This window comes from Nonomuraea sp. NPDC054003 (genome assembly GCF_055585125.1).
Window position 1 is genome coordinate 443,764 of record NZ_JBVJKR010000003.1, and the last position, 56,305, is coordinate 500,068.

At 72.4% G+C, this 56,305-nt stretch carries 47 protein-coding genes and 1 tRNA gene (1 of these 48 cut by a window edge); 25 read left to right on the top strand and 23 right to left on the bottom strand.

All coding sequences use genetic code 11. The features are described 5' to 3' along the window. Positions 1–743: 743 nt before the first annotated feature. Positions 744–2,246 carry a M48 family metallopeptidase gene (locus ACZ6YG_RS09660; protein ID WP_466017681.1) on the bottom strand — a complete coding sequence of 501 codons (1,503 nt, stop codon included), beginning with the start codon at positions 2,244–2,246 and terminating at the stop codon, positions 744–746. An 83-nt stretch (positions 2,247–2,329) separates the two neighbouring features. Here ACZ6YG_RS09660 and ACZ6YG_RS09665 point away from each other — a divergent pair, with 83 nt between their 5' ends. Next, positions 2,330–3,550, top strand: coding sequence for a deoxyguanosinetriphosphate triphosphohydrolase (locus ACZ6YG_RS09665; protein ID WP_364228463.1), 1,221 nt, complete (start codon positions 2,330–2,332; stop codon positions 3,548–3,550). Between the two features lie 5 nt (positions 3,551–3,555). Here ACZ6YG_RS09665 and ACZ6YG_RS09670 read toward each other — a convergent pair whose 3' ends face one another. Beyond that, a complete protein-coding gene (locus tag ACZ6YG_RS09670) occupies positions 3,556–4,440 on the bottom strand; it encodes a M23 family metallopeptidase (RefSeq protein ID WP_219549759.1) in 885 nt (294 codons plus the stop codon). Positions 4,441–4,615: 175 nt separating this feature from the next. Between ACZ6YG_RS09670 and dnaG the strand changes: the two genes are divergently transcribed. The 3 genes from dnaG to rpoD all read left to right on the top strand — a co-directional run bounded on the left by dnaG (position 4,616) and on the right by rpoD (position 8,658). Further along, positions 4,616–6,457, top strand: a complete 1,842-nt coding sequence (gene dnaG / locus ACZ6YG_RS09675; RefSeq protein ID WP_466017682.1) for a DNA primase — start codon at positions 4,616–4,618, stop codon at positions 6,455–6,457. A gap of 62 nt (positions 6,458–6,519) precedes the next feature. Beyond that, positions 6,520–7,263 (top strand): hypothetical protein, encoded by a 744-nt coding sequence (locus tag ACZ6YG_RS09680; protein ID WP_466017683.1) that lies wholly within the window; start codon positions 6,520–6,522, stop codon positions 7,261–7,263. A gap of 291 nt (positions 7,264–7,554) precedes the next feature. Beyond that, positions 7,555–8,658: an RNA polymerase sigma factor RpoD gene (rpoD, locus tag ACZ6YG_RS09685; protein WP_372452512.1), complete on the top strand. Its 1,104-nt coding sequence runs from the start codon at positions 7,555–7,557 to the stop codon at positions 8,656–8,658. Between the two features lie 46 nt (positions 8,659–8,704). Here the strand turns inward: rpoD and ACZ6YG_RS09690 are convergent, their stop codons facing one another. The 7 genes from ACZ6YG_RS09690 to ACZ6YG_RS09720 are packed head-to-tail and all read right to left on the bottom strand — an operon-like array spanning position 8,705 to position 17,337. Then, a complete protein-coding gene (locus ACZ6YG_RS09690; RefSeq protein ID WP_397198064.1) occupies positions 8,705–9,511 on the bottom strand; it encodes a transporter substrate-binding domain-containing protein in 807 nt (268 codons plus the stop codon). Continuing rightward, a complete protein-coding gene (locus ACZ6YG_RS09695; protein ID WP_466017684.1) occupies positions 9,508–10,896 on the bottom strand; it encodes a hypothetical protein in 1,389 nt (462 codons plus the stop codon). Before ACZ6YG_RS09695 ends, ACZ6YG_RS09690 begins: the two co-directional genes overlap by 4 nt. Further along, positions 10,893–11,528 carry an FHA domain-containing protein gene (locus tag ACZ6YG_RS09700; protein WP_466017685.1) on the bottom strand — a complete coding sequence of 212 codons (636 nt, stop codon included), beginning with the start codon at positions 11,526–11,528 and terminating at the stop codon, positions 10,893–10,895. Before ACZ6YG_RS09700 ends, ACZ6YG_RS09695 begins: the two co-directional genes overlap by 4 nt. Then, a complete protein-coding gene (locus ACZ6YG_RS09705) occupies positions 11,528–12,811 on the bottom strand; it encodes a vWA domain-containing protein (protein WP_364228477.1) in 1,284 nt (427 codons plus the stop codon). The genes ACZ6YG_RS09700 and ACZ6YG_RS09705 overlap by 1 nt, the downstream gene beginning before the upstream one ends. Further along, positions 12,804–13,985 carry a PP2C family serine/threonine-protein phosphatase gene (locus ACZ6YG_RS09710; RefSeq protein WP_466017807.1) on the bottom strand — a complete coding sequence of 394 codons (1,182 nt, stop codon included), beginning with the start codon at positions 13,983–13,985 and terminating at the stop codon, positions 12,804–12,806. Before ACZ6YG_RS09710 ends, ACZ6YG_RS09705 begins: the two co-directional genes overlap by 8 nt. Continuing rightward, the gene (locus ACZ6YG_RS09715) at positions 13,985–16,171 is read right to left on the bottom strand and encodes a serine/threonine-protein kinase (protein WP_466017686.1); all 2,187 of its coding nucleotides are present in this window, start codon (positions 16,169–16,171) and stop codon (positions 13,985–13,987) included. The genes ACZ6YG_RS09710 and ACZ6YG_RS09715 overlap by 1 nt, the downstream gene beginning before the upstream one ends. Further along, on the bottom strand, positions 16,168–17,337 hold the full coding sequence (locus tag ACZ6YG_RS09720) for a hypothetical protein (protein WP_271275711.1): 1,170 nt from the start codon (positions 17,335–17,337) through the stop codon (positions 16,168–16,170). The genes ACZ6YG_RS09715 and ACZ6YG_RS09720 overlap by 4 nt, the downstream gene beginning before the upstream one ends. Positions 17,338–17,450: 113 nt before the next feature. Here ACZ6YG_RS09720 and ACZ6YG_RS09725 point away from each other — a divergent pair, with 113 nt between their 5' ends. From ACZ6YG_RS09725 to ACZ6YG_RS09735, 3 genes are read left to right on the top strand one after another with little or no spacing between them, the layout of a single operon-like run. Next, a complete protein-coding gene (locus ACZ6YG_RS09725) occupies positions 17,451–17,609 on the top strand; it encodes a hypothetical protein (RefSeq protein ID WP_187281303.1) in 159 nt (52 codons plus the stop codon). Positions 17,610–17,641: 32 nt separating this feature from the next. Next, positions 17,642–18,937, top strand: a complete 1,296-nt coding sequence (locus tag ACZ6YG_RS09730; RefSeq protein ID WP_148033335.1) for an amylo-alpha-1,6-glucosidase — start codon at positions 17,642–17,644, stop codon at positions 18,935–18,937. After that, positions 18,934–19,407 (top strand): hypothetical protein, encoded by a 474-nt coding sequence (locus ACZ6YG_RS09735; RefSeq protein ID WP_364228483.1) that lies wholly within the window; start codon positions 18,934–18,936, stop codon positions 19,405–19,407. The genes ACZ6YG_RS09730 and ACZ6YG_RS09735 overlap by 4 nt, the downstream gene beginning before the upstream one ends. A gap of 23 nt (positions 19,408–19,430) precedes the next feature. Here ACZ6YG_RS09735 and ACZ6YG_RS09740 read toward each other — a convergent pair whose 3' ends face one another. After that, positions 19,431–19,745, bottom strand: coding sequence for a YtxH domain-containing protein (locus ACZ6YG_RS09740; RefSeq protein WP_148033333.1), 315 nt, complete (start codon positions 19,743–19,745; stop codon positions 19,431–19,433). Positions 19,746–19,871: 126 nt separating this feature from the next. On the opposite strand from ACZ6YG_RS09740, the gene ACZ6YG_RS09745 reads away from it, so the two are divergent. Further along, positions 19,872–19,943 (top strand) — tRNA-Asn (locus tag ACZ6YG_RS09745). A gap of 147 nt (positions 19,944–20,090) precedes the next feature. On the opposite strand, the gene ACZ6YG_RS09750 is transcribed toward ACZ6YG_RS09745, so the two are convergent. Continuing rightward, positions 20,091–20,975, bottom strand: coding sequence for a right-handed parallel beta-helix repeat-containing protein (locus ACZ6YG_RS09750; RefSeq protein WP_466017687.1), 885 nt, complete (start codon positions 20,973–20,975; stop codon positions 20,091–20,093). A gap of 357 nt (positions 20,976–21,332) precedes the next feature. On the opposite strand from ACZ6YG_RS09750, the gene ACZ6YG_RS09755 reads away from it, so the two are divergent. Then, the gene (locus ACZ6YG_RS09755; protein ID WP_364228487.1) at positions 21,333–22,466 is read left to right on the top strand and encodes a nitric oxide synthase oxygenase; all 1,134 of its coding nucleotides are present in this window, start codon (positions 21,333–21,335) and stop codon (positions 22,464–22,466) included. Positions 22,467–22,507: 41 nt separating this feature from the next. Beyond that, complete coding sequence (locus tag ACZ6YG_RS09760) at positions 22,508–23,281, top strand: enoyl-CoA hydratase-related protein (protein WP_148033330.1); 774 nt, start codon at positions 22,508–22,510, stop codon at positions 23,279–23,281. A gap of 27 nt (positions 23,282–23,308) precedes the next feature. Here ACZ6YG_RS09760 and galK read toward each other — a convergent pair whose 3' ends face one another. Further along, positions 23,309–24,424, bottom strand: a complete 1,116-nt coding sequence (gene galK / locus ACZ6YG_RS09765) for a galactokinase (protein ID WP_364228489.1) — start codon at positions 24,422–24,424, stop codon at positions 23,309–23,311. A gap of 73 nt (positions 24,425–24,497) precedes the next feature. On the opposite strand from galK, the gene ACZ6YG_RS09770 reads away from it, so the two are divergent. Next, positions 24,498–25,334 (top strand): 1-aminocyclopropane-1-carboxylate deaminase/D-cysteine desulfhydrase, encoded by an 837-nt coding sequence (locus tag ACZ6YG_RS09770; protein ID WP_222709056.1) that lies wholly within the window; start codon positions 24,498–24,500, stop codon positions 25,332–25,334. Here the strand turns inward: ACZ6YG_RS09770 and ACZ6YG_RS09775 are convergent. From ACZ6YG_RS09775 to ACZ6YG_RS09785, 3 genes are all read right to left on the bottom strand, one after another. After that, positions 25,268–25,939, bottom strand: a complete 672-nt coding sequence (locus tag ACZ6YG_RS09775) for a DUF6766 family protein (RefSeq protein ID WP_466017688.1) — start codon at positions 25,937–25,939, stop codon at positions 25,268–25,270. The two genes, ACZ6YG_RS09770 and ACZ6YG_RS09775, sit on opposite strands and share 67 nt — an antisense overlap. 79 nt (positions 25,940–26,018) lie before the next feature. Next, the gene (locus tag ACZ6YG_RS09780; RefSeq protein WP_466017689.1) at positions 26,019–26,396 is read right to left on the bottom strand and encodes a hypothetical protein; all 378 of its coding nucleotides are present in this window, start codon (positions 26,394–26,396) and stop codon (positions 26,019–26,021) included. A gap of 34 nt (positions 26,397–26,430) precedes the next feature. Next, a complete protein-coding gene (locus ACZ6YG_RS09785; protein WP_466017690.1) occupies positions 26,431–26,979 on the bottom strand; it encodes a hypothetical protein in 549 nt (182 codons plus the stop codon). 108 nt (positions 26,980–27,087) lie between these two features. Here ACZ6YG_RS09785 and ACZ6YG_RS09790 point away from each other — a divergent pair, with 108 nt between their 5' ends. The 3 genes from ACZ6YG_RS09790 (at position 27,088) to ACZ6YG_RS09800 (ending at position 35,889) form a co-directional block, all read left to right on the top strand. Next, positions 27,088–32,490 (top strand): tetratricopeptide repeat protein, encoded by a 5,403-nt coding sequence (locus ACZ6YG_RS09790; RefSeq protein WP_466017691.1) that lies wholly within the window; start codon positions 27,088–27,090, stop codon positions 32,488–32,490. Between the two features lie 86 nt (positions 32,491–32,576). Next, positions 32,577–33,299: a TetR/AcrR family transcriptional regulator gene (locus tag ACZ6YG_RS09795; protein WP_466017692.1), complete on the top strand. Its 723-nt coding sequence runs from the start codon at positions 32,577–32,579 to the stop codon at positions 33,297–33,299. 109 nt (positions 33,300–33,408) lie between these two features. After that, positions 33,409–35,889 carry a PEP/pyruvate-binding domain-containing protein gene (locus ACZ6YG_RS09800; protein WP_466017693.1) on the top strand — a complete coding sequence of 827 codons (2,481 nt, stop codon included), beginning with the start codon at positions 33,409–33,411 and terminating at the stop codon, positions 35,887–35,889. Positions 35,890–35,951: 62 nt separating this feature from the next. Here the strand turns inward: ACZ6YG_RS09800 and ACZ6YG_RS09805 are convergent, their stop codons facing one another. The 6 genes from ACZ6YG_RS09805 to ACZ6YG_RS09830 form a co-directional block, all read right to left on the bottom strand. Further along, positions 35,952–37,364: a GH1 family beta-glucosidase gene (locus ACZ6YG_RS09805; RefSeq protein WP_148033322.1), complete on the bottom strand. Its 1,413-nt coding sequence runs from the start codon at positions 37,362–37,364 to the stop codon at positions 35,952–35,954. Between the two features lie 7 nt (positions 37,365–37,371). After that, positions 37,372–39,444, bottom strand: a complete 2,073-nt coding sequence (locus ACZ6YG_RS09810; protein WP_466017694.1) for a beta-galactosidase — start codon at positions 39,442–39,444, stop codon at positions 37,372–37,374. Then, positions 39,384–40,103 (bottom strand): substrate-binding domain-containing protein, encoded by a 720-nt coding sequence (locus ACZ6YG_RS09815; RefSeq protein WP_466017695.1) that lies wholly within the window; start codon positions 40,101–40,103, stop codon positions 39,384–39,386. Before ACZ6YG_RS09815 ends, ACZ6YG_RS09810 begins: the two co-directional genes overlap by 61 nt. 5 nt (positions 40,104–40,108) lie before the next feature. Continuing rightward, the gene (locus ACZ6YG_RS09820; protein WP_148033320.1) at positions 40,109–40,333 is read right to left on the bottom strand and encodes a LacI family DNA-binding transcriptional regulator; all 225 of its coding nucleotides are present in this window, start codon (positions 40,331–40,333) and stop codon (positions 40,109–40,111) included. 85 nt (positions 40,334–40,418) lie between these two features. Continuing rightward, positions 40,419–41,066, bottom strand: a complete 648-nt coding sequence (locus ACZ6YG_RS09825) for a response regulator (protein WP_397198049.1) — start codon at positions 41,064–41,066, stop codon at positions 40,419–40,421. 5 nt (positions 41,067–41,071) lie between these two features. Further along, positions 41,072–42,061: a HAMP domain-containing sensor histidine kinase gene (locus ACZ6YG_RS09830; protein ID WP_397198048.1), complete on the bottom strand. Its 990-nt coding sequence runs from the start codon at positions 42,059–42,061 to the stop codon at positions 41,072–41,074. Between the two features lie 224 nt (positions 42,062–42,285). Between ACZ6YG_RS09830 and ACZ6YG_RS09835 the strand changes: the two genes are divergently transcribed. From ACZ6YG_RS09835 to ACZ6YG_RS09845, 3 genes are read left to right on the top strand one after another with little or no spacing between them, the layout of a single operon-like run. Beyond that, a complete protein-coding gene (locus ACZ6YG_RS09835) occupies positions 42,286–43,572 on the top strand; it encodes an ArsB/NhaD family transporter (protein WP_466017696.1) in 1,287 nt (428 codons plus the stop codon). A 16-nt stretch (positions 43,573–43,588) separates the two neighbouring features. Beyond that, positions 43,589–45,238, top strand: a complete 1,650-nt coding sequence (locus ACZ6YG_RS09840; protein WP_466017697.1) for a potassium/proton antiporter — start codon at positions 43,589–43,591, stop codon at positions 45,236–45,238. Continuing rightward, entirely contained in the window at positions 45,127–45,396 is a 270-nt protein-coding gene (locus tag ACZ6YG_RS09845) for a cation:proton antiporter regulatory subunit (RefSeq protein ID WP_148033315.1), read from the top strand. The genes ACZ6YG_RS09840 and ACZ6YG_RS09845 overlap by 112 nt, the downstream gene beginning before the upstream one ends. 98 nt (positions 45,397–45,494) lie before the next feature. Here the strand turns inward: ACZ6YG_RS09845 and ACZ6YG_RS09850 are convergent, their stop codons facing one another. Next, entirely contained in the window at positions 45,495–47,759 is a 2,265-nt protein-coding gene (locus tag ACZ6YG_RS09850; RefSeq protein ID WP_466017698.1) for a pectinesterase family protein, read from the bottom strand. 158 nt (positions 47,760–47,917) lie between these two features. After that, entirely contained in the window at positions 47,918–48,703 is a 786-nt protein-coding gene (locus ACZ6YG_RS09855) for an IclR family transcriptional regulator (protein WP_364228516.1), read from the bottom strand. Positions 48,704–48,809: 106 nt separating this feature from the next. Here ACZ6YG_RS09855 and ACZ6YG_RS09860 point away from each other — a divergent pair, with 106 nt between their 5' ends. The 8 genes from ACZ6YG_RS09860 to ACZ6YG_RS09895 form a co-directional block, all read left to right on the top strand. Then, on the top strand, positions 48,810–49,463 hold the full coding sequence (locus ACZ6YG_RS09860) for an ABC transporter permease (RefSeq protein ID WP_271276939.1): 654 nt from the start codon (positions 48,810–48,812) through the stop codon (positions 49,461–49,463). Then, complete coding sequence (locus ACZ6YG_RS09865) at positions 49,450–50,454, top strand: ABC transporter ATP-binding protein (RefSeq protein ID WP_271276940.1); 1,005 nt, start codon at positions 49,450–49,452, stop codon at positions 50,452–50,454. The genes ACZ6YG_RS09860 and ACZ6YG_RS09865 overlap by 14 nt, the downstream gene beginning before the upstream one ends. Beyond that, a complete protein-coding gene (locus ACZ6YG_RS09870) occupies positions 50,444–51,211 on the top strand; it encodes an ABC transporter permease (RefSeq protein WP_466017699.1) in 768 nt (255 codons plus the stop codon). The genes ACZ6YG_RS09865 and ACZ6YG_RS09870 overlap by 11 nt, the downstream gene beginning before the upstream one ends. A 68-nt stretch (positions 51,212–51,279) precedes the next feature. Beyond that, the gene (locus tag ACZ6YG_RS09875; RefSeq protein WP_219548519.1) at positions 51,280–52,254 is read left to right on the top strand and encodes a glycine betaine ABC transporter substrate-binding protein; all 975 of its coding nucleotides are present in this window, start codon (positions 51,280–51,282) and stop codon (positions 52,252–52,254) included. A 234-nt stretch (positions 52,255–52,488) separates the two neighbouring features. Further along, positions 52,489–53,508, top strand: a complete 1,020-nt coding sequence (locus ACZ6YG_RS09880) for a LacI family DNA-binding transcriptional regulator (RefSeq protein WP_466017700.1) — start codon at positions 52,489–52,491, stop codon at positions 53,506–53,508. Positions 53,509–53,748: 240 nt separating this feature from the next. Then, on the top strand, positions 53,749–54,849 hold the full coding sequence (locus ACZ6YG_RS09885) for a Gfo/Idh/MocA family protein (protein ID WP_466017701.1): 1,101 nt from the start codon (positions 53,749–53,751) through the stop codon (positions 54,847–54,849). Beyond that, entirely contained in the window at positions 54,846–55,844 is a 999-nt protein-coding gene (locus ACZ6YG_RS09890) for a DUF6807 domain-containing protein (protein WP_466017702.1), read from the top strand. The genes ACZ6YG_RS09885 and ACZ6YG_RS09890 overlap by 4 nt, the downstream gene beginning before the upstream one ends. After that, positions 55,841–56,305, top strand: the 5' portion of a protein-coding gene (locus tag ACZ6YG_RS09895) for a cupin domain-containing protein (RefSeq protein WP_466017703.1). The gene runs 384 nt beyond the window's last position; only the first 465 of its 849 coding nucleotides appear in the window; it begins with the start codon at positions 55,841–55,843; its stop codon lies off the right edge, out of view. Before ACZ6YG_RS09890 ends, ACZ6YG_RS09895 begins: the two co-directional genes overlap by 4 nt.

Below are 56,305 nucleotides of genomic sequence, written 5' to 3' on the forward strand. Positions count from 1 at the left end.
GTACGGAGAGTTTCGGGGACGCGCCCTATCTGGGGGAGATTCCGTACGAGGAGAGGTCTCGTACGGAGAGTTTCGGGGACGCGCCCTATCTGGGGGGAGATCCCGTACGAGGAGAGGTCTCGTACGGGAAGTTCCGAGACGGGTCCCGTCCGGGGGATAGTCCCGTGCAGGGAGGGTCCTGTACGGGGATGGTCCCGTGCGGAGGTTCGGGGACGCGTCCTACCTCGGGGAATGTCTCGTACGGGGAAGGTTCCGTACGGAGAGTTCCCGGGATGGTCTCGTGCGCGGGGATGGTCCCGCGCGGGGAATTTTCGGGAACGGGTCCTGCCTGGGGAAGGCCTCGTATGGGGGTTCGGGGACGGTCTCGTCCGGGGGACGGTCCCGTACGGAGGGTCTCGGGGACGCGTCCTACCTCAGGGAATGTCTCGTACGGGGAAGGTCCCGTACGGAGACTTCCCGGGATGGTCTCGTGCGGAGATGGTCCCGCGCGGAGAGTTTCGGGAACGGGGCCTGCCTGGGAGGGTCTCGTATGGGGGTTCGGGGACGGTCTCGTCCGGGGGATGGTCCCGTATGGAAGGTTTCGGGGACGCGTCCTGCCCGGGGAGGGTCTCGTACGAGGAGAGGTCTCGTACGGGGAGTTTCGGGGACGCGTCCTGTCGGGGGGAGGTCTCGTACGGGCGAGGGTTCGTACGAGGGAAGACCCCGTACGGAGAGTCTTGAGGATGGGGGTCGTACGGGGGAGGTCAGGGGGACGGGATGGGGGTTGGTTCGGCGTTGGCTGGGATGTAGTCGTGGCGTACGCCGAGGTCGCCGAGCCAGGTCCGGAGGCCGCCGATGGCCGCGGGGTCGGCGGACACCTGGGCCGCGTAGCCGGAGAGGGCCACCTCCTCGCCGTCGTCGTACAGCAGCCGCGCCGGCCCCGACCAGGACAGCGCCCAGCGGGCCTGGCCGTGCTGGATCAGCAGCCCCTCCAGGGCGGCGCCCAGCACGCGCGCGAGCAGTCCCTCCTCGGCGGCCCACCCCAGCTCGCGCAGAGCCGCCTCCAGCTCCGCCTGACGCCCTCTGGCGATGGCCTCGAAGGCCGCGTCCAGGTACGGCCTGGACGCCCCGACCACCCGGGCGCCCGCCACCGCGAGGTCGCGCAGCGCCTCGGCGTTGCGACCCTCGTACATGCCCTGTGAGACCAGCTCGTCCCAGGACACCGGACGCAGGGCGGCCGCCGCCTGCGGCGTCCACAGGGACCCCTCCACGGCGTTGGCGGCCACGTCGGCGTCGTGCAGCAGCATCAGCGCCGAGCGCGGGTCGGGCACGTGCTCGGGCTCCGGCAGCCGCTCCACCGCCGCCAGCCGCTCGGCCAGGCTCGGATGCGAGTCGTACGGGGACGTCTCCTCGGGCCGCGCGGCCAGCTCGGTCAGCTGGGCCCGCCGGGACTCGTCGTTCAGCATGGACTGGAAGCCGCCGAACACGGCCGCGGGCCGGCAGCCGCCCGCCCCCGCCATCGACAGGTACGTGGCCGTGTAGAGCTCCCAGGCCGCCGCCGTGTAGTGGATCTTGCGCAGCGCGTCGGCCATCGCCTGCCGCCCGCCGATCGCCACCGCGAGCTCGTCGGCCTCCAGCTCCTGCCTGCGCGACACGGCCTGCGACACCCGCATGTAGAGCTTGGCGTACCAGGTGAACAGCCGCTGGACGAACGGGTGGCGGTCCAGGCCTCGCACGGTCGCGATGAGCGAGACCCGCCCGCGGTAGACGGGCGCGCCGAGCCGGGTGTGCGCGCCGCTGTAGTGGCCCAGCTCGTGCCCGAGCACCGCCCGCATCTCGTCGACCGTGAGCGTCTGCAGCAGCGGCAGCCCGATGTACATGCGCCGCCTGGTGGCCTTCAGCCCGAGGAACCGGGTGTCTTCCGCGACCGCCGCGTTGACGTCCGGCAGCAGCCGGATCTCGTCAGGCGGCGCGGTGCGGACCCGGCGGGCCAGGTCCTCGACGGTCTGCCACAGCACCGGCTCGTGCTCCCTGGTGACCGCCACGCCCGGCTGCTCGCCGCTTTGCCTGCGGCTCACCATGATCAGCGTACGGACGAGCGCGGCGGCGGCCAGCGTCAGCACCACGGCGAACTTGATCAAGTTGGCGTGGAAGTCGATGATCAGCAGCACGTCGAGCGCGACCGCCGCCAGCACGATCACGCCGACGAGCACGTAGAAGCCGGCGAGCAGGCAGAAGGCGAGGACGGCCCGGAACGCGGTCGTCATGGGTGAGGGCTCCCGGGGACGGGGGGACTCTGGCGTGGCTTCGACCCTAGCGAAAACCGGAAACCGGATAAAATCGCTCCCTTATGGCCGGCTACGACGAACACGACACCGCACGCTGGGTGCCCGAACCACCCGGTAACCCCGAGCGCAGCGCGTTCGAACGAGACCGCGCACGGGTGCTCCACAGCGCCGCGCTGCGCAGGCTCGCCGCCAAGACGCAGGTGGTCGGCCCGGCCGAGGCGCTCGGCGCCGGCCAGCACATCCCGCGCACCCGGCTCACCCACTCGCTGGAGTGCGCCCAGGTCGGCCGCGAGATGGGCGCCACCCTCGGCGTCGACCCCGACCTGGTGGAGACCGCCTGCCTCGCCCACGACCTGGGCCACCCGCCGTTCGGCCACAACGGGGAGACGGCGCTCGCCGAGCTGGCCGAGCCCTGCGGCGGCTTCGAGGGCAACGCGCAGAGCCTGCGGCTGCTCACCCGGCTGGAGGCCAAGGTCATCGCCGACGACGGCACCAGCGCCGGGCTCAACCTCACCAGGGCCGCGCTGGACGCCTCCATCAAGTACCCGTGGACCCGCGGCGAGTCGCCCAAGTTCGGCGTCTACGACGACGACCTGCCGGTGTTCCGGTGGATCAGGGACGGCGCGCCCGACGGCCGGGTCAGCTTCGAGGCGCAGATCATGGACTGGGCCGACGACGTCGCCTACTCGGTGCACGACCTGGAGGACGCGCTCCACTCCGGCCACGTCGTCCCGGAGGCGCTGCGCTCGCCCGCCGAGCGCGCGGCCGTCTGCGTGACGACCCGCACCTGGTACGCGCCCGGCGCCGACCTCGCCGAGCTGGAGGAGCTCTTCGCGGAGCTGGTCGCCGCCCCGCCGTGGCCCCGCCGCTTCACGGCCACCCTCTCCGACCTGGCGGGGCTCAAGGCGCTCACCAGCGGGCTCATCGGCCGCTTCTGCCGCGCCGCCCAGACGGCCACCAGGGAGTCGTACGGCCTGCGCCACCGGACCAGCCTCGTCGTGCCCGAGTCGACCCGCCTGGAGTGCGCGCTGCTCAAGGGCATCACCGCCCACTACGTGATGGCCACCGAGGACCACCACGCCAACCAGGCCAGGCAGCGTGAGCTGATCATGGAGCTGGCCTCGCTCATCACCCTCGGCGCGCCCGGCACGCTGGAGCCCGCCTTCAGGCCCGCCTTCGACGAGGCGGCCGGCGACGCGGACCGCGTGCGGGTGGTCATCGACCAGATCGCCTCGCTGACCGACACCTCCGCCGTCGCCTGGCACCGGCGGCTGTCACGCTGAGCGCGTCACCGCACGGTGCCGACCGACGCCGTCGGCGCGAGCGTGATCGCGAGCTCCGGCGTCGGGGTGGCGCGCTTCTTCTTCCGCGTCGGCGTCGGGGTCGGCTCGGCCGACGCGGGCTCGGCCCGCTTCCCGCCGCACAGCAGCCGGCACGGCGGCGTCTCGCCGAGCTTGCGGCGCAGCGCCAGCGTCTCCTGGCGGGGCGAGAACGTGCGGTTGCCGGACCGCCACGCGTCGAGATAGTCCCACGGCTCGACCATGCCCCTGCGCACCCACCAGAACGCCGGGCCGGTCTTCCAGGAGATCGCGAAGTAGAGGTTGGGGCCGGTGTCGCGGGCGTTGCCCGACGTGCCGACCCGGCCCAGCGTCTGGCCGCCCTTCACCTTCACACCCGGCCGGATGCCCTCGGCCACGCTGTCGAGGTGGGCGCCCAGGTAGCGCACCCCGTCGTCGCCGATGACCGTGACGAACCTGCCCTCGCGGTGGGCGCCCTCGTCGGTGGACGGCAGCCACCGGTTGGCGGTGTTGACCTCGTCGACCACGCCGTCGACCGGCGCCACGAACGCGCATCCCCGCGGCGCCCAGATCGTCGTCTTCGGCAGCACCAGCAGCTTGCTCTGGTAGGTCACCTCGCAGCCCTTGACGGGGAAGGTGTAGGTGTACTTGGAGAGCTTCGGCGGCGGCACCCGCACCGGGTCGTCGCCCGCGGGCGGCTCGACGGGGCCCTGCGGGGCCGGTGTCGGGGCCGGCGAGGTCACCGCCGCGGAGCCCGCGCCGGACGTGGTGGCGGCCGACCGCACGCCCGCGATCCCGGCCGGCTGGCTGCAGCCGCTCACCAGCAGCGCGGCGCCGGCCGACGCCGCCAACAGGCCGATCCGCCCCGCTCGCATGATCTCCACCGTATCCGAGGACAACCTTTACCTTTGTAGCCGACAGGGAGCGGTCCCATAACGTCTTTCGGACCAACGGGTGCGACCTGTTCCATCCCGCTGCTTCCTCTCCGTCCCGCAGGTCACATCGCTCTCAGTGGGAGAAGTGTCGGGCGCTCCGCATAGACTCACCGGCGTGGCTGGCCGGATCCGTGACGTCGACATCGCGCTCGTACGCGAGCGTTCCCCCATCGCCGACGTGATCGGCGAGCACATCCAGTTGCGCAACGCCGGAGGCGGCAACCTCAAGGGGTTGTGCCCGTTCCACGATGAGAAGTCGCCTTCCTTCAACGTCACCCCCGAGCGGGGGATGTACTACTGTTTCGGCTGCTCCGAAGGCGGTGATGTGATCACCTTCGTGGAGAAGGTCGAGCATCTGACCTTCGGCGAGGCGGTCGAGCGGCTGGCGCAGCGGGCCGGCATCCAGTTGCAGTACGAGCAGGGTGGCTACGTGCCGCGGCGCGACCACGGCGAGCGGGCGCGGCTGATCGAGGCGCACCGGCTGGCCGCGGAGTTCTACGCCGCCAAGCTGTTCGCTCCCGACGCCGGCGCGGGGCGGCGGTTCCTGTCGGAGCGGGGGTTCGAGCGGGCCGACGCCGAGCTGTTCCAGGTCGGTTACGCCCCGGCCGAGTGGGAGGCGCTGACCCGCCACCTGCTGGCGCGCGGGTTCAGCGCCGAGGAGCTGGTCAAGGGCGGGCTGGCCAAGCAGGGGCGGCGCGGGCCGATTGACCGGTTCCGCGGGCGGCTGATCTGGCCGATCAAGGACTCGACCGGCGACGTGATCGGGTTCGGCGCCCGCAAACTGCTCGACTCCGACGACGGCCCCAAATACCTCAACACCCCCGACTCCCCGCTCTACAAGAAGAGCCAGGTGCTCTACGGCATCGACCTGGCCAAGCGCGAGATCTCCAAGCGGGCCCAGGCGGTGATCGTCGAGGGCTACACCGACGTGATGGCCTGCCACCTGGCGGGCGTGCCGACGGCGGTGGCGACCTGCGGCACCTCGTTCGGCGAGGAGCACATCAAGATCCTGCGCCGGTTCCTGCTCGACCAGGCCGAGTTCCGGGGTGAGGTGATCTTCACCTTCGACGGCGACGCGGCCGGCCAGAAGGCGGCGCTGCGGGCCTTCGCCGACGAGCAGAAGTTCGTCACGCAGACCTACGTCGCCATCCAGGCCGACGGGCTCGACCCGTGCGACCTGCGGGTCAAGCAGGGCGACGCGGCGGTGCGCGACCTGGTCGCGAGCCGCGAGCCGCTGTTCCAGTTCGCCATCCGCAGCACGATCGACCGCTACGACCTGCGCAGCAACGAAGGCAAGATCGCGGCGCTCGACGCGGCGGCGCCGATCGTGGCCGGCATCAAGGACGCGGGGCTGCGCAAGCGCTACGCCATCGACCTCGACCGGTGGCTCGGGTTCATGGACGAGCGGTTCGTCATGCAGCGCATCGCCGAGGTGGGGCGGGCGCAGACGGGCCGCCCGCAGCAGGCCCCCCGGCCCGCTCCGGTCGATCCGCACGTACGGGTGGAGGCCGAGCTGCTCAAGCTGGCCGTGCAGCGGCCGGCGCTGCTCGGGCCGCGCTTCGACGCGCTCGACCCGCAGGCGTTCACCGCGCCCGACCACGTGACGCTGCAGCGGCTGATAGCGGCGGCGGGCGGGCTGGCGGCGGCGGGCCACGGCGGCCGCCCGTGGGTCGACCGGCTGCTCGAACACGCCCACGAGGAGGGCGCGGCGGCGCTGGTGACCCGGTTCGCGGTGGAGACCATCCAGGCCGACTCCCACGCCGAGGAGCGCTACGCGGGCGCGATGCTCGCGGCCATCGAGGCCATCGCCGTCGACCGGGCCATCGCCCAGGTGAAGTCCCGCATCCAGCGGCTCAACCCGGTCGACGAGCAGCAGGAATACAACAAGCTCTTCGGCGAGCTGGTGGCCCTGGAGCAGCAGCGCCGGGTCCTGCGCGACCGGGCGGCCGGAAGCTAGCCCGCCGGAGGCCGGCGAACTTTCGCCGGGCGGCCTCTGTCCAACACCCCGTGAAGATCCGAATGGTGACCGTTCTGGTGGCGGGATCCGCCGTCCTGGCGGGCGGTGGCGGCGTCGCCGTCGCGGACGTCCCGGTGCGGACGGGATGGCTGCCCAACTGCGGCGGCACGGTCAAGCAGCCCGCGAACGAGGTCGGCGTGGACGAGACCCGCCTGCTGCTGTCGCCGGACGGGTCGCGGCCGGCGTACCTGCCCAACGACGCGGGCAGGCGGATCCGGGTGTACGACGTGCGCTCGGGCCGGGCCGTCGGCACGCTCCCGGCCGAGGACGGCTTCTCCTGCACGGCCGGGTTCAGCGGCGACGGCGGGGAACTGCTGCGGGTGGAGGAGAGCATGCGGGTCACCGATCCGCGCGGGCGCACCCTGCGCAGGGACGTGCCGCCGCAGGTGGTCGCCCACAACCTGCCCCGCCGGCCCTCGTCCGTGGCCGACGGCGGGGGCGACGACCAGCCCAGGGTGGCGGCGGCCGCCGCCGACGGACGGCGGCTGGCCGTGTACGTCCCGGGGGAGCGGCCGTCGGTGATCGTCTACGACCTCGGGTCGCGGAAGGTGACCGCGAGGGTCCCGCTTCCGACTGGGGTCCGCCCGGCCGCGGCGACGTGGACCGGAACGGCGGAGGTGACCGTACGCGGCGACGGCGGGGGAATGGGCCGGTGGGTGCGCGTGGATCTCGATGAGAAGCGGGCGGAGATCGTCGAAACGTACGACAGGCCCGCCGGCGGGACCGTCTACCACGCGGGCGGCTGATCGGCGCATAGCCGAGTGGTAGACCCGGTAATGCCGCACAAAGCGGCATCCGGGCAGCAAGACCCATGTGTCCGGCGCTTCACCGAGCCGGACACACCAATCCAGACCGCGTAATTGACTTTACTTTCCTGATCAAACTCCGGCTAAACCTTAAAGGGATCTCAATTCGGTAAGGGTGAAGGCCTTACCTTCGGTGACAAAAATGGGTCTGCCATTTTATGGAACCAATACTGCAGACTGTCTCCCGTGGGTGCATCGGTGCTGCCAAGTGGACCGCCATCCGTAGATCAGGTGGCGGACCTCGTCGCTAAGGGAAGGGAGCGCGGGAGCGTAACCGTCGATGACGTCGCAGCCGCGCTTGACCGATCCGAGCTTCCCTCCGACGCGCTGGAGCGCGTCGTGCGGATGCTCGCCGAGAACGGTGTGGAGGTCCTCGAGCCCCAGGGCGACGAGGAGACCACCCGCGCCGATGAGGAAGACGTAGGCAAGCGGGCGCCGACCAGTGATCTGGTCCGTATCTACCTGCGGGAGATCGGCCGGGTGCCGCTGCTGACGGCGGAAGAGGAGGTGGAGCTCGCCAAGTCGATCGAAGCCGGCCTGTTCGCGGAGGACAAGCTCGGCAACGGGGTCTCGCGTCTGGCCTTCCCTGAGTTCAGGGAGCTCGTCTGGCAGGGCACCCGGGCCAAGCAGCGCCTCATCGAGGCCAACCTGCGGCTCGTGGTGTCGATCGCGAAGCGGTACGTCGGCCGCGGCATGCTGTTCCTGGACCTGATCCAGGAGGGCAACCTCGGCCTGATCCGGGCCGTGGAGAAGTTCGACTACACCAAGGGCTACAAGTTCTCCACCTACGCCACCTGGTGGATCCGTCAGGCCATCACGCGGGCGATCGCCGACCAGGCGCGGACCATCCGCATCCCCGTGCACATGGTGGAGACGATCAACAAGCTCGTCAGGGTGCAGCGGCAGCTCCACCAGGACCTCGGCCGCGAGCCGATCCCGGAGGAGATCGCCAAGGAGATGGACCTCCCCGTCGACCGGGTCGTGGAGATCCAGCGCATCGCGCAGGAGCCGGTGTCGCTGCAGTCTCCGATCGGCGAGGAGGACTCTGACCTCGGTGACTTCATCGAGGACGCCGACGCGGTCGTGCCCATGGAGGCGGCGGCGTTCATCATGCTGCAGGACCAGCTCGACGACATCCTGGCGACCTTGTCCGACCGCGAGCAGCGCATCATCCAGCTCCGCTTCGGCCTGGCCGACGGCCATCCGCGCACGCTGGAGGAGGTGGGCAGGGAGTTCGGCGTCACCCGGGAGCGCATCCGGCAGATCGAGTCGAAGACCCTGGCCAAGCTCCGCCACCCGACGAGGGCGCAGATGCTGCGCGACTATCTGGACTGAGTGGTCACGACGGCGGGCCGGGGAGCCTCCCCGGCCCGCCGTCGTGTCACGAGCAGCCCTCGAACTGCGGCACCGCGACCGTGCCGAAGTCCAGGCCGGTGCCGCCGAACCACTCGCGCAGCAGCTTGGCGGCGGTCCCGTCCTGGTACATGTCGGTGATCGCCCGGTTGACCTCCTCACACCCGGCCACGTCTCCCCGGCGCATGCCGATGCCGGTCCGCTGCTCGTTGAACTGGGCGTTGGCCAGGCGCAGCCCGCCGCCGTCCTGCTTTGCCAGCCCGGCCAGGATGACGTCGTTGGTGGTGATGGCGTCCACCTGGTTCTGCTTCAGCGCCACCATGCACGCCTGGTAGTCGGGGAACGGCTTGACCTCCGCCGCCACCCCGCGCTCCTCGACCACCCGCTGGGCCGCGTTCGCGCCCTCCACCTCGCAGATGCGCCGGCCCCGCAGGTCGCGCACGTCCTTGATCCGGCTCTCGTCGGGCCGGATCAGGATGTCCTGGTAGGAGATGTGGTACGGGCCCGCGAACAGCACCTTCTGCTTGCGGTCCTCACTGATCGTGTACGTGGCCACGACCAGGTCGGCCTCGCCGGAGAGCACCGCGTCCTCGCGCTCGGCGGCCAGCACCGGGACCAGCCGGTAGTCCTTGCCGAGCCGCTCGGCGACGTAGGCGGCCACGTCGACGTCGAAGCCCTCGAACCCGCTGCCCTTCCTGAACCCCACCGACGGCAGGTCGGGCCGGACGCCGATGACGATCTCGTCCTTGTCGAGCAGGGACCCGGGGGCGCCGGCGCCGCATCCGGCGGCCACCAGCGCGACCGCCGCGAGCATCACGATCATCAGCCGCTTCAACGGTACTCCCTCAGTCGTGGCCATACGCCCAGGGCCAGCAGCACGCCGATGCCGCCCATGGCGAACGGCAGCACGGTCCACAGCTCGTCCAGCGCCCGCTCGCCGCGGTCGACCGCCGAGGCGAAGACGCTCTGCTTGCGGTCGGCCACCTTCACGAGCTCCTCGTCGTACTTCGCGAACGCCTGCCGCACCTCGCCGAGCCTGATCGCGACCGCCTCACCGGTGCGGCCCGTGGCCGCCCGCGCGCGCATCAGGCTGTCGGCCTCCTGGTAGCGGAGGTAGGCGTCGAGCACGGGCTTGGCGGTCACCCCGGCGAGCTCGGGGCCCAGCATGCCCCGGAAGTCCTCGGCCCCCCGCACCGCGGTCTGGTACTTCGCCAGGCTCCCCGCCTCGACGTACATCAGCCGCTGCGACTTGTCCAGGAACCGGTGCTCGTAGGTGTCGGCCCGCTCCTTGTCCAGCAGGAAGCGGCTCTGGTCGCCCTGCATGCTGTTGCCGATGGCGCGGGCCCTGGCCAGCGTCACCACCGAGTCGAAGCCTTCGAACTTGGCCGTCCGCAGGAAGTCGATGTCCCGCTGGATCACGCTCAGCCCGGCCGCCATCGCGCCCGCGGTCGCCAGGGTGGCGCCGACGAGCGCGAGCCCGAGCACCCGGCGGAACCGCCGGGCCAGGTACACCTGCAGGTACAGCAGGCACCCGAGCGCGAGCAGCCCGGCCACGATCACCGCGGCCCGCACCAGCGGCAGCATCCCGGCCGTGTCGTCGTAGGTGCGGCGCACGATGGTGCCGCTCTCCAGCGTCAGGTTGTAGGCCTGCGGCAGCAGCACCTGGCGCATCAGGTCGGTGGCGTCCCGGTAGACCCCGAGGACCGAGGCGGGCGGGTCCCCGGCGGCGTGACTGGACTGGCTGTCGAGCAGCAGCGCCCGCGCGACCAGCTGCTCGTAGCGGCCCAGCCCGTCCAGCACGGACTGGATGGTACGGCGCTCCGCCTGGTCGTCGCCGGCCAGCTGGAACGCCTCCAGCAGCGCCAGGTTGGCGGCCGAGCGCTGCTGCTCGTACCGCGCGAGGGCCTTGGCCCTGAGTCCTCCGTCCTCGGGGCCCATCACCAGCACGTCGGCGATCAGCGCGTCCATGTCGCTCAGCCCGAAGTACAGGCCGGAGGTGGCGACCACCTGGGGGCCGGCGTCGCGGCCGATGACGCGCAGGCCGTCGCCCGCGGTGGTGCCGCCGGCGGCGACGGCGGCGAACAGCAGCGCGAGCGCCGCGGCCGCCACCCCGGTGAGCACCCGGACCCTGCCGGGCACGCTGCGCGCGGCCCGCCGCCTGACCGGAGGCGCGGCCTGGTGCGGTGCGGGCGGCGTGGGTGAGATCGGCGTCACCGTCAAGGCGTGCCCTCCCTGATCGTGATCACGGTCCACGCGCCGAGGTGGATGCGGTCGCCCGGCCCCACCGGGACCGGCACGTTCACCGTGACGGGCTTGCCGTTGACCTGGGTGCCGTTCGCCGAGCCCGGGTCGACCAGCATCCAGGTCCCGCCGGGCGTGGCCAGCAGCACCGCGTGCAGGCCCGACACGCCCGGATCGGTCGGCGGCCCGGCCAGATCGATCTCGGGCGTCAGGTCACGGCCCCTGCGGCTGCGCCCGATGCGCACCTGCTCGCCGATGAGCGGGAACGAGCGTTCCGGGCAGTACGGGGGGAAGGCCATGGCCGCGGCGTCCGGGCCGTTCTGGGCGATGACCTGGTCGTAGTAGGCGCGGTCGGCGGCGGTCACCGCCTCCCAGCGGGCCCCGGCCACCGAGGTCTGCGCGGGCAGCGCGCCGCCGTCGAAGGAGTGGCCGCACACCTCGCAGAACTGGCCGACGCGCGGGGTGGCGCAGATCGGGCAGCTCTCCGCGGGCCGCGACCCCTGTGGCTGGGACGTCGCCGGCTGCCGCGGGGCGGGCGCGGACATCTGCGTCCCGCACACGTCGCAGTAGTCGTCGGTGCTCGACGCGTGCCCCTGCGGGCAGGTCGCCATCAGCCGCCCTCCGTCCTGCGGAGCCTGCTCGTGCGTACGGAGCCGGTGTCCAGCTCCAGTTCGTCGGCCTTGTCGACGTTCCTGACCAGCCGGGCGGTGCCCTGGACGGGATCGACCTCGACCACCTTGTCCAGCAGCCGCGCGGTGTCCTCGCGCCCCGAGTCGGCGGCGATCTTCCTGGCCCTGGCCAGGCGGGCGGTGGCGGCCTCCACGTTGCCGGCCGCGCGGTCGCTGAGCCCGTCCTGGATCAGCTGGTGCAACTCGGCCTGGCCGGTGTAGTGGATGACCTTGGGGTTGATGCGGGTGGACTGGGCCAGGTCGTCGGTCCACTGGGCGAGCACGTTGCCCGAGGCCAGCACCTCGTCCGTGTCAGGCCGCACCAGCTTCACCCACCCGGCCCTGATCTCCTGGCCGATCTGGCCGGGGGCGACCTCCACGCACAGGTGGTACTCGCGCTCCTCCTGACCCCACGAGCCGGTCGGGTAGTCGCCGGTCATCGGGTTGACGTCGGCGCGCTTGCCGGTCAGGTCGAGCAGCGTGGGCGAGACCTGCTTGACGAACTTGAGCGTGGCGGTCTGCGGCACCCACACGCGCAGCGACAGGTCGGGCACGGTCTTGGCCATCGCCGTCTGGGTGATCCGGCGGAAGAACTCGGCCAGCTCGTGCTGGTTCCTGACGAACTCGAAGCTGCCGAGCAGCGCCTCCGACACCATGCGGAGCTGGGCGGGCACCCAGTCCGCGCCGACGCCGAGGCTGTCGCAGACGAACTTGCCGCTCCAGGCGCGCAGCACGTGCTGGAACGTCTCCTCGCGCTCGTTGTTCTGGCCGTCGGTCATGAGGATGGCGTGCCGGACCGCGTTCGGGTGCGCCGACAGCAGGTGGCCGGCCAGGTTGAGCCACTCGCCCATCGCGGTGCCGCCGCGGGCCGTCAGCCTGGAGATGGCCTGCTGCGCCTCGGCCCGGGTCGCCGGGGTGGCCCGGACCAGGCCGTGGCCGTGCGGGTAGATCACCTTGGCCGTCGAGGTGCCGGAGACCACCGCGAAGTACGCGCCGTCGCGCAGTGTTTCCACGGCCGTGGCGGCGGCCGTCCGGGCGTCACGGATCTTGCTGCCGCTCATCGAACCCGACGTGTCCACGATGATCACTTCGGCGGCCTCGGTGGCGGTCTCCGCCACGGCCGCGCCGGTGGAGCCGATCGTGAGGATGGCGTGCACCTCCCGGCCGTCCACCGGGAGGAATTTGTTCTGGTCGATCTGCAAGGTGAAAGAGGGCTGGTCACCCATGCGTGCCTCCTAGAGGGATCAAGGCGATGGTCACGTTGTCGTGGCCGCCGGAGTCGAGCGCGTGGCGCAGCATCTGGCGGGCCTGGTCGAGCGGGGTTCCCTCGGTGGGGAAGCGGTAGCCGGCGAGGTAGCGCCACAGCCCGTCGCTGCACACCAGCAGCAGGCCGGGTCCCGGCGGCGTGAAGACGCGCGTACGGGGGCGCACGTCGGGGTAGTCGGCCCCGAGCCAGGCGGTGATCTCCCCGGTGGGCGCCACGTCGTCCTCGGTGAGCAGCGTCCCCTCCCGCCGCACGCCCCCGGCGGCGGGGACGTCGGCGAGCCAGTACGCGCGGGTGTCGCCCGCCCAGCAGAGCGTGATCTCGCCGGGGCGTGCGACCGCGGCCACGTACGTACAGGCCGGGGCATGGTCGGGGGAGCTGGCGAGCTTGCCCACCGCCAGGCCGGCCAGCGCGAACGCCTCCTCGTGCGGCCGCCCCTCCGCCAGCGCCGCCGCTGCCGCCGCCACAGCCGCGGCCGCCGCCTCATCAGCCCGCGGCGAACTCCCCACCCCATCACAAACCACCGCGATGGTCCCCGAACCGACCGCACCCAACGGGACCGCCCCACCTGCTGGAGTCACGCTGGGAGGAAACGTCCCTGACGGGACTGTCCCCGCCGCGCCGGAAGTGGCCGTGCCCGACGGGACCGGCCTGCCTGCTGAGGTCGCGCCGGGAGGAGGGAAAGTCCCCGCCGGGTCTGCCGGGGTCGCGCCGGGAGGCGTCCCTAGCGGGACAGCCCCCGCCGCGCGGGGCGGGAGCGTCTCTGGCGGGATTGTCCCGCCTGTTCGGGGCGGGCCGGGTGGGGGGGTTCTTGGGGCTGATGTGGTTACAGGGATGGTGGTCGCTTCTGGTGGGATCGGGTTCGGCGGGGGTGGGGTGAGCGTTAGCAGGGTTACCGCGTCCTCGTTGCGGGCGCGGCGCAGGCCGCGGTCCGTGACGGCGGCGGCGCCGTGGGGGAGGACGGACTCGGCATGGTCCCTGGCCGTGGGCTGGCGCACGCCGCAGCGTTCGCAGTAGCCCTCCGCGTCCACGGCGGCGGCGCCGCAGGACACGCAGGAGGGGGAGGCGAGCGGGTGGCCGCAGGCTTCGCAGAAGGAGTCGCCCCGGGCCACGGGCGCCTCGCACAGCGGGCACATCACAGCCACGTCCGGGGCCGGACGGTGTTGGCCAGGTCGACCAGCGCGTACCGTTCCTGCCGCGAGGACGCCGCGCCGGCGAGCTCGCGGTAGATCGACTCCAGCCGCCCGCGCACGCCCCGCTCCGTGAAGGGGGTGTCCGCCACCCGCGCGCCGGGCGCCGGCTGGTTGCCGTCGAGCCAGGTGAGCGCGGCACGCAGGATCTCGGCCGTCAGCCGCTTGCGGCGGCGCGGGTCGAGGTCGGCCAGCTTGCCCAGGCGGTCGGCGGCGGCGGTCAGCTCGCCCGGGTGCAGCGCCCGCGGGTCCCGGCGGGCGGCGGCGGCCACCAGCGCGAGCTGCGCGGCCACCCGGTGACTGGAGGACGCCGGCACCTCGTCGAGCACCGCCGTCCGGCCCGCCCTGGCCAGCCCGAAGGCGGCGCTGACGTAGGCGTGGTCGGTCCGCCACACGCTCTCGTACCAGGGGACCGGATCGCGACCGGCGAGCTCCAGCGCGAAGCCGAGCGCGAGCTTGGGCGCCCGCTCTCCCGGCATCATCGACACGCACCGGTCGAACGACCTCACCGCGAGATCGGGGTCGCGGACGGCGAGCCCGGCCACGCCGCGGTACCAGGTGACGCGCCAGTCGCCGGGCAGTGCCCGGTCCAGGTCGTCCAGCATGTCCCGCACTCCCGCGAAGCCGTCCTCCGCCGCCAGCCTGGCCAGCGTCAGCCGGGTCTCCGGCGTCTCCGGCATGGCCCCCACCTGGGCGGCCAGCTCGTGCGGGTGGCTGCCGGCCAGCCCCGCCAGCGCCCCGGCCGCGGGGTCGGCGGGGTCGGCCAGCGGCACGGGCAGCGACGTCACCGCCGCCATCGGGTCCAGCGCGTCGAACACCCGCTGCGGGTCGTCGGACAGCGCCCTGCCCACCGCGTCCCGCTCGGGCCCGAACAGCGCGGACGGCGCCGGGTACGGCACGCCGTCCTCCAGCGCGGAGATCTCGCGCAGCACGCCGACGAGCTGCTCCTCCATCTCCTGCGCGCTGTGGAACCTGGCGGCCGGGTCCGGGTCGGTGGCGCGGCGCAGCAGCCGGGCGAACGACTCGTGGCCGCAGTCGTCCGGCAGCGGCGCGGCCACCCCGCCCCTGGTGGGGCTGAACCCGGGGACGGCCAGCGCCGCCAGGGTCCTGGCCACCGTGTAGAGGTCGGAGGCGACGGACGACGGCTGGGTGTCCAGCTCGGGCGCGTGGTAGCCGGTCGTCACCCAGGAGGACCCGGGCGGCGAGCCGACGCGCTGCACCGCGCCCAGGTCGATGAGCTTGAGCCGCCTGCCGACCCGGATCACGTTGGCCGGCTTGAGGTCGCAGTAGACCAGGTCGTGCTCGTGCAGGTAGGCGAACGCGCGCAGGATCTCACGCCCGTACATGAGCGTCTCCCGCAGCGGCAGCGGGCCCTGGCCGCGCAGCTCGTGCAGCGACTGGCCGCCGACGTACTCCATGACGATGTAGCCGAGGCCGCCGGAGCGCTGGAAGTTGAAGATCTTGACGATGTTCGGGTGGTCGACCATCGTCAGGAAGCGCCGCTCGGCCTCCGCCGCCGCGAGCGCCTCGGCGTCGGCGGTGTTGAGCAGGCCCTTCAGGACCATCCAGCGGCCGTCCAGGTTCTCGTCGGAGGCCAGGTAGATCCAGCCGAGGCCGCCGTGGGCCAGGCAGCCGAGCACCCGGTACTGGCCGCCCACCAGGTCGCCCTTGGCCAGCTTGGGGGAGAAGGAGTACGGCGTCCGGCAGTGCGGGCAGAACCCGTCGGTGCGGCCTGGCCGCCCGTCCACCGACCGGCCGACCGGCTTGCCGCAGTCGAGCTTGGCGCAGAACCGCTTGTTCTCCGGCACCTGAGGGTCGGACTGCACCGCGGTCGCGGGGTCGCGGTACGGCACGGACGGCAGATCGGCGATCTCCGCGAGCACACCGGCGCGCGACCGGCCGCTGCTCATCGGCCCCGACACGCCCCTGCTGGAGGGCCCCGTCCCGCGTACGGGCCGGGTGACGCCGGCGGGCTGCGACACGGCCGGGTGCCCGGTCCACACCCCGACCGAGCCCTCCGCCGGGCCGCTCGCCTGCGCGGCCACCGGGGGTGAGACGGCGGCGTGACCGCACAGGTCGCAGTAACCCTCGTCGATCGTGCCCGTGCAGCCAGGCTGCGCGCACGACGTCATCGCCCACCTCCGTTGATCGCCCGCTTGTACTCGTCGACGGCCGCGGCCGCCCTCGTCAGGTCGCACGGCGAGCTCCACAGCAGCAGGCGTGCCCGCTCGTAGAGCCGCATCGCGGCCGGATCCTCGACCATGCCGGTGCGCGCGGCCTTGGCCTGGCAGGCGCCGAGCAGGCCGCGCAGCTCGTCGCGCCTGTTCAGCAGCCCGCGCAGCGCCCGCGCCGCCGCCCCCGCCTTCGCCTCGGCCTCCACGGCCTGTCGCTCCAGCACCGTGAGCCGTCTGGCCCGCTCCAGCCACGAGTCGGCCGAGGCGTCCAACGCCGCCAGCGCGGCCTCCAGCTCAGGCACGCCGCTCCTGGGCTGCGCCTGCGGCGGCAGCGCTATCTTGACGACGACGGCGCCGTGCGCCAGTCGCGCCTCGCTCTCGGCCGCCCGTACGAGGTCGAGCGCCGCCTTCAGGTTCTCCCTGCGCGCGCCGTACTCGTCCTTGACCGTCAGCGCCTGCTCCAGGTCGGCGCGGACGTTCTCCAGGTGGCGGACCAGCGTGTCGAGCTCCTGCTTGACGTGTCCCGATCCGAGCGGGTCCGCCAGCACGGCGGCGCGAAGGCGGGTCAGGTCGGCGTCCTGGCGGGTCAGGTCGACCGGCTCGCCCAGCCGGCTGCCCAGCTCGCGCGCCCCGGCGAGCGCGGCGGCGGCCGAGTCCACCCGGGGGAGCAGCGCCGACCAGACGGAGTCGATCTCGGTGAGCGCGTCGGTGGCGAGCTGGAAGGCCGCGTCCATCCGCAGGACGGTCTCGTCCAGGGTCAGCCGCTCCTCCACCGGGGGAAGCAGGGAGCGCTGCTCGACGGGCTTGGCCGGCGCCTTCAGCAGCACCGACCGGCCCGACAGCAACGCGGTCAGCGCCTCCAGTTGCTCGCCGCCGAGCCGGGACCGCTCGGCCCTGACCTGCTCCGCGTCGCGCAGCACCCCCCGGTACGCGTCGTACAGGGACCAGAGCCTGGCCAGCGCGGCCTGCGCCTCCTCCCAGCGGAGCCGGGTCGCGTCGCGTAAGGAGGCGCCCTTGAGTAACTGGTAGGTCGTGTGCGACTCCAGATCGAGCAGGTCGCCCGAGATGCGGTCACGCTCGGCCGCCCTCGCGCGCAGCGCGTGCTCGGCGCCTTCTCTGCTCATGGGTGGGCCCTGGCTCATCACGCTCCCGATGCCATAGGGGGGACCCTGACTTGTCCCTGATTGAACCCTGTCTTACCTGCAATCCGCTTAAAGGATCTCGTACCGTTCAAGTCATGGGACGAATACTTCTGGTCATCGCAGCCATCATCGCGGCATTTATCCTGCTCGGGCCACTTGTCGGATTCATCTTCGACCTGCTCAAGTGGGCGCTCATCATCGGTGCCGTCGCGGCCGGCGTCATGCTGCTGACGAAGCGGAGCAGCGGGACGTAGCGTCCTCGGGCTTACCGGCGCATAGTGGGTGGATGGAAGCGCGGCCGGCGGTCGACGACGCCGCGCTCGGGCGCGAAGCACTGTCCGTGCTCGAGGCGAACTGGACGGGAAGCGCCACCGTGCCCGCGCCCGGCCTCTACCCGCACCAATGGAGCTGGGACTCGGCGTTCGTCGCGATCGGCCTGGCCAGGCACCGCCCCGACCGGGCCCGCGCCGAGCTGCTCGGCCTGCTGGACGGGCAGTGGGCGACCGGGATGATCCCGCACATCGTCTTCCACACGCCCGAGGCGTACTTCCCCGGCCCGGCCGTATGGCGCTCCGAGGACCACCCGGCGGCGCCCCGGGTGCTCACCTCGGGGCTGACCGCGCCGCCGCTGCACGGGCTGGCGCTGTGGTGGCTCTACCGGCACACCGGCGACGACGCCTTCGTCAGGCGGGCCTTCCCGGCCCTGGCCGCGCAGCACGCCTACCTCGCCGGCGCCCGCGACCTCGGGGGCGCGGGGCTGGCCGCGATCGTGCACCCCTGGGAATCGGGCATGGACGACAGCCCGGCGTGGGACGGCGCGCTCGCCGCGCTCCCCGAGATCCGCTACGGCTACCGCAACGTCGACCTGGACGAGCGGCACCCCGACAGCGACCACGACCGGTACGTGTGGCTGGCGCTGCGCTACCGCAACGCCGGCTACCAGGCCGGATACCTGCGCGACGAGCACCCGTTCGCGATCGAGGACCCGCTGTTCAACGGCATCTGGCTCGCCTCGTGCCAGGCCCTGGCCGAGCTGGCCCCGATCGCGGGTGCCGACCCCGTGCCGCACGTCGAGCAGGCCGAGCGCATCAGGAGCGCCCTGCTCGACCGGCTGTGGGACGGCTGCTTCTACGCCCGCGACCTGCGCGACGAGCGTCTCGTCCGCATCTGCACCGTCGGCGGGTTCGGACCGCTGCTCGACCCCGGGCTGCCCGCCCTGCAGGTGAACACGGCCGTCGAGGTGCTGGAGTCGGCCCGGTTCATGGGCGCCACCGGCTACCCGGTGCCCAGCTGCGAGATCCGCGCCGTCCAGTTCGACCGCACCCGCTACTGGCGCGGCCCGTCCTGGGTGAACACCAACTGGCTGCTGCGCCGCGCCGCCGCCGTGCACGGCCTGGAGTCGCTCGGTCAGCAGCTCACCAACGGCACGCTGCGCCTGGTCAGGCAGGCAGGGTTCCGCGAGTGCTTCGACCCGTTCGACGGCAGCGGTCGCGGCTGCCGGGACTTCTCCTGGAGCGCGGCGCTCACCCTGGACCTGCTCGCCGACACGACCGATGACACGGTGGATACGGTGGAGAGGTGAAAGTCTTCCGTCGCCTGCCCGCCGGCGTCCGCGAGTCCCTGACCACCGAGCCGGGGGAGCGCGTGCTCGCCTTCACCCCGTCAGACGACGCTCACCTCGTGGCGACCACACTGGCGCTGTTCCTGCCCGACGGCACGAGAGTGCCGTACGAGACCATCGACAAGGCCTCGTGGGACGAGGACGGCCTGCGGCTGGTCACCGGCGACGGCACGATCCACGCCGTGCGGGTGGCAGAGCCGCGGCTGCTGCCCGAGACCCTGCGCGAGCGCGTCAACGCCACCATCGTGGTCAACAAGCACGTGGAGCTGCCCGGCCGCGGCGGGGTGCGCCTGGTGGCCAGGCGCAGACCCGGCGGCGAGGTCGTCGGCTGGAAGCTCGTGTTCGACGAGGGCCTCGACCCCGACGACCCGGGCCTTCGGGCCCAGGCCGAGCAGGCGCTCGAAGGGATGCGACGCAGCATGGGCGTGTGACGAGTCACACGCCCATGCTCCCGTCAGTAGGGAATCCCCGTCCGGTCGGCCGTGGCCGGCTCGGTGACCTTCTCGTCCGGCCACCCGGTGCCCTGGTCGGCCTTGTGCTTCTTGCCGAACGGCATCTTGTCCTGCATGGACCCGCTCATCTTCGACCGGGCCATCTCGCCTATCTTGGACGCCTTCGCGCCCATCACCCCCGCGGCCTCCTGGACCCGGGGGTCGTCGGCGACACGCTGGGCCGTTCTCTTGATCTGTTCGTACCGTTCACGTCCGGCCCGGCTGCCGAGCACGTACCCGACGGCCAGTCCCATAACGAATGGCATTCGATACCGCATATTGCACCTCCGCTCTCACGGCACTACCCGGATCACGATGCGACACGCACTCCAGGAGTGCGCTAATCTATTCCTGCGCACGACGGGCGGCCCGACAGGCCCTCCGATCAGCGCGGATCCGATCGATCCCGCGTAGCTCAACGGCAGAGCAGCCGGCTGTTAACCGGCAGGTTAGAGGTTCGAGTCCTCTCGCGGGAGCTTCGGCAAGACGCAGATCAGGCCCCTCTCCTGGATCAAGGGAGAGGGGCCTGAGTCGTTCCCGGAGCCGGTCAGGGATCACCGGCCCGAGGAGATCGGTGATGGATCCGGGTGTGGGATCCGTGCCGGTATGTCATTTTCCTCGGCTCAGGGCCTGCACCTGATGTTGAGGCATTGGGCGGGGTTGCCGTTGCCGCTGGCCCGGTTGCCGCCACCGTCGGTGACCCCTAGTTCGGCTCGAATACCGAACTCGTCGTTGTTGCGTGCGCGGTTGTCCCTGATCACGGTGGCCGCATCGGTCGCGGTGACGTTGATGCCGCTTCCCCCGTCGTTGCCCTCGCCATTGCCGTTGGCGTCGTTGTCGTCGATGAGGGTGGAGGTCGAACTGGCCGTGACGAAGATGCCCGTGCCCCTGTTGTTCACCACGCTGTTGCGGTGGAGCACGGTCCTTCTGCTCGCCGTGACGACGATTCCTTCATCGCTGTTGTTGAGGGCGGCGTTGCGCTCGACGCGTGCGTTGGTCACGGACTCGATAAAAATCCCAAAACGGGCGCTGTCGGCGGCGCTGTCGCTGATATGCGGGCGATCCACGTCCCGGGCGACGATCCCGGCGCCGCCGTTGTCGGTGGCGAGAATGTTCCGGACGTGGTTGCGGTCGGCCCCATCCCCGAGACTGACCCCGGCCCCGAATTCGGTGACGGTGCCGTTCTTGATGGTCACTCCGGAGTGACCGGTGCGGGACGATCCCTCCGGGGTGTTGTCGATCCCGTTGAAGGGCAGGGCGCCCCCGCTGCCGTCGATGGTGTGGCCGTTGAGGTCGATGGTGATGTTGCGCGCGCCGACTTCCAGCCCTATGCCGCGGCAGTTGTGCAGGTCGTTGGCGAGCTTGATGGATCTGGTGATGACCTGTCCGCAGGTCACGGTGGTCTCGCCTCTGTGGTGGCCGTCCTGCGCCGCCCAAGCGGCCATCGGCAGGGCGCAGGCGAGCAGAATGCCCCCCAGGCCGCCGACGAGCAGAGTTTTTGCATACATGAGATTCCCCCATAAGGACACAGATTAGTTCTGTGGCACAAATATCCTCCCACTGGGGCGAAGGGCTCAAACTCTGGATGAATTGCACAGAATTCCGAGCTAGAGGAACGTAACGACTTTAATTATTACAATAGAGATAATGTACGCTATATCGCTTCTAACGGAACAAATAGGGCATATGCGCCTCACGCCGCCCACTTTCCTGTTTTGCCGGACAGAACCGGTACCGACGGGTCAGGATGAAAGCTGCCGCGGACAAGCCGTCACGGCGGTGCGGAGAGGGCGCCGCCACCAGGACGTACTGCCGGCCCGGAACCGGCGGGGCGATCCGTGACCGGAAAAGTGCTGGTTACTGCGTTGCCTACCTGGATCAGAACGCTGCGACCCTTCGACGCCCTGCCCGTACCGACCCTCATCGAGCGCACCACCGACCATCGCGAGGCCGAGCGCTTCGTCAGGCTCTTCCACGAGGAGCACCCGGAAGCCGGCGACCCGGCCGCGCGGCTGCGGGACGTGGCCAGGGAGATCGCCCGGCGCGGCTCGTACACGCACACCTCCGAGGAGCTGGAGTTCGGCGCCCGGGTGGCCTGGCGCAACAGCAACCGCTGCATCGGCCGGCTGTACTGGAAGTCGCTGAAGGTGCGTGACCGCCGCCGGACCACCAGCGCCGAAGGGGTGGCCCTGGAGTGCGTGGAGCACCTGCGGGAGGCCACCAACGGCGGCAAGATCAGGCCGGTCATCACCGTGTTCCCGCCCGACCTGCCCGCCCGCCGGGCGCCCCGGGTGCTGAACGACCAGCTGATCCGCTACGCCGGATACCGCGAACCCGGCGGGTCCGTCGTCGGCGATCCCCGCCACGTCGGCCTCACCGAGCTGGCGACCTCGCTGGGCTGGCGGGGCGGGGGAGGCCGGTTCGACGTGCTGCCGCTGGTGATCCAGCCGGGGATGGGCGAGCCCCTGCTGTGCAACGTGCCGGGCGACGTGGTGCTGGAGGTGCCGATCGAGCATCCGGAGTTCCCCTGGTTCGCCGAGCTGGGGCTGCGCTGGCACGCCGTGCCGGCGATCTCCGGCATGTGCCTGGAGATCGGTGGCGTGTGTTACCCGTGCGCGCCGTTCAACGGCTGGTACATGGGGGCGGAGATCGGCGCCCGCAACCTGGCCGACGCCGACCGCTACGACCAGCTGCCCGTGGTGGCCGCGCGGCTCGGGCTGGACGTCTCGTCCGAGCGGTCGCTCTGGCGCGACCACGCGCTGGTGGAGCTGAACGTGGCGGTGCTGCACTCGTTCGAGAAGGCCGGGGTGACGATGACCGACCACCACACCGAGTCCCGCCGGTTCCTCACCCATCTGGCCAGGGAGGAGAAGGCGGGGCGGGTCTGCCCGGCCGACTGGTCCTGGATCGTGCCGCCCATCTCGGGCGGCGTCACCCCCGTCTTCCACCGCTACTACGACAACCCCCTGCTCACGCCGAACTTCGTGGCTCGTCACTGATGGGCGTTGCACCCCGCTCTAGAACATGTTTCTGTTGGCCCATGGCAGAACTCGTACTCTCCTCGCTCGACCGAGGCGTGCTCACGCTCACCTTCAACCGCCCGGACCGGCTCAACGCCTGGACCGACGCCCTCGGCCGCCGCTACTTCGACCTGCTGGCGGAGGCGGAGAAGGATCCGCGGGTGCGCGCCGTCGTCGTCACGGGAGCCGGCCGGGGCTTCTGCGCGGGGGCCGACTTCGAGGCGCTGGCGTCGATCCAGCAGGGCACCTACGAAGGGGAGCCGGACCCGCGGCCCAACACCTTCCCCGTCACGATCGCCAAGCCGGTGATCGCGGCGGTCAACGGCGCCTGCGCCGGGCTCGGGCTGGTCCACGCGCTCATGTGCGACCTGGTGTTCACCGCCGAGGACGCCAAGTGGACCACCGCCTTCGCGCGCCGCGGCCTGGTGGCCGAGTACGGGCTGGGATGGGTGCTGCCGCGCATCATGGGGCAGCAGCGGGCCATGGACGTGCTGCTGTCGGGCCGGACGTTCACCGGGCGCGAGGCGTGCGAGATGGGCCTGGCCCTGCGGGCGGTGCCCGGGGACCGGCTGCTGGAGGAGGCGCGGGCGTACGCGGGGGAGCTGGCCGCCCTCAGCTCCCCGGCCTCGATGGCGGTGATCAAACGGCAGGTGTGGGGCGACTGGGTGACGACGCTGGACGAGTCGTACCAGCGGGCGACGGAGGAGATGCTGGCGTCGTTCGGCCGTCCGGACTTCGCCGAGGGCGTCGCCAGCTTCGTGGAGCGCCGCGACCCCGACTTCCCCTCCCTCTGACCCGGCGCGCCCCGGGGGCCCGCGGCGTCAGGTGAGGGGGTGGGCGCCGGGGGCCGGGGTGGCGGGCAGGAAGCGGGGCGGCTGCCAGGAACGCTCCTCGTAGGCCGAGGACACCGCCTGCCGGACCGTGTCCAGCCGGTCCTCGGCCACCAGGGCGATGGCCGAGCCGCCGAAGCCGCCGCCCGTCATGCGGGCGCCCCGCGCCCCGCCGCGCACGGCCGCCTCCACCGCGACGTCCAGCTCGGGCGACGACACCTCGTACTTGTCGCGCAGCGACAGGTGGGAGGCGTTGAGCAGGGCGCCGATCTCCGCGGGCCGGCCGGCGCGCAGCAGGCCCACGACCGCCTCCACCCGGTGGCTCTCGGTCACCACGTGCTCGACCCGCTTGCGCTCCTCACCCCGCAGCCGGGCCAGCGCCGCGCCCAGGTCGGTCACGTCCCGCAGCGCGTCGACGCCGAGCGTGCGGGCGGCGGACTCGCACTCGGCCCGCCGCTTGGCGTACTCCCCACCCGCGTGCTCGTGGTGCACCCGGGTGTCGATGATCAGGATGCGCAGCCCGTGGGCGGCCAGGTCGAGCGGGACGTTGCGGGAGCCGAGGGTGCGGCAGTCGAGGAACAGCGCGTGGCCCTCCCGGCACAGCGCCGAGGCGGCCTGGTCCATGATGCCGCACGGCATGCCGACGAAGTCGTTCTCGGCCCGCTGGCCGAGCAGCGCCACCTCCATCGGAGTCATGCCGAGGCCGTGCAGCTCGTTGAGCGCGGAGGCCACCGACACCTCCAGCGCGGCGCTGGAGCTGAGCCCGGCGCCCTGGGGCACGTCCCCGTCGACGGCGATGTCGGCGCCGCGCACCCGGTCGCCCAGCATGGCGAGGACGCCGACCACGTAGCGGGTCCAGCCGCGGGCGTCGTCGCGGGCCGCGAGGACCACGGGCTCGGGCGAGGACGCCTGCAGCGACAGCAGGCGGATCGTCTGGTCGTCGCGCGGGCTGACCGCCGCGGTGACGCCCCACGGGACCGCGAACGGCAGCACGAAGCCGTCGTTGTAGTCGGTGTGCTCGCCGATCAGGTTGACCCGGCCGGGCGCGCGCCAGACGGTCGCCGGCTCGGCGCCGAAAGCGGCACGGAAAGCTTCAACAACCCGCATATTCCAACACCCTTCAACAAGGACCCGACCGTAGACTAGCGGCACGAGCGGTACGAGCGGCACCAGGAGGAGCGTGGAGGAGCTGCTGGATCCCGCGCTCGGTTCGGTGCGGGTCTTTCTCATGCACGACGACAACAAGGCGCGCAAGCTCCGCCACAACCTGGGCCATCCGCGCGTGCTCACCTTCGGCGGCGCCTACTCCAACCACATCAGGGCGGTGGCCGCCGCCGGGCGCCGCCACGGGTTCGAGACCGTCGGCGTGATCCGCGGCGAGGAGCGCCTCCCGCTGAACCCGTCACTGGCCTACGCCGTCGCCTGCGGGATGCGGCTCGACTACCTCGACCGCGACTCGTACCGGCGCAAGGACACCCCCGAGGTGGTGGCGCGGCTGCGCGAGCGCTGGGGCGACGTGGCGATCCTGCCCGAGGGCGGCAGCAACGCCGCCGCCGTCCGCGGCTGCGCCGAGCTCCCCGCCGACATCCCGGTCCCGTACGACGTGGTCTGCTGCCCGGTCGGGACCGGCGGCACGCTCGCCGGCATCGCGGCCGGGCTGCCCGAGGGCAAGCGGGCCCTCGGGTTCGCCGTGCTCAAGGGGGCCGCGTTCCTCGCCGGCGAGGTGGCGAGGCTGCAGCGCGAGGCGTACGGGCGAGTATGGGACAACTGGGCGATCGACCTCGGCCACCACTTCGGCGGCTACGCCCGCACCACGCCCGAGCTCACCGCGTTCGCCGCCGAGCACCGGGTGGAGCGGGTCTACGTCGCCAAGATGCTGCTCGGCATCGTCGGCCTGGCCCGCCGCGGCGTCTTCCCCGCCGGCGCCCGCGTCGTCGCCGTGGTCACCGGTCAGCCCTCGACCCCGGTGGCCGCGTGGGGCGCGCCGACCGGCTTCGACTCGGGCGAGCCCCGCTGACGCAGGTAGATCGAGAGCACCACCATCGACAGCACGGCGAGCAGCTCCGACTGCCAGTTCTGCAGGCTGCGGTTCCAGAAGTCGGGCGAGGTCACGTACGAGCCCCAGCCGACCGGGTCGCGCAGGTCGGTCAGCCGCTCGGCGTTGTACGACGCCAGCCCCGCCACCGACTGCGCCCCCCACGACAGCAGGAAGATCGAGCCCATCACCAGGCCCAGCGAGTTGCTGTAGAGCCACAGGCGCGCCCCCTTCGCCCTGGCCCACGCGGGCGAGCCGGGACCGGCGTGACGGCCGATCAGCTGCTGCTCGTCGGACTCGGCGCCCGCCTGGCCCGGCTCCTTCGACTCCGGCGAGCCCCGCTGGACCAGCCAGACGGTGAGCATGATGAACATGAAGAACTGCAGGTACTCCGACTGCCAGTTCTCCGCGACGTCCACCGCGTAGTCGGAGGAGAACACGTACCGCAGGAAGGAGACCGGCTCGCCGCCGTCGACGAGCTGCCGCTCGTTGTAGTCCAGCATCCCGGCCAGGGCCTGCCCGGCCAGGCAGACGAGGAACAGGACGAGGAAGGCCACGGACAGCGCGTTGTCCTTGAACCGCCTCAAAGGTGGGACCATCCGATCGTGTAGAAGAAGGCCAGCCCGGACACGATGACGAGCAGGGTCAGCGTGAACATCACCTTCATCAGTTCTCCACCTCGCACTCGTACGGGAGGTCGCGGACCGGCGCGCAGCCCGCGGCGACGACCCGCCAGCCGTCGGCGAAGTGGTGCAGGAAGAGAGTGTCGCCCTCCAGGCGCACCTGCGCCTCGTCACCCCAGACGCTCACCTCGGTGACGCCGCCGCCCGGCCCGAGCGCCAGCTCGCGCAGCGCGTCGGCGCACGTCTGACCAGGATCGGGCAGCTTGTCGGCCGTCTTGGGGGCGAGCATGCCGCAGGCCGCCTCCAACTGGCGGTCGGCGAGTGCGGCGTGGAAGCGCTCCGCGGCCCTGGAGGGCCCGGCGGTGTCGGCGACACAGCCGGTGGCGAGCACCGCGAGCATCACACCCACGACGAGTCTCATGACCGTGGGCTACCCGGAAGACCATCCGGCATGCTCAGGGGCCGAGCTGCTCCAGGATCGGCGCGACCAGCGCGTTCAGCTCGCGGGCGAGCACCGTCACGGCCCGCCGGGCGCTCTGCTCCACCTCGTCGTGCGGGCCCTCGGGCTCCGGCGGCAGGTCGTCGAGCGGCACCGGCGCCTCGACGAGCAGGCTCACCCGCAGGAACGGGTGGCGGGCCAGGTCGGACTGCGAGGGCTCGACGTACTGGCCGAACGTCTCCTGCCAGCCGAGCCAGCCGCGGTCGCGCCACCAGGCGCGCGAGCGGGTCAGCTCCGCGGGCGGCGGCGAGACGAGCCTGATGCGCGCGTTGAGCGTGCCGTCCCAGGTGTTGCGGACGCAGGCCGCCTCCAGCACCCGCCGGTCCCAGCGCACGTAGCCGGGCGACAGCGACGGCGGCGTGGCCAGCTCCCAGGCCGCGCACGCGAAGCGCACCGGCGCGATGTCGCCCCACTCGAACGCGTCGAGGTTCTTGCGCACGTGCACGGCGTAGCGCCCGTCACGGTCCCTGTCGAACTCCTGGTCGATCCAGAACGCCTTGCCCATGAGCTCTACCGTACGGCGCGGGCCGGGCGCCGAGTATCACCGAATGGCCTGTGACGCAGGTGACAGATGTGTAGTTTTTTCACTTCAGTGGTTAAACAGGGAGCGTAAATGACGTCAGAACAGCTCGGGCCGGCCATGGACCGCTGGGAAGCGGGAGATCTCGAAGGGGCCGCCGCGCTGTTCAGGGAGGTGGCCGCGACCGGGGACGCCCAGGCGTCGCACCTGCTGGCATGCCTGCTGGAGGAGCAGGGCGACCTGGACGGCGCCGAGGCCGCGCACCGCGCGGTGATCCAGTCGGGCGACCCGGTGTACGGGCAGCGCTCGGCGATGGCCATGGGCATGATGCTGATCAACGCCAGGGAGTGGCCCGCGGCGCACCGGGTGCTGTCGATCGCGGCCGACGGGGCCGACTTCGAGGTGGCCGCGCTCGCCGAGACGGCGATGGTGCTGGTCTGCACCGAGCTGGGCGACGAGGCGGGCGCCGGCCAGGCGCTGGACCGGGCGCGCCGCTCCGGCAGCCCCGCGGTGGCCGAGCTCGCGGCCCGGCTGCGGCTGCCGGACTTCCCGCCGGCCGGCTCCGCCAGGGAGCTGTACGAGCAGGCGCGGGACGAGGACGACTACCGGGACCTGCTCACCGGCGGCGACCCCGAGGTGGTGTCGCTGTCGGCGTTCCGGCTCTACCGGCAGTACGCGGACGAGGGGCGGTTCGAGGAGGCCAGGGCCGTCTGCGAGCACGCCGTCGCCGCCGGTCACCCCGACCACCTGTCCATGGCGTACAAGCTGCTCGGCGCCGTCCTGGTGGACCTGGGCGAGTACGCCGAGTCGGTGGCCGCCTACGCCCGCGCCGCCGAGGACCCGCGCCCGGAGATGCGGCTGCCCGCGCTGCTGGAGCAGGCCAAGGTCATCGGCCATCTCGGCGACGAGGACCGGACCAAGGCGATCTTCCGCCGGGTGATCGCCAGCGGGCAGCGCGAGTACGCGCTGGAGGCGCAGGCCTGCCTGGCCCAGCTGCACACCGAGGCCGGCGAGGTGGCCGAGGCGCTGGACGCGCTGCGGGTCGTGCTCACGGCGGGGGAGAGCGAGTGGGCCTCGGTGTCGGTGACGCTCCTGGCCATGCTGCTCGAACGGCACGCGGAGGCGTACGAGGAGATCATGGAGCTGGTGTGCGCGGCCTCCCGGCACCCCGACCCCGACGCCGCCTTCAAGGCGGCGCTGCTGCTTGACCACGACGCGCGGCGCGAGCCGCTGTCGGACCCCGTCGAGGAGCAGGCGCTGCAGGACGCCGACGAAGGGCTGGCCCAGCTGCGCGCCGGAGACCTGGCGGAGGCCAGGCGGCTGCTGCGGCGGGCCGCCGACTCCGGCGCGGGCGCCCAGGCGGTGCGGGCCATGATGGCGCTCGCCGAGCTGGAGCTGGGCGAGGGCGACCGGGAGCAGGCGGACGAGCTGCTCACCTACGTCGCCGAGGGTGAGGACGTGCCGCAGGGCTTCACCGCGGCTTTCCTGCTGTGCCTGCTGGAGCGCTCCGGCGACGAGCCGCACCCGGTGCTGCGGGCGGTCGTCGCCCATCAGCGGCTGGGGCGGGAGGAAGGGCTGGCCCGCTACCGGGAGGCCATGGACGCCGCCGACCCTGGCGTGGCGGCCGTCGGGACCGCCGTGTTCGCGCAGGTGGCGGGCTCGCTCGGGCTCGACCTGTCGGAGGCGGCAGGACTGCTGCGGCGGGCCGCCGGCTCCGGCGACCCGCTGGCGCTGTCGTACGCGGCGGTGATCGGCAGGGACGTGCTGCGGGAGCGGGACGAGGCCGCGGACCTGCTGCGCCGCGCCCGGCTCGGCGGGCATCCCGCGCTGGCGCCGTGGGTCGCGCACGCGCTCGCGGGCATGACCGACGAGCTTGCCCTGGCCCGTGAGGCGTACACCGAGGCCCTGTCGTCCACGCACGAAGGGCTGCGGCGGGAGGCGGCGGCGGGGCTGGCGCGGGTGTACGAGGAGCAGGGCGACCTGCTCGCGGCCTGCCGCCTGCACGAGCGGGTCATCGCGCACGGCGGCCGGGACGCCGTCCGCGCCGCCTGGCTCCTGGGCCTCACCCGGGTGCGGCTGGACGACCTGGAGGGTGCACGGGCCGCCTTTGAACTGGTGCCGGACGGGGCGGGTGACCGCGCGTCCGGGGGTCGGGTCGCGTCCGAGGGCCAGACTGCGTCCGAGATTCAGATTCCGTCCGAGAGTCGCTCCGCGTCCGGGGTTCAGGCGGCGTCCGAGAGTCGGTCCGCGTCCGACGTTCCGTCCGTGTCCGAGAGTCGGGTCGCGTCCGGGATGGTTTCGGAGGGGCGGGCGTCGTACGGGGAACTGGGGTCGGACGCGGCTGGAGATCGGGCCGTCGGGTTCGAGGGTGCTGCTGCGTCTGGGGTGGTTTTGGACGGGCGGGACTCGTACGGGGAGTTCGGGCGGTACGGGAGGGCGCTGCTCGATCGGGAGTTCTCGGCGGCGGGGCGGGCGCTTGGCGGGATCGGCGGGGAGGTGCGGTGGCTCGCGGCGATGCTGGCGATGCAGAGCGCGCATGCTTGGCAGCGGCGTGGTGACCGTGAGGCGGCCGACAGTGCGCTGACGCTGGCGCTGGACTCCGGGCACGCCGGGGTCGTCCAGGAGGCGGCCTGCTATCTGGGGGCGCTCCGCCAGGAGTCCGGCGACCTGGCGGGGGCCGCCTCGGCATGGGAACTTGCCGCCGAAGGTGACGACGACAGGCTGGCCGCGATGGCGCTGCGCCACCTGGGCGCCGTGCGGCAGTCCGCCGGTCGCCACGACGACGCCGCCTCGGCGTACCGGCGAGCACTCGACCTCGACCCCGCCGACGTCCGTGCGGTCACCCACCTCGCGGACGCCCTGGTAGCCGCGGGCCGCCTGCCCGAGGCCCGCGCCCTCCTGTCGGCGCACTCCCCGCACGACGCCGCCCTCCACCTCGCGCGCTCCCTCCGCACCCACGGCCACCTCACCGAAGCCATCACCACCCTCCAAGCAGCCCGAGCCCGAGGCGCCCAGCCGGACACCCCACTGGGTGCAGCGTCCGGGGAGGTGGGTTCGCCCCTGGACGCACCGTCCCTGGAGGTGCGCACTGCTGTCGGCGGTGAGTACCCCACCCCCGGCGAGCGGGAGGCGGGCTCATCTCTAGGTGCGGCGGATGCAGCGTCCCGGGAGGTGAGCACTGCTCTCGGGGGTGAGAATCTCACCCCCGGCGAGCGCCCCGCCATCGTCGGTGAGAGGCGCACCGTTCTCGGGGGTGAGGACCACGCCTTCGGTGAGCGCGCTGCCGTCGTTGGGGTGCTCGGGGGTGAGGGGGAGTTGTTGCTGGGGGAGTTGCTGGCTCAGGGTGGGGACTCTCGGGGGGCGTGGGAGGCGTTCGAGCGGGCTGCCGGGGGTGCGGACGAGAGGGCGGCGGCGGTGGCCAGGGCTCGGCTGGGGAGGGCGAGTGCGGAGGAGTTGCCGTGGGCGCTGGCCGCGCTGGGGGAGCGGGAGGCGGCGTTGACGGCGCTGGCCGGGGTCGCCGGGTCGGCGGAGATGGCCGAGTTGCTGCTGGCGCTGCATGAGGACGACGTCGCCGAGGTGCGGCACCTGCTGGTGGAGCGGCCGGCCGCGGAGTCGTACGACGAGGTGCTGGCGGCGGCGCGGGGGCTGGACGGTGAGGAGCCGGCGGAGGAGCTGTACCGGATGCTGGTGGAGCTCGGCGAGCCGAGGGTGTCCGCGCAGGCGAGGCTGGGGCTGGGCGGGGTACTGGCCGAGCGGGGCGAGCACAGTCGCGCCGAGCTGTGCCTGCTGCCCGCCACCGGGGACGAGGACGCCGCCGCCCACGCCTGGGAGGGCATCGGCCGGGCCAGGCGCGCCAGAGGTGACCTGGACGGCGCCGCCGAGGCGCTGCACGCCGCCATGCCGGGCTCCGCCGTACAGCTCGCCGAGCTGCGGCGGGAACGCGGCGACGGGGAGGGGGCGCGTGCGGCGCTCGCCGCCGGGGTCGCGGCCGGTGACCTGGAGAGCCTGCGCCACCTGCTCGTGGTGCTGCTGGAGCAGCAGGCGTACGAGGAAGTCAAGGAGCAGGCGGAGCGCGCGGCCGGCACCGGCGACCAGGAGACCGTCACGATGGGCTACTGGGCGTGGGGCGAGGCCTGCCGGAGCGGCGGCGACCTGGCGGGCGCGGTGCTGATGCTGCGCAAGGCCGTCGAGGCCGGATACCGGCGCGCCGTGCCCGCCGTCCGCGGCGACCTGGCCAGGGCGCTGCGCGCGCTCGGCGACGCGGCGGGCGCCGCCGAGGAGGCCCGGCTGGCGATCGAGTCCGAGGACGCGGACGCGGCCGCGCAGGCGGCGCTCGACCTGGGCTGCTGGCTGCACGAGGACGGCGACCCGCTGGGCGCCGCCGACGCGTTCGCCGTCGCCGTGGACGCGGGCGGCGGGTCCGAGGCCGCCCGGCTGGCCGTCGGCAACCTGACCGTGCTGGCGCGGCAGGCGTGCGGGCGCGGCGAGCACCGGCTCGCCCTCCAGGTGCTGTCGCGGATGGGGGAGCACGCCGCCGCGGCCGGCCGGGAGATCGGTGAGGAGTGCGAGGACCCGGAGGCCGTGCGCGCCTACTACGCGCTGGCGGGCGACCCGTTCGCCGAGCTGGAGGCGGCCGCGCGGCTGGCCGCGCTGGGGGAGACCGGGCAGGCCAGGGAGGTCTACGAAGGGCTGAACGAGGACGACGACCCCGAGGTGCGGTTCGTGGCCGGGAGCAGGCTGCTGGAGCTGCTCGACGCCCAGGGCGACGCCGACGCGTTCTACCGGCTGGCCGAACGGCGGGCGGGCGACGCGGACAGCCCGGCGCGGCCGGTGTTCGGCAGCCTGCTGGGCATGCTGCAGGAGCGGCAGGGCGACACCGAGACGTCGCTGCGCACGCTGCGGGAGGCGGCGGAGAGCGGCGAGCCGACGGCGCTGACCGTGTACGCGCAGGCCCTGGTCGCCGCAGGCAAGGAGGCCGAAGGGCGGGCGGCCTACCGGCGGGTGCTGGAGGCCGGCGACCCCGAGGCGGCGGCGCGGGCGATGGTGGCGCTCGGCAACACCTACCACGACGAGGACGAGGCGGCCGCCCGTGCCTGGTACGTGCAGGCGGTGCACGCCACCGAGGGGCACGTGAGCGCGCTCGGCGCGATGTACCTGGGCGCGCTGGCCAAGCGGCGGCGCGACTTCCCCGAGGCGCTCGGCTGGTACCAGCGGGTCATCGACGCCGGCGACCCCGAGGCGGGGATGGCCGCGGCGCATCTGGGCGAGCTGGCGTACTGGCTGGGCGACCGTGACGGGACCGTGCGGTACTACGAGCTGACCCTGACGCTGACGGACCGGCCGGAGCTGGTGGCCGAGGCCGCCTGCCGGCTCGGCGAGGTCCGCATGGCCGACGGCGACCCGGACGCCGCCCGCCGCCTGCTGGAGCGGGCCGTGGCGAGCGGCGACGAGACGTTCACGCTGGAGGCCAAGACCTTGCTCGCCAAACTCCCCTAAAAACCGACATTTCGCCGTACGAGAGGAAACTTGTGGTGAATAAAATGACCGGATAAGCTAATCCGGTCAAATATTTGGGGGAACAGATGGCCAGACCAGGACGGCCGCCGCAGGACCCGGCCCGCCAGCTGGAGCGGGCGCACCGGATCCTCGACGCCGCCGCCGAGCTGATCCTGCGCTGGGGCTACGACAAGACGACCATCGAGGACGTGGCCCGCGCGGCGGGTGTCGCCAAGGGCACGATCTACCTGCACTGGAAGACCCGCGACGCGCTCTTCGTCGCGCTGCTCCGCCGTGACCGGGTGCTCATGGTGCGGCAGGTGCGCGCGGCGGCGCCCGGCACCCTGCCCGAGCTGATCGGCGCGCTGACCACGGCGCTGCTGCGCCGCCCGTTGACGCGGGCGGCCGTGGTCGGCGACTCTCAGATGCTCGGCAAGCTGACCCGGCAGAAGCTGGAGAGCGGCGGCACCACTGAGGGCGCCGCCGCCTTCGACCGTTACCTGGACGAGCTGGCCGCGCTCGGCGCCGTCCGCTCCGACCTCGGCGCCGACGAAGGGCTCGCCCTGGTCACAGCGCTGTTGTACGGGTTCCTGGTCCCGCAGGGGATGCGGCCTGAGGAGTGGCGGCTGCCGGACGAGCGCGTCGCCGAGCTGGTCGCCGACGCCGTCGGCCGGACGCTCGGCACCGGCGCGCCCCCGGATCCGGGCGTCGCCCGCGCCACCCGCGCCTGCCTCGACGCCATCGAGGAGATCGCCTGCCGCAAGCTCGCCGGCTCCCTCGGCGTCGCGACGCTTCCCGAGGAGAAGTGATGAAGAAGACCGTCCGCTGCGAGCTGACCGGCGCGGTCCTTCCCGAGCTGGAGAAGACCGCCCGCCGCGGGCTGACCGGCGCGGACCTTTCCGAGTCGAAGGAGGCGTGATGAAGGTCGTGATACCGCTCGACGCCGCGGGTGATCTCGCCACGGCCGGGGGCAAGGGCGCCTCGCTGGCGCGGCTGGCCGGGGCGGGGCTGCCGGTGCCCGGCGGGTTCGTCGTCACCACAGAGGCCTACCGCGCGTTCACCGCCGGCTTCCGGGACGAGATCCTCGAAGCCGCCGAGGCCGGCGACACCGAGCGCATCGCCGGACTGTTCGCCGCCCGCGACGTGCCGGGCGACCTGGCCGCCGAGATCCTGGCCGCCTACGAGGCGGTCGGGGCCCCGGTGGCGGTGCGCTCGTCGGCCACCGCCGAGGACCTGCCGGACATGTCGTTCGCCGGCCAGCAGGACACGTACCTGAACGTCCGGGCCGACACGCTCCTCGACGCGGTCAGGCGCTGCTGGGCCTCGCTCTGGAACGCCCGCGCCATCGCCTACCGCGACCACAACCGGGTCCCGCACGCCGAGGTGGCGCTCGCCGTGGTGGTGCAGGAGCTGGTGGACGCCGACGCGGCGGGCGTGATGTTCACCGCCGACCCCGTCACCGGGGCCCGGGACGAGACAGTGATCGACGCCGCCTGGGGTCTCGGCGAGGCGGTCGTCGGCGGCCAGGTCACTCCCGACACGGTGGTGGTCTCGCAGGGGCGGGTCACGCGCTCCCGTACCGGTGACAAGGCCGTCATGACCGTGCGCACCGAGGACGGCACCCGCGAGCGGCCCGTCCCCGAGGAACTGCGCCGCGCGCCCGTGCTGGACGAGCGGCAGGCGGTCGAGCTCGCCGCGCTCGGCGCGCGCGTCGAGGAGCTGTACGGGACGCCGATGGACGTGGAGTGGGCCAGGCGCGACGGCGCGTTCGCCATCCTCCAGGCGCGCCCGATCACCGCGCTCGGGCAGCGCCACGAGGAGTGGAACGACGCGGCCGAGGGCGGCCACTTGTGGAGCGGGGGCAACCTGGGGGAGGCCATCCCCGATGTGATGACGCCCGCCACCTGGTCGTTCGTGCGGCTCTTCATCCGCGAGGCCATGTACGCGTCCACGCTGCCCGGGTTCCGCCTGGTGGGCAACATCGGCGGCCGGTTCTACATGAACCTGAGCATCGCCTACTCCGTGGCCCACGCCTTCGGGCTCCAGTCCCGGCTCAGCGCGCTGGAGGAGGTGTTCGGCAAGGTCCCGGCCGGGCTGGACGTGCCGTTGCTGGACGTGTCCCGCTGGGAGCTGTTCAGGCGGGTCTTGCCGGTGGCCGTCGAGGTGCGAAGGCGGGTGCGCCGCAACCTCAAGGGCATGCGGGAGTTCCTGGCCGAGGCGCCGGAACGCGCCGGCGAGCTGCGCGCCCGGATCGCCGCCGTCGATTCCGGGCCCGAGCTGGCGGAGCTGGGGGAGCGCGAGATCCTGCCGTACCTCGTCACCGCCTGCCGGATGCTGGAGGCCGCCGGGCGGCAGGGCGGCGCGGCGCTGGTGCTCACCCGCGTGCGGCTGCGCAAGCTGGCGGGCGAGGTGGACGCCGAGGCCATGCTCACCGGCGTGAACGCCGACGGCGAGCTGGCCAGCCTCGGCCTGCTCACCGGGCTCGGCAAGGTCGCCAGAGGCGAGATCACCCGCGAGGAGTTCGCCCGCCGCCACGGGCACCGGGGCCCGCACGAGTTCGAGATCTCGATGCCGCGGCCGGGCGAGGACCCGGCCTGGCTCGACGCCCAGCTCGCCGGGCTGCGCGACCTGCCCGAGGACACCGGGACGCTGCTGGAGCGCCAGCGCGAGGCGGCCGGCGCGGCGTGGGCCAGGTTCGCCCGGAGTCACCCGCGCAAGGTCGCCGGGATGCGGGAGAAGGTGCGGCGCTGGAACGCGGTGGTGCGCGACCGGGAGGCCGCCCGCTCGGAGGTCGTCCGCGCGTTCTGGGTGGTGCGCGCGTACGTGCTGCGCGCCGGGGAGCTGACCGGGCGCGGCGACGAGCTGTTCTTCCTGGACCGGGAGGAGATCGCCGCGGTGCTGCGCGGCGACACCGGCCCGCTGGCCGAGGTGCCCGTGCGGCGCGCCACCTACGAGCGCTACGCCGCGCTGCCCGCCTACCCGGCGCTGATCGTCGGCCCGTTCGACCCGGTGCGCTGGGCAGCCGACCCCGACCGGCGCGCCGACCTGTTCGACGCGCGCGGCGGCGTCCCGCCCCAGGACACGGTCACCGGCTTCCCCGGCGCCCCCGGAGTGGTCGAGGGCGTGGCCCGGCTGATCGGCGGGCCGGAGGACGGCGACCGGCTCAGGCCGGGCGAGATCCTGGTGACGACGCTGACCAACGTGGGCTGGACGCCGCTGTTCCCGAGGGCGGCGGCGGTGGTGACGGACATGGGGGCGCCGCTGTCGCACGCCTCGATCGTGGCCAGGGAGCTGGGCATCCCCGCCGTGGTGGGCACGGGCAACGCCACGATGCGGCTGCGCGACGGCGACCGCGTCCGCGTGGACGGCGAGCGCGGCACCGTCGAGGTCCTGACCTGACGGGCCGCCGCGTCGCGGGAGCGCTCCCGCGACGCGGCGGCCGATGCCCTTGCTGATAGTGCCTACGACGCCGGGGAGGCCGCCTCGGCGGGGAGCGCGTTGGCCGCCACCACGTCGTGGTACCAGCGGGCGCTGTCCTTCCAGGTGCGCTCCATGGTGTCGCGGTCCACGCGGACGATGCCGAAGCGCTTGCCGTACCCGTGGGCCCACTCGAAGTTGTCCATCAGCGACCACAGGAAGTAGCCGCGCACGTCCGCCCCGCCCTCGATCGCCTCGGCCACCGCCGTCAGGTGGCGGCGCAGGTAGTCGATCCGGTCGTCGTCGTGCACGCGGCCGTCGGCGGAGACCTCGTCGGGGAAGGCCGCGCCGTTCTCGGTGATCATGACGGGCAGCGACGGGTAGTCGCGGCGCAGCCGCAGCAGCAGCTCCGTCAGGCCGGTCTCGTCGATGTTCCAGCCCATCTCGGTGTACGGTCCGGGCTGCTGGACGAACTCGACGTCCGCGCAGTTGATCCACGGTGAGGCCGCGCCGTCCGCGTGCCCGTCGGCCGTGTCGCGGGCGCTGGTCCCGTCCCACTGCCGCACCAGGATCGGGTTGTAGTAGTTGACGCCCAGCACCTCGATCGGCGCGGCGGCGGTCGCCTCGTCGCCGTCCTTGACGAACGACCAGTCGGTGACCGAGGCGGTGTCGTCGATGAGGTCGCGCGGGTAGGCGCCGTCCAGCATCGGGCCGAGGAAGGCCCGGTTGGCCAGCGCGTCCACCCGGCGCACCGCCTCCGCGTCCTGCTCGGAGACGCCGCGCGCGTGGTGCAGGTTGAGCGTGACCGACACCTGGGCGGCCGGGTCGACCACCTCGCGCAGCGCGCGGGCGGCCAGCCCGTGGCCCAGGTTCAGGTGGTGCACGGCGGCCAGCGCCGCGGCCGGATCGGTGCGGCCGGGGGCGTGCACGCCGGAGCCGTAGCCGAGGTAGGCCGAGCACCACGGCTCGTTGAGCGTGATCCAGGTGCGCACGCCGTCGCCGAGCGCCTCGCCCGTCTGCCGGGCGTACTCGGCGAACCGGTACGCGGTGTCGCGGTTCGGCCAGCCGCCCGCGTCCTCCAGCTCCTGCGGCAGGTCCCAGTGGTACAGGGTGGCCACCGGGGCGATGTTCCTGGTCAGCAGTCCGTCGACCAGCCGCCGGTAGAAGTCCAGCCCGGCCTGGTTGACCCGGTCGCCGCCGCCGGGCAGCACGCGCGGCCAGGAGATGGAGAAGCGGTAGGCGCCGACGCCCAGCGCCGCGAGGAGGTCCAGGTCCTCCTCCAGCCGGTGGTAGTGGTCGCACGCCAGGTCACCGGTGTCGCCGCCGGTCACCAGGCCGGGCGTGTGGGAAAAGGTGTCCCAGATCGACGGCCCGCGGCCGTCCTCGTTCCAGGCGCCCTCGACCTGGTAGGCGGCCGTGGCCGTGCCCCACAGGAAGTCGTCGGGGAAGGTTGTCATCGGGGAGTCACTCCTCAGTGTTCGATGCTTCGTGCTCCGGGCTCTGCAGGGCGACGGCCTCCCGGGGGGCCAGGGTGACCGCGCCGTCCACGACGGCTCCGGTCAGCAGGTCCCGCGCGGGGCCGGGGATCGGCACGCGGGCGGTTCCGTCGCCGTGGTTGAGGAGGAAGAGCGCGGGGCCGCGCCGGACCGCCTCGACGCCGGGCGGCGGCGGGCCGGGCAGCGCGCCGGTGACGCCCGCGTCGGCGAGCAGGCGCCCGGCCAGCGTGGCGAGCGCGTCGTGCTCGGGCCGCGTGGCCACGTACCACGCGGTGCCCGCGCCGCAGGGGTGCCGCAGCACCGCCGGATCCCCGCTCCCGGCGAAGACGGCGACCGCTTCGGCGCCTTCGGCCCGTACCAGCTCGGTCCAGAGGCGGGCGGTGAACGCGCCGCCGTCCGTCCACGCGCAGGGCACCGCCCGGTCCTCCGGCACGGGCAGCCACTCCTCGCCGGACAGGCCCAGCACCTCACGCAGCGGCGCGGGGAACCGTCCCCGGTGGACGCGCGCGTCCCGGTCGGCGATCCCGGAGAAGGGGCCGACCGCGAGCGTGCCGCCGCCGCGCACGTACGAGGTCAGCGACGCCGCGTCGTCCTCGCCGAGCAGGAACAGGCTGGGGGCCACCACCAGCGCGTAGCCGGAGAGGTCGGCCGAGGGCGGTGCGAGGTCCACGCTCACCCCGCGCTCCCAGAACGGCCGGTAGTAGCGGAACAGCTCCTCCACCGGGTCGAGCCGGTCGCTGGGCAGGCCGCGCTCGGTCGCCGCCCACCAGCTCGGCCAGTCGAACACCAGCGCCACCCGCGCGGGCACCCGCGTGCCCGCCACCCCGGCGAGCGCGCGCAGCTCCGCGCCGTGCGCGCGCACCTCGCGATGCAGCCGCGTGTCCGGCCCGGAGTGCGGGACCATCGCCGAATGGAAGCGCTCGGAGCCGGAGCGGGAGGCCCGCCACTGGAAATAGCAGAGCCCGTCCGCGCCCCGCGCCACGGCCTGGAAGGACTCCAGCCGCAGCTGTCCGGGTGGTTTGGGCAGGTTGTGCGGCCGCCAGTTCACGGCGGAGACCGCCTGCTCCATGAGCATCCACGGCCCGCCGGCGAGCGAGCGCATCAGGTCGTGCGTGAGCGCGGCCCGCACGTGGGACAGCGGGTCGGCCGGGTCCGGGTACCAGTCGTCGGAGACGACGTCCTCCTCGGGCGCCCAGGACCAGTAGTCGACGAGGTTGAAGAACCCCATGAAGTTCGTGGTGACCGGGATGTCCGGGGTGTGGGCGCGCAGCACGTCCCGCTCGGCCCTGAAATGCGCGAGCAGCGCGTCGGAGCAGAACCGCCGGAAGTCGAGCCGCTGCGCCGGGTTGACCAGGTAAGGAGCGCGCCGGGGCGGCAGCACCTCCTCCCAGGCGCTGTAACGCTGGCTCCAGAAGGCCGTGCCCCACGCGTCGTTCAGCGCGCCGAGGTCGCCGTGCCGCTCCCGTAACCAGGTACGGAACGCCTCGGCGGTGGTGTCGCAGTGGCACACCTGCCCGTACTCGTTGCCCACGTGCCACATGGCCAGCGCCGGATGCCCGGCGTAGCGGCCGGCCAGGTCCTCCACCAGGGCCAGCGCCCGTTCCCGGTAGACCGGCGAGGACGGGCAGAACTGGTTGCGCGAGCCGTACCAGAGCCGGTGCCCCGACTCGTCCGCCGGCAGCGTCTCCGGCCACCGGTGCCCCAGCCAGGGCGGCGGCGAGGCGGTGGGCGTGGCCAGGTCCACCGCGACGCCCGCGCCGGCGAGCAGGTCGAGCACCCGGTCCAGCCAGCCGAAGTCCCTGACGCCCGGCTCCGGCTCGATCCGCGCCCAGCTGAACACGCCGACCGTGACCAGGTTGACCCCGGCCTCCCGCATCAGCCGGACGTCCTCGGCCCAGACCTCCTCCGGCCACTGCTCGGGGTTGTAGTCGCCGCCGAACAGCAGCCCGTGCCGCCGGGTCAGGTCGCGCAGGCCGGGGCTCACCGCGCGGCCCCGCTCCCGCGCGGCGGCGCCGAGCTGTCGCCGATCACCAGCCGGCACGGCACCAGGCGCTGCGCCGGCGGCGAGCCGGGGGACTCCAGCCGGTCGATGAGCATGCGGGCGCCCAGCCTGCCCAGCTCGGCCCCGGGCGGCTCCAGCGTGGTCAGCCGGGGCCGGAACATCTCCGCCACCCGGGCCGAGGCGCTGGCCAGCAGGAGCGACAGGTCGCCGGGGACGCGCCAGCCGCGCTCCTCGACCGCCTGGAGCACGCCGACCGCCGCCTGGTCGCTCATCGCGGCCACCGCCGTCACCTCGGGGTGCTCGGCCATCAGCCGCTCGAAGGCGAGCCGGCCCTCGCCGGCCGTGTCGGCGCGCACGTCGCCCGCGTACCACAGGCCGGCCTCGCGCGTGCCCGACTCCAGCAGGAAGTCCGTCCGCTCGTCGGCCAGCCGGACCTCCATCAGATCTGGCGAGGGGACTGCCGGGTTCACCCGGCAGGGGAATCGCTTCCCTGTTATAGTTTCTTTGTTCGAAACGGGCAGGGCTTGTCCGTCGCCTACCTCAGCAGGGGAAAGCGAGAAGCCGCTTCCTTCAGGAAGTGGAGGAGTCACCCCGGTCAGGTAGCGCAGCTCCTCGACCGAATCGGCGCTCTCGGGCGACAGCAGCAGGTGGTAGCCCAGCTCGGCGGCGGCCTCGGCGGCTCCGGTCGCGAACCGCATCTCGGTCAGCCCGAACCCGCTGCCGGGCGGGGGAGCAGCAGCGCCAGGATGCGGGTCCGCTTGGACACCAGGCCGCGGGCCAGCAGGTTGGGCCGGTAGCCCAGCTCGGCCGCGGCCCGCTCGATGCGGCGCTTGGTCTCCGCCTTCACCGGGCGGGTCCCGTTGAGCGCGGCGGAGACCGTGCTGACGGCCACCTGGGCGCGCTCGGCCACGTCGCGCAACGAGGTCATGCCCCTCCGGTTCCTGCCAGGACGCGGATCGAAACGTTTCGCAAAACGTATGGGGCGGTTTGTCGGGATGTCAACGGGCGGGAGCTCAGGGCTCTATGAGACCCGCTCTTATCGCGTACCGGGTCAGCTCCAGCCGGTCGCGCATGCCCAGTTTGGCCAGCACGTTGGCGCGGTGCCGGTCGACCGTCTTGATGCTGATCACCAGCAGGTCCGCTATCGCTTTGGACGAGTGGCCCTCGGCTATGAGCTTGACGATCTCCTCCTCGCGCGGCGTGAGCAGGCTCCCCGGCAGCTCCTCGCCCCGGGTGTCGCGCTGCAGGAAGTCGCGGATGAGCGCGGTCACCGCGCCCGGGTAGAGAAAAGGCTCGCCGCGCATCGCCGCGCGGCACGCCTCCAACAGGTCGCGGTCGGCCACCGACTTGAGCACGTAGCCGGACGCCCCGGCCTTCAGCGACTCGAACAGGTACTGCTCGTTGTCGTACATGGACAGCATCAGCAGGCGCACCTCGGGGGCGCGCCGGGAGATCTCGCGCGCCGCCTGGATGCCGGTCATGCGCGGCATGGCGATGTCGAGGATGGCCAGGTCGACTCCCTCGCCGGCCAGCTCGACGGCCTCCGCGCCGTTGCCGGCCTCGGCGACCACGACGAGGTCGGGCTCGGCGTCCAGGATCATCCGCAGCCCACGCCGCACGAGGGCGTGGTCGTCGGCGAGCAGGATGCGGGTCCGTTCCAACCTGATCAGTTCCTTTCCGGCCGGACCGGTATGGCCAGCCGCACGGTCGTTCCGCCCCCCGGTGGGCTGGTGATGGTCAAACGGGCGCCGATCAGCAGCGCGCGCTCACGCATGCCGCGTACGCCCGTGCCCTCGGTCATCGGGCCGCCCCGGCCGTTGTCGGCGATCTTCAGCACCACGCCGTCGGGCTGGCGGCAGAGCGAGAGCTCGACCTTGGTCGCCCTGGCGTGCCTGGCCACGTTGGTCAGCCCCTCCTGCGCGATGCGGTAGACCACCAGCTCGGCCTCCTCGCCCAGCTCCGGCAGGTGCGACTCCAGGCGGCGGGTGACGTGGGCGTCGGACATCTCGCCGAAGTCGGCGGCCAGCGCGTTCAGCGAGGCGATCAGCCCCAGGTCCTCCAGCATCCCCGGGCGCAGCCGCCTGGCGACCTGGCGCACCTCGTCCAGGCTGCCCCGTACCGTCTCCTGGATGTTGTGCAGCTCCTCGCGCAGCTCCTCCGGCGCGAGGTCGACGGCGCGCTTGAGGCCGAGCAGCACCACTGTCAGGCTCTGGCCGATCTCGTCGTGCAGCTCGCGCGCGATGCGCTGCCGCTCGCCCTCCTGGGCGGCCAGCGCGTGCGCGGCGGCGGTGCTGCGCTCGGCCTCCAGCCGGTCCAGCATCGCGTTGAAGGTCGCCACCACGTCGGTCAGGTCGCCGTTGCCGCTCTCGGCGAGCCGGTCGCGGGAGCGCAGCAGGTCGACCCGCTGCATGAGCGCGGTGAGCGCCACCAGCGGGGCCAGGCTGCGGCGCAGCAGCACCGCGTTGGCGCCCAGCATCAGCGCCAGGCCGATCGTCAGCACCGGGATCTCGGTGAGCAGCACAGGCGCGGACACCGTGGCGGGTGACACCGCCAGGACCAGCGTGCCGACCGTGAACACCAGGCCGTTGATCACGATGAGCCGCCGGAACAGCGCCTGCGCAGGTGAGCGGGCGGATGCCGGACGTCGCTCTTTCATATCATCAGAGTCGCCGCCGGACGGCGTGCGTGTCCATCCGTAGCAGCACCCATCTCCTTGTGCGTGCCTACATGGTTTCCCCCACCGGAGATGGGTGTCAGACCCGATGGCGTGGTTACCGGTCCGTTACCGAAACTGGAAACCATGAGACAACCCGCCATATCTGCACCGTATCTGTTGCCCGTTTGCCGTCCGGCTCGCACCGGCCCGCCGGGGCACGCCCGATGAGCGGTGTCATCGCCCTGACCGTCTTCGTGGTGGCGTACTACTTCATCGCCACCGAGAAGGTGAACAAGGTCAAGGTGGTGCTCGTGGCCGCCGGCGTCATGGCGGTGCTCGGGCTGATCCCCGGCGCGGAAGTCTTTCACTCCGAGCACGAGGGCATCGACTGGAACGTCATCTTCCTCCTGCTCGGCATGATGATCATCGTGGGGATCATCAAACAGACGGGGCTTTTCGACTTCCTGGCCATCTGGGCCGCGAAGAAGTCGCAGGGGAAGCCCTACCGGCTGATGGTGATGCTCATGGCCATCACCGCGATCGCCTCCCCCTTCCTTGACAACGTCACCACGATCATGCTGGTCGTGCCGGTGACGTTGATGGTGTGTGAACGTCTTGACATCCCAGCCCAGCCCTACATCATCGCCGAGGTGCTCGCCTCCAACATCGGCGGCGCGGCCACCCTCATCGGCGACCCGCCGAACATCATCATCGGCAGCCGCGCGGGCCTGACCTTCAACGACTTCCTCGTGCACATGTCGCCCATCGTCGTGGTGGTCTTCGTGGCCTTCCTGCTGCTGACGCGGGTGATGTTCAGGAAGTCGTTCCAGTACAACCCCGACCGGGTCGCCGAAGTGATGAAGCTGCAGGAGAAGCGGGCCATCACGGACCCGAAGCTCCTGGTCCGGTGCATGATCGTACTCGCCCTGGTGATCGTCGGGTTCGGGCTGCACGCCATCGTGCACGTCGAGCCGTCCATCGTGGCGCTGGTCGGCGCGGGCGTGATGATGCTGGTGGCGCGGGCCGAGACGTCCGAGGTCATGGCCGAGGTCGAGTGGCCGACGCTGGTCTTCTTCATCGGACTGTTCGTCATGGTCGCCGGGCTCGTGCACACCGGGGTGATCGAGGCCATCGGCCTCTGGGCGATCGAAGCCGTCGGCGACAACTTCTTCGGCGCGGCGACCGCGCTGGTCTGGGGTTCGGCGATCCTCGGCGCGTTCTTCGACAACATCCCCTATGTGGCCACCATGGCACCTATCGTGGAAGGGCTGGTCGCGCAGGCTCCCGATCCTGACACCGGGCAGGCGTTGTGGTGGGCGTTCGCGCTGGGCGCGGACTTCGGAGGCAACGGCACCGCGGTGGCGGCCAGCGCGAACGTGGTCGCCATCGGCCTGGCTGCCCGCTCCGGCCACAAGATCACGTTCTGGCAGTTCACCAAATACGGCATCCTCGTCACGGCGATCAGCACAGCAATGGCCTGGCTCTACGTCTGGCTGCGCTATTTCGTCTGAGTGAGGAGGGGCGACGATGACGTTGCCGCAGCTGTACGTGGTGTTGCTGGTGGGCGGCCTGGTGCTGCTCGCCAGCATCGCCGCGGCGCGCACCGCCGCCCGGCTCGGCCTGCCCAGCCTCCTGCTGTTCCTCGGGCTGGGCGTCCTGGTCGGCGAGGACGTGCTGGGCATCCCCTTCGACGACGCCCAGCTCGCCCAGACGCTGGGAACGACGGCGCTGGCCGTCATCCTGGTCGAGGGCGGGCTGAGCACCCGGTGGGCCGACGTCCGCCGGCTGCTCGCCCCCTCGGCCATGCTGGCCACCGCCGGCGTGGTCATCAGCGTGCTCGTGACCGCCACGGGCGCGCACTACCTGCTGGGCATGGACTGGCAGCTCGCGCTGCTGCTCGGCGCCATCGTGTCGTCCACCGACGCGGCGGCGGTCTTCGCCGTGCTGCGGTCGCTGCCGTTGCCGCGCAAGCTGGCCAGCATGGTCGAGGCCGAGTCCGGCTTCAACGACGCGCCCACCGTGATCCTGGTGCTGGTCTTCAGCGCCTCCGGTGGACTGCCCGGCCCGTTCACCATCGGCGGGCAGATGGTCTATCAGATCACCACGGGCGCGCTCATCGGTCTGGGCGTGGCCCTGGTCGGCGTGGTGACGCTGCGCTACGTGGCGCTGCCCGCCACCGGGCTGTACCCGCTGGCCTCCTTCGGTTTCGGCATCTGCGCCTTCGCCGCGGCGGGCGCGGCCAACGCCTCCGGCATCATCGCCGCCTACCTGTCGGGGATCGTGCTCGGCAACGCCGTGCTGCCGCACCGGGCCGCCACCCGGTCCTTCGCCGAGGGCGCGGGCTGGCTCGCGCAGATCGGGCTGTTCGTCATGCTCGGCCTGCTGGTCGACCCGAGCGAGCTGCTCGACGCGCTGCTGCCGGCGCTGGTCATCGGCGCCTTCCTGCTGCTGGTGGCCCGGCCGGTCTCGGTGCTCCTGTGCCTGGTGCCGTTCCGGGTGCCCTGGCGCGAGCAGGCGTTCATCTCCTGGGCGGGGCTGCGCGGGGCGGTGCCGATCGTGCTGACGACGTTCCCGATCGTGGCCCAGGTGCCCGGCGCGCTCGACCTGCTGCACATCGTCTTCGTGCTGGTCGTGGTGTTCACCCTGATCCAGGGGCCCGGCCTGCTCGGGATCACCCGCCTGCTCGGCCTGGTCAGGCCCGAGGAGGCCCGGGAGGTGGACATCGAGTCGGCGCCGCTCGACGTGCTCGACGCCGAGCTGCTCACGGTCTCCGTCCCCGAAGGATCGATGCTGCACGGGGTGGAGGTGTCGGAGCTGCGTCTGCCCCGTCCGGCGGCCATCAGCCTGGTCATCCGCGGCAGCTCCGCGCTCGTGCCCATGCCGGAATCCCGTCTGTACGAGGGCGACCAGCTGCTGATCGTCGCCACCTCCCGCACCCGCGACGAGGTCGAGCGGCGCCTGCGAGCCGTCGGCCGCCGCGGCCGGCTGGCCCGCTGGCACGGCGAGAGCGGCGACCCGGACCCCAGACCCGACCGACCCCACAAGAACAACGGAGGCAGAGGGAGATGGAGATCACACCGGCGACGGTCCCCGGAACCGGCCACATTTACCAGATCAGAACCAGAAGAGGTGACCGGCTCGCCTTCATCGATTACCACGACGGCCGACGCGCGCTGACCTTCTACGGCGAGGACGACTCCGACGACGTCGGCCGCACGGCCGAGCTGGAGCCCGACGAAGCCGACCGGCTCGCCGAGCTGCTGCACAGCCGGTCGCTCGACGACCGGCTGGCCGCGATCGAGCGCCGCCTGGCGGAGCTGACCGCCGGCCGCTGACGGCGGCCGGGGCCGGCCGGGAGGGCCCGGGTCAGGCGGGCCCTCCCGGCCGCGCATCCGCTGCGCGGCCGGTCACGCGGACCGGCGCGTGGCAGGTTTCAGCGGATGCGTCCCGCGCCCGCGCCGGCGGGAACCAGGGCGCGCAGCGCCCGCGGCGGGTGGACGCGGGTGTGCAGGGCCGGCGTCCAGCCGGCGTCACCGCCGAGGCTCGCGCCGGTGGCGGCGTTGTGGGCGGCGACCAGATCGACCGGCCGGCCGTCGACCAGGTTGTCCTTCGCGGTGATCGCGGTGCCCTTGAACACGGTCAGCACCTTCTCGGCGGCGATGCCGTCGAACGCGTTGGCGTTCGCGTACACCTGCGACTGGAAGCCGACCCCGATGCTGTACACGTACGGGCCGCCGCCCGTGAAGTAGTTGTTGTAGACGTGCACCTGGCCGAAGCGCACCCGCGGGGTCCGCTGGCCGAGCCCTTCGAAGTAGTTGTGGTGCACGGTCACCTTCAGCTTGTCCGCCTCCTGGTACGAAGCGGGGTTGTCGGTGTTGCCGATCAGCGTCACCTTGTCGTGGTCGCTCAGGTGGTTCCACGACAGGGTCACGTAGTTCGAGCCGCGCACCACGTCGAGCAGCCCGTCGTGCACCTGGTACGGCCGGCCGAAGTGGAGCGGCTGGTTCGCGTCCGGGTTGTCGCCGTCGTTCAGCGTGTTGTGGTCCAGCCACACGTGGGTCGAGCCGGAGATCTCGACGTTGTCGAAGGAGGCGTTCCAGTTGCCCTCCTCGCCGTCCGTCGGGTCCCACTGCGGGAAGCAGTCGGCCGTGTCGCTGATCGTGAGGTTGCGCACGATCACGTTGTCGGCGTTCCTGATCCGCAGGCCGAAGCTCTTCAGCGCGGCGTCGCGCCCCAGGCCGGCCAGGGTGACGTTGGAGCCGACCGCGATGCTCACGTGCTCGCTCATGGCGTTGTACGAGGCGCGGCGCGCGTCCTCCAGCGGCCCTGACGGCGGGCTGGATCGGCCCCACACGGCCGGGTCGTAGGCGGCCAGGTACGCCTCCAGGCTGTAGCCGCCGACGGCGTAGTCCGCGCAGGTCAGCGGGTTGCCCGCGGCGTCGGTGTCGGCGTCTATCGCGCCCTTCACGTACACGATCCGCGGCCGGTTGTCGGCCGGCTCGCCGAGCGCGGCGATCAGCCCGGCCCTGGTGGAGACGACGTGCACGTCCTCCGGGCGGGCGGCGGAACCGCCCGTGGTGCCGGTGCCGGCCGCCGCCCAGCCGTCCTTCTCGCCGAGCGTCTCGCGGCCCAGCCGGTACGGGTCGGGCCGGTCGTGGTGGTGCCGGACGGGGTTCCAGCCGTCGCGGCCCTTCAGGTAGTGGTGAGGGGTGAGGCGGGCGGCGTCCCGGGCGGAGAGCTGCGGCCGGTCCTCGCCGGCGGTGGCGCCGGGGCCGTGGTTGCGGTACTCGGACAGGCGCGCGTCCCGCCAGCTCAGGCCCGACATGTCGGTCCACGGGGCGTCCTTGAACTGCTGGCCCAGCCACGACTCGCGGACCAGCACCTGCCCGCGCGCCGTCGGCGACCCGCCCGCCGGCCACGGCCGGCCCAGGTGGTACGTCCCGGCGGGTGCGTCGCTGACCAGGTGGCTGCGGTGGATCAGGAACCCGTACGGGTTGGCCACCTCGGTGCTCGCGGCGGTGACGTAGCCGTTGTTGGCGGCGTCGCCCCGGTCCAGGGCCTTGATGACGCACCGGTCGAAGACGGCGGTGGCCCGGCCGAAGATGAAGTCCACGTCGCCTTCGACGTAGCAGTCGTGGAAGTACTGCCGGGCGGTCGCGCCCGCGCTCTCGGTGTTGGCGTAGAGCGTGTCCTGGTTGCCGATGAACCGGACGTTGTCGTACACCTGCCGGTCGCCGGTGGTGCGGACGGCGACGGCCTGGCTGGGCCCGTTCGCGGCCTCGTCGTAGGAGTTCTCGAACGTGAGGTCGCGGGCGGTGAAGTCGGGCGCGCTGATCACGTACGAGGCGCTGCCCGAGGTGCCGTACGGCCCGGAGCCGTCGGGCCGCTGGATCGTGGCGGCGGCGTCGAAGGTCAGCACCACCTTGGCGGGGTCGTCGGTGTCTCCGGCGAGGGTGATGTGCGGCTTGTCGGCGGGGATGACGACCTGCTGCTTGTAGGTGCCCTCGCGGACGAGGACGGTCACCGGCCTGGCGTTGCCGGAGGGCACGGCGTCCACGGCGTCCTGCACGGTGGTGTGATCGCCGGAGCCGTCGGCGGCGACCACGATGACGCTCCTGGGCGGGGGAGCGGCGGCGGCGGGGGCGGCCGCCGCGATGATCATGACGGCGATCACCGGGGGGAGTGACAGAAGTCGCATGCGCAACCTCTCGTGAGGGTGGCAATCGGTTGCACGAAACGTTGACGTAGCTCTCCTGAAACGTCAATGGTTCCTAGTAAAACTGCACTGTTGCTGCGGCAAGCGGTTGCAGCTCTGGTAGAACAAAGGCCCCCGCGCGGACGCGGGGGCCGGTGACGCTAGGGCCGCGGGTAACCGAGGGCGGCGGACAGCTCCTGGGCCGACTCCGCCACCACCTTGCCCATCTCCTCCAGGCGCGACTCCGGGGGCACGCGGGTCAGCGACATGCTGATGGCCGCGACGATGAGGCGGCGGTGGTCGCGCACCGGGGCCGTGATGCCCCCGGGGAGGTCGTCCAGCTCGACCGCGCTCACCACGTACCCGAACTCCCGGACGTGCGCCAGGTCGGCGAGCCACTGCTCCTCGTCGGCGATCGCCGAGTCCAGGCCGCCCGGCAGGGAGGCGCGCAGCAGCTCGCGCACGTGGTCCTGGTGCCAGTCGGCGAGCAGCGCCCGCCCCGCGCCCGCCATGAGAACCGGCACCGCGACGCCTTCCCAGACCCGGTGGTACGCCCGTGACGAGGGGGCCGACAGCAGGGTGAGCACCTGCTCGCCGCGGAGCACGCACAGGTGGGTGTCCTCGTCGAAGGTGGACGCCAGCCGCCGCAGGCACGGCGCGGCCACCTGCGCCAGCCGGGCCTGCTGGGTGCGGGCCGCGAGCGCGAACAGCCGCCAGCCGAGCCGGTAGCGCCGGGTCAGCGGGTCGCGTTCGACCATGCCCTCGGCCTCCAGCGCGCGCAGCGCCCGTGACACCTGGCTCTTCTCCCGCCCCAGGCGTTGCGCGATCCAGCTCACGCCGAATCCCTCGGCGTCACGTTCAGCGCCGTGACCAGCGAGAACGTCAAGGATCTCCAGGTCTCGGCGGAGACCCGCCGACGACACTGCCGGCCTCTCGGTCATGCTCATCCGTTCATAACAATGGTGTTGCGCTAAGTGCAACAGATTTTGCAATCACCGCAACACGGTCATACGTTTACATGCCAGTGCAAGAGTAAGCGAAGGCGGTTCTTTCATGACTTTCGGCGAGTACGTGGTCTCTCGATGGGGGACTCTCTCGCTGGCCGCTGCCGAACACGCCCTGGTCGTCGCCATCGCGATCGGCATCGCGACCGTGGTGGGCGTCGGCATCGGACTCCTCGGTTTCCAGGCGCCCAAGGTGCGCGGAGCCTCGCTGGCGCTGTCCGCGGGCATCCTCACCATCCCCTCGCTGGCACTGCTCACTCTGCTCATCCCGATCACCGGACTCGGCTGGGGGCCCACGCTCGTCGCGCTCACCGGGTACGCCTTCCTGCCGATCATCAGGAACACGGTGACCGGGCTGAACGGCGTCGACGCCGCCACCGTCGAGGCGGGCCGCGGGATGGGCCTGAGCGCCGCGAGGGTGCTGCTGAAGGTGCGGCTCCCGCTGGCCTGGCCGCTGATCCTGACCGGCGTCCGGGTCTCGGCCCAGATGCTCATCGGCATCGCGGCCATCGCCGCCTACGTCGACGGCCCCGGCCTCGGCACCCAGATCTTCGAAGGACTGGCCAGGCTCGGCTCGGTGAACTCGCTGAACGCGACGCTCGCCGGAACGCTCGGCATCGTGGTCATCGCGGTGCTCTTCGACGCGTTCTTCTTCGCCGTCCGCCAGCTGACCACCCCAAGGGGGCTTCGTGTTCGACCGTGATCCAGCAGGCGTCCGCATCGAGTTGCGGGGGCTGACCAAGCACTACCCGGGGCAGCCGGCTCCAGCGGTCGACAACGTCAACCTCGACATCCCGGCCGGTGAGCTGGTCGTCTTCGTCGGGCCGTCCGGCTGCGGCAAGACCACCACGATGAAGATGATCAACCGGCTGGTGGAGCCCACCTCCGGGGAGATCCGCATCGGCGGCGAGGACGTGCTCAACCTGCACCCCGACGAGCTGCGCCGGCACATCGGGTACGCCATCCAGCAGGTGGGGCTGTTCCCCCACCTGACCGTGGGCGAGAACGTGGCCCTGGTGCCCAAGCTGCTCGGCTGGCCCGCGGCCAAGGTCGCGGACCGGGTCGAGGAGCTGCTCTCGCTGGTCAACCTGGAGCCCGGCGCGTACCACGACCGCTACCCGCGTCAGCTGTCCGGAGGGCAGCAGCAGCGGGTCGGCGTGGCCCGCGCGCTGGCCGCCGACCCGCCGGTGATGCTGATGGACGAGCCCTTCGGCGCCACCGACCCGATCACCCGCGAGCACCTGCAGAGCGAGTTCGCCAAGCTGCAGAAGAAGCTGCGCAAGACGATCATCTTCGTCACGCACGACTTCGAGGAGGCGATCACGCTCGGCGACCGCATCGCGGTGCTGCGCGAGCGCTCGCACATCGCCCAGTACGACACGCCCGCCAACATCCTGGCCGCGCCCGCCGACGACTACGTGGCCGGCTTCATCGGCCAGGACGCCACGCTGAAGCGGCTGGCGCTGCTGACGGTGGACGACGTGCCGGCCGTCGGGCCCGTACCGTCGAGCAACGGGCTGCCCCGGGTGGACGCGGGCACCAGCCTGCGCGAGGCGCTGGACACCATGGTCGCCCACGGCAGCGACAGGTGCGCCACCCCGTCCGGGGTGCTCACCTACACCGCGCTGTGCGAGGCCGTGGGCACGGACGGCGCGAAGACCGGCCGCGAGGAGGTGGCGGCCGGTGACCGCTGACACGATCGCCATCGGCCGGGCCGGCGCGCCCGTCCGCGCTTCCGGTCTGCGCCACGTGCTCACCCCCGCCGCGATCGCCGTCGTCCTGGTCGCCCTCTACGCCTGGGTGAGCACGCTGGAGCTGGACTCCATCGAGCGCCGCAGCCTCAACCGCGAGGTGATCGTCGCCAAGGTGGTCGAGCACCTGCAGATGACCGTGGCGGCCACCGCCCTCGTGGTGATCATCGCGGTCCCGCTGGGCATCGTCGCCTCGCGCTCCAGGAACCGGTTCATCACCCCGGTCATCCTCACCGCGGGCAACCTCGGGCAGGCCGTGCCGTGCATCGGGCTGCTCGTGCTGGCCACGTTCGTGCTGGGCGTGGGCTTCCAGACGGCGCTGGTCGGCCTGGTCATCTACGCCGTGCTGCCGGTGCTGCGCAACACCATGGTCGGGCTGCAGCAGATCGACCCCGCGCTCGTCGAGTCCGCCCGCGGCATGGGCATGACCAAGGGCCAGGTGCTGCGCCGGGTCGAGCTCAAGCTCGCGGTGCCCGCCATCCTCGCCGGTCTGCGCACCGCCCTGGTGCTGACCGTCGGAGTCGCCACGCTCGGCGCCTTCGTGGCCGCGGGCGGGCTGGGCGAACTGATCATCAACGGGCTCAAGCTCAACCGGATGCCCGTCACCATCGTCGGCGGCGTGCTGACCGCGTGCATCGCCTTCTTCATCGACTGGCTGGGCAGCCTCGCCGAGAAGCTGCTCAAGCCCCGTGGCATGTGATCCCGCCGACTTCCCATCCCTCGAATCCCGATTTTTCGTAAGACCCCCACCGCGAGAGGTGTTTTCACGTGTTTTCCCGCCCCGTCCGCCGCAAGTTCGCCGTGCTCGCAGCAGCGGCCCTGACCCTGACAGCGGCCGCCGGATGCGGTGGCGGCGGAAGCGCCGTCGAGGCGTCCAGCGCAGGCACCGAGCTGGAGGGCGCCTCGTTCGTCGTCGGCTCCAAGGACTTCACCGAGAACATCGTGCTCGGCAAGATCGCCGTGCAGCTGCTCAAGGCGCACGGCGCCGAGGTCGAGGACAAGACCAACCTGGGCGGCACGGTCACCAACCGCAAGGCGCTGCAGGCCGGTGAGATCGACCTGTACTGGGAGTACTCCGGCACCGGCTGGATCGAGCACCTGAAGAAGACCGAGCCGATCCAGGACTCCGCCGAGCAGTTCAAGGCCACCGCGGAGGCCGACCTGGAGCAGAACCAGATCCGCTGGATCGGCCCGACGCCGCTCAACAACACCTACGCCCTGGCCATCCGCTCGGAGAAGGCGCAGGAGCTGGGCGTCAAGACGGTCTCCGACGTGGCCGAACTGGCGAAGACCAAGCCGGAGGAGGTCACGATGTGCATCGAGACCGAGTTCTCCACCCGCGACGACGGCCTGCCCGGCCTGACCAAGAAGTACGACTTCGAGATGCCCAAGGACCGGATCGCGCTGCTGGACACCGGCGTCGTCTACACCGAGACGGACAAGGGCGAGACCTGCAACTTCGGCGAGGTGTTCACCACCGACGGCCGCATCGCCGCGCTCGACCTGACCGTGCTGGAGGACGACAAGAACTTCTTCCCGATCTACAACGCCGCGGTCACCGTCAAGGACGACCTGTACAAGAAGCACCCGGCCCTGGAGCAGGTGCTGAACCCGGTCATCGCCAAGCTGGACGACGCCACCATGCAGGCGCTCAACGCCCAGGTCGACGTGGACGGCAAGGAGCCCGGCACGGTCACCGCCGAATGGCTGGAGCAGAACGGCTTCCTCGGCAGCAGCAGCTGACCGGCCGACCGCAGCGGACGTGAGCGGGGCGGTCGTACGAGTGATCGTCTCACCGTGAAGGGCCCGGGCGCGCGCGTCCGGGCCTTCGGCGTTCCCTCCCGGCTCCGAAAGTTTCGGAGCCGCGGCGCATCCCTTACCCTCGTGAGTCGGCGTCGCGGAAGAGCCGGCCCGCATGGGCGTCGGCTCCGGCCGCGCCGCCGTGAGTCGGCGTCGCGGAAGAAGGGAGCCGGCCGGATGCCTCACGCGGCGAGACGTACGGTCACGCTGCGCGACGTGGCGGCGGCCGCCGGGGTCTCGGTGGCGACCGCGTCACGGGTGCTGGGCGGCAGCTCGCGCGCCGTCGCCCCCGAGTACGAGCGGCGCGTCCTGGCCGCGGCGGAGGCCCTGCGCTACACCGCGGACGCGGCGGCGCGCGCCATGCGGCGGGGGAGCGAGGCGATCACGCTCGTCACCGACGACCTGACCACCCCTGCCATGGGCGTCGTCGTGTCCGCGATGGAGCGCCAGGCCAGGATGACCGGCGTGTTCGTGACCGTCTCCGCCACCCACGGCGCCCTGGAGCGGCAGCTCGAAACGGTGCGCCTGCTGCGCGCGCTGCGGCCGCGCGCGCTCGTGCTGACCTCTTCCCGGTTCCGCGAGAACGCGCTCGGCGACCGCCTGACGGACGAGTTGCGCGCGTACGAGCGGGCGGGCGGACGGGTGGTGATCGTCGGCGTGACGGACCGGGCGTTCGACTCGATCGCCTTCGACGACCACGGCGCGGGCCGGGCGATGGGGACCCATCTGGCCATGACCGGCCACCGGCGGGTGGCGATCCTGGCCGGCCCCGAGGACCGGGCGAACTTCGCGGCCCGGGTCGCGGGCTGCGCCGAGGGGCTGCGCCGGGGCGGGGTGCCCGCCCGCCAGGTGCGCGTCGTGCCCTGCGAGGCCGGCAGGGACGGCGGGTACGCGGCGGTCCGGCGGCTGATCAGGAGCGGGCCGCCGGATGCGGTCGCGGCGGTCAGCGACGTCCTCGCGATCGGCGCCCTGGCGGCCCTCCGCGAGGTTGGGGTGCCCGTCCCCGCCGAGGTGTCGGTGGCGGGCATCGACGACATCCAGCTCGCGGAGGACGTGACGCCGAGGCTGACGACGGTCGCGCTCCCGCTGGCCCACGTCGGCGCCGAAGCCATCCGCCTGGCGCTTCGGGAGACCCCCGAACCCGAACACCTGACGGTCCAGGGCACCCTCGTCATCCGCGGAACCACCCGCCCCTGACCGGCGGGAACCGTTCCCGCCGAGGCCGCCACCCGCCCTGAGCCGGGCGTCGCCGTCCGGCGGTAACCCCATCCGCAGAACCCCCCTGATCCGCGGGAACCGTTCCCGCCGAGGCTTCCACCCGCCCCTAGGCGGGCGTCGCGGTCCGGCTGAAAGCCCCTTGACGGTGAAGTCCGGGAAAAGGCAGACTGCGGAATGCGTTTTCCCGGCGCGCGCCCCCCACGCCCCCCGAAGGGTCACATGTCTCAACGCAGCTACCGGTCCGCGATCGTCGGCACCGGCGGGATCGCCACCGCCCACGCACAGGCCGTCGCCGGGTCCGGCGGGCGGGCGCGCCTCGTCGCGGCCGTCGACGTCGACCTGGGCAGGGCCGAGACCTTCGCCGCCACCTGGCAGGTTCCCCGCACCTTCACGACTCTGACCGAGCTGCTCCGCGAGGAGCCGGTCGACCTGGTCCACCTCTGCACCCCGCCCCTCCTGCACGCCCCGCTCGCGCTCGAATGCCTCGAAGCGGGCGTCACGGTGCTCGTCGAGAAGCCGCCCACCCTCTCCCTGGCCGAGCTCGACACGCTCGCCGAGGCCGAGAGCCGCTCGACGGCCCACATGGCGACCGTCTTCCAGCACCGCTTCGGCCCCGGCGCGGCCCGCCTGCGCCGCATGCTGGCCGGCGGCGAACTGGGCCGCCCGCTGGTCGCCACCTGCCTGACCCAGTGGTACCGCGGCGACGCCTACTTCGAGGTCCCCTGGCGCGGCACCTGGGCCTCGGAAGGCGGCGGCCCCACCATGGGCCACGGCATCCACCAGTTCGACCTGCTGTTCTCCGTGCTCGGCCCATGGCGCGAGGTCAGCGGCCTGGCCGTCCGCCAGGCGCGCGACACCGAGACCGAGGACGTGTCGATGGCCATGGTCACGTTCGAGAGCGGCGCGGTCGCCTCGGTGGTCAACTCGGTGCTGTCGCCGCGCGAGACGTCCGTGCTCCGCTTCGACTTCGAGCGCGCCACCGTCGAGCTGGAGCACCTGTACGGCTACACCGACGCCGACTGGAGCGTCACCCCCGCCCCCGGCTGCGAGGACGTGACCAAGCGCTGGTCGGCCGAGGGCCGCAGCGCCGATTCCAGCGGCCACCACGGCCAGCTCGCGGCGGTGCTCGACGCGCTCGACCGGGACGAGGCGCCGCCGGTCACGCTGACGGACGCCCGCGTGACGATGGAGTTCGTGGCCGCCCTGTACGCCTCCGCCTTCACCGGCGAGCGGATCACGCGCGGGCAGGTCGGCCCCGGCAGCCCGTTCGCCCGGCGCATGGACGGCACCGGCGCCCCCTGGGAAGGAACGGACAGGTGACCGCCCTCCAGGCCGTCCACACGCTGGGCCGATCCGTCGCCGTCACGGCCGGGGACGTCGAGTTGTTCGCCTATGTCTACCGTCCCGACACGCCCGTCCTGGAGTCGCCCAAGCCCTACCTGCACCCGGTGCGCACCCTGGGCGGCGACGTGGTCTCGCTCTACCGGCCGCACGACCACGTCTGGCACAAGGGCATCGCTTGGTCGCTGCCGCACGTGGGCGAGCACAACTTCTGGGGCGGGCCCACGTACGAACGCGGGCGCGGCTACGTACAGCTCGACAACAACGGCAGCGCCGTGCACCGCGAGATGACCGCGCTCGGCGCGGACGGCGGGCGCGCCGGTCTGGCGCACCGGCTCGACTGGATCTCCCAGGCGGGGCGGCCGGTGATCGAGGAGCGGCGCTCGCTCACTGCCACCGTGCTGGACGAGACGGCCTGGGCGCTGGTCTTCGGCACGGCCATGACGAACGTGTCAGGCGGACCGCTCGACTTCGGCTCCCCGACCACCAAGGGACGCGAGAACGCCGGTTACGGCGGGCTGTTCTGGCGCGGCCCGCGCTCGTTCACCGGCGGGATCATCCAGTCGCCGTCCGGGGCGGGCGGTGACGAGCTGCGGGGGACGCGGGCCGAGTGGTTCGGGTTCCGCGGGCGTCACGACGAGACCGGAGGCTGGTCCACGATCGTCATGGTGGACGACGCGGCCAACCCTCAGCACCCGCCGCGGTGGTTCGCCCGCAGCGAGATGTTCGCCTGCCTGTGCCCGGCGCCGTTCTTCGGCGAGGAACTGCGGGTCGAGCACGGCCGCACGCTCGCCTTCCGGTACGCGGTCGTGATCGCCGACGGCGACCGGGGCGACGAGGGCAGCGCGCTGCTGGCCGAGCGGGGCCGCGCGGTGCTGGCCGACGTGTCAGCCGACGTGCCGGCCGACGTGCGGGCCGATGTGCCGGCCGACGTGTCCGCCGCCTTGGCGCCGCCGGGCGGGGCCGTCGCATGACGGCGTTCCCCGGCGGCACCTCCGTCTCCCGGCTGGCGGTCTACACCGGCGCGTGCGCCGACGGGCTCGAAGGCGGCACCCCTCACTTGCACACCGCCTCCACCGAGGCCTACGTCGTCACCGGCGGGCGCGGCGCGCTGCAGACGCTCGACATGAACGGCCTGCGCGAAACGGAGCTGACCGCGGGGACGACCGTGTGGTTCACGCCGGGCACCATCCACCGGGCCGTCAACCGGGGCGGCCTGGAGGTGGTCGTCGTCATGCAGAACGCCGGGCTGCCCGAGGCGGGCGACGCCGTCATGACGTTCCCGCCGGAGGTGGTGTCCGACCGGGACGCCTACCAGGAGGCGGCCGGGCTGCCCCCTGGCGGGGAGGAAGCGGCCGTGGCGCGGCGGCGTGACCTCGCCGTCGAGGGGTTCCTCCGGCTGGCCGAGAGCGCCCGCGCCGGCGACTACGGGCCG

What these genes read in the sequence shown, in the direction of transcription:
- ACZ6YG_RS09660 (WP_466017681.1), bottom strand. Translation starts at nt 2,246, where the DNA reads ATGACGACCGCGTTCCGGGCCGTCCTCGCCTTCTGCCTGCTCGCCGGC.
- ACZ6YG_RS09665 (WP_364228463.1), top strand. Translation starts at nt 2,330, where the DNA reads ATGGCCGGCTACGACGAACACGACACCGCACGCTGGGTGCCCGAACCA.
- ACZ6YG_RS09670 (WP_219549759.1), bottom strand. Translation starts at nt 4,440, where the DNA reads ATGCGAGCGGGGCGGATCGGCCTGTTGGCGGCGTCGGCCGGCGCCGCG.
- ACZ6YG_RS09680 (WP_466017683.1), top strand. Translation starts at nt 6,520, where the DNA reads ATGGTGACCGTTCTGGTGGCGGGATCCGCCGTCCTGGCGGGCGGTGGC.
- ACZ6YG_RS09700 (WP_466017685.1), bottom strand. Translation starts at nt 11,528, where the DNA reads ATGGCGACCTGCCCGCAGGGGCACGCGTCGAGCACCGACGACTACTGC.
- ACZ6YG_RS09705 (WP_364228477.1), bottom strand. Translation starts at nt 12,811, where the DNA reads ATGGGTGACCAGCCCTCTTTCACCTTGCAGATCGACCAGAACAAATTC.
- ACZ6YG_RS09710 (WP_466017807.1), bottom strand. Translation starts at nt 13,985, where the DNA reads ATGTGCCCGCTGTGCGAGGCGCCCGTGGCCCGGGGCGACTCCTTCTGC.
- ACZ6YG_RS09715 (WP_466017686.1), bottom strand. Translation starts at nt 16,171, where the DNA reads ATGACGTCGTGCGCGCAGCCTGGCTGCACGGGCACGATCGACGAGGGT.
- ACZ6YG_RS09720 (WP_271275711.1), bottom strand. Translation starts at nt 17,337, where the DNA reads ATGAGCAGAGAAGGCGCCGAGCACGCGCTGCGCGCGAGGGCGGCCGAG.
- ACZ6YG_RS09725 (WP_187281303.1), top strand. Translation starts at nt 17,451, where the DNA reads ATGGGACGAATACTTCTGGTCATCGCAGCCATCATCGCGGCATTTATC.
- ACZ6YG_RS09730 (WP_148033335.1), top strand. Translation starts at nt 17,642, where the DNA reads ATGGAAGCGCGGCCGGCGGTCGACGACGCCGCGCTCGGGCGCGAAGCA.
- ACZ6YG_RS09740 (WP_148033333.1), bottom strand. Translation starts at nt 19,745, where the DNA reads ATGCGGTATCGAATGCCATTCGTTATGGGACTGGCCGTCGGGTACGTG.
- ACZ6YG_RS09750 (WP_466017687.1), bottom strand. Translation starts at nt 20,975, where the DNA reads ATGTATGCAAAAACTCTGCTCGTCGGCGGCCTGGGGGGCATTCTGCTC.
- ACZ6YG_RS09760 (WP_148033330.1), top strand. Translation starts at nt 22,508, where the DNA reads ATGGCAGAACTCGTACTCTCCTCGCTCGACCGAGGCGTGCTCACGCTC.
- galK (WP_364228489.1), bottom strand. Translation starts at nt 24,424, where the DNA reads ATGCGGGTTGTTGAAGCTTTCCGTGCCGCTTTCGGCGCCGAGCCGGCG.
- ACZ6YG_RS09780 (WP_466017689.1), bottom strand. Translation starts at nt 26,396, where the DNA reads ATGAGACTCGTCGTGGGTGTGATGCTCGCGGTGCTCGCCACCGGCTGT.
- ACZ6YG_RS09785 (WP_466017690.1), bottom strand. Translation starts at nt 26,979, where the DNA reads ATGGGCAAGGCGTTCTGGATCGACCAGGAGTTCGACAGGGACCGTGAC.
- ACZ6YG_RS09790 (WP_466017691.1), top strand. Translation starts at nt 27,088, where the DNA reads ATGACGTCAGAACAGCTCGGGCCGGCCATGGACCGCTGGGAAGCGGGA.
- ACZ6YG_RS09795 (WP_466017692.1), top strand. Translation starts at nt 32,577, where the DNA reads ATGGCCAGACCAGGACGGCCGCCGCAGGACCCGGCCCGCCAGCTGGAG.
- ACZ6YG_RS09800 (WP_466017693.1), top strand. Translation starts at nt 33,409, where the DNA reads ATGAAGGTCGTGATACCGCTCGACGCCGCGGGTGATCTCGCCACGGCC.
- ACZ6YG_RS09805 (WP_148033322.1), bottom strand. Translation starts at nt 37,364, where the DNA reads ATGACAACCTTCCCCGACGACTTCCTGTGGGGCACGGCCACGGCCGCC.
- ACZ6YG_RS09815 (WP_466017695.1), bottom strand. Translation starts at nt 40,103, where the DNA reads ATGCGGTTCGCGACCGGAGCCGCCGAGGCCGCCGCCGAGCTGGGCTAC.
- ACZ6YG_RS09820 (WP_148033320.1), bottom strand. Translation starts at nt 40,333, where the DNA reads ATGACCTCGTTGCGCGACGTGGCCGAGCGCGCCCAGGTGGCCGTCAGC.
- ACZ6YG_RS09830 (WP_397198048.1), bottom strand. Translation starts at nt 42,061, where the DNA reads ATGAAAGAGCGACGTCCGGCATCCGCCCGCTCACCTGCGCAGGCGCTG.
- ACZ6YG_RS09835 (WP_466017696.1), top strand. Translation starts at nt 42,286, where the DNA reads ATGAGCGGTGTCATCGCCCTGACCGTCTTCGTGGTGGCGTACTACTTC.
- ACZ6YG_RS09840 (WP_466017697.1), top strand. Translation starts at nt 43,589, where the DNA reads ATGACGTTGCCGCAGCTGTACGTGGTGTTGCTGGTGGGCGGCCTGGTG.
- ACZ6YG_RS09845 (WP_148033315.1), top strand. Translation starts at nt 45,127, where the DNA reads ATGGAGATCACACCGGCGACGGTCCCCGGAACCGGCCACATTTACCAG.
- ACZ6YG_RS09850 (WP_466017698.1), bottom strand. Translation starts at nt 47,759, where the DNA reads ATGCGACTTCTGTCACTCCCCCCGGTGATCGCCGTCATGATCATCGCG.
- ACZ6YG_RS09855 (WP_364228516.1), bottom strand. Translation starts at nt 48,703, where the DNA reads ATGAGCATGACCGAGAGGCCGGCAGTGTCGTCGGCGGGTCTCCGCCGA.
- ACZ6YG_RS09860 (WP_271276939.1), top strand. Translation starts at nt 48,810, where the DNA reads ATGACTTTCGGCGAGTACGTGGTCTCTCGATGGGGGACTCTCTCGCTG.
- ACZ6YG_RS09880 (WP_466017700.1), top strand. Translation starts at nt 52,489, where the DNA reads ATGCCTCACGCGGCGAGACGTACGGTCACGCTGCGCGACGTGGCGGCG.
- ACZ6YG_RS09885 (WP_466017701.1), top strand. Translation starts at nt 53,749, where the DNA reads ATGTCTCAACGCAGCTACCGGTCCGCGATCGTCGGCACCGGCGGGATC.